62 protein-coding genes and 2 tRNA genes (1 of these 64 running past the window's edge) are annotated in these 54,613 nt (G+C 68.3%); 48 read left to right on the forward strand and 16 right to left on the reverse strand.

What is annotated here, in order from left to right; all coding sequences use genetic code 11:
- Nucleotides 1-1,101 (reverse strand): hydroxymethylglutaryl-CoA reductase (locus tag M1L36_RS16015; protein ID WP_250874746.1); only part of this gene is annotated, 1,101 nt, incomplete at its 3' end.
- 216 nt (nt 1,102-1,317) lie between these two features.
- Nucleotides 1,318-1,845 carry a GNAT family N-acetyltransferase gene (locus M1L36_RS16020; RefSeq protein WP_250874747.1) on the reverse strand — a complete coding sequence of 176 codons (528 nt, stop codon included), beginning with the start codon at nt 1,843-1,845 and terminating at the stop codon, nt 1,318-1,320.
- 104 nt (nt 1,846-1,949) lie between these two features.
- On the opposite strand from M1L36_RS16020, the gene M1L36_RS16025 reads away from it, so the two are divergent.
- The 7 genes from M1L36_RS16025 to nadC all read left to right on the forward strand — a co-directional run bounded on the left by M1L36_RS16025 (nt 1,950) and on the right by nadC (nt 9,412).
- Nucleotides 1,950-2,825: a formate/nitrite transporter family protein gene (locus M1L36_RS16025; RefSeq protein ID WP_250874748.1), complete on the forward strand. Its 876-nt coding sequence runs from the start codon at nt 1,950-1,952 to the stop codon at nt 2,823-2,825.
- 57 nt (nt 2,826-2,882) lie between these two features.
- Complete coding sequence (locus M1L36_RS16030) at nt 2,883-4,505, forward strand: amidohydrolase (RefSeq protein WP_250874749.1); 1,623 nt, start codon at nt 2,883-2,885, stop codon at nt 4,503-4,505.
- Nucleotides 4,506-4,609: 104 nt separating this feature from the next.
- Nucleotides 4,610-5,521, forward strand: a complete 912-nt coding sequence (locus M1L36_RS16035) for a cupredoxin domain-containing protein (RefSeq protein ID WP_250874750.1) — start codon at nt 4,610-4,612, stop codon at nt 5,519-5,521.
- Nucleotides 5,522-5,583: 62 nt separating this feature from the next.
- Complete coding sequence (locus tag M1L36_RS16040) at nt 5,584-5,757, forward strand: DUF8143 family protein (protein WP_250874751.1); 174 nt, start codon at nt 5,584-5,586, stop codon at nt 5,755-5,757.
- Between the two features lie 167 nt (nt 5,758-5,924).
- Complete coding sequence (gene nadA, locus M1L36_RS16045; RefSeq protein WP_250875582.1) at nt 5,925-7,046, forward strand: quinolinate synthase NadA; 1,122 nt, start codon at nt 5,925-5,927, stop codon at nt 7,044-7,046.
- A gap of 1 nt (nt 7,047) precedes the next feature.
- On the forward strand, nt 7,048-8,610 hold the full coding sequence (locus M1L36_RS16050; protein WP_250874752.1) for an L-aspartate oxidase: 1,563 nt from the start codon (nt 7,048-7,050) through the stop codon (nt 8,608-8,610).
- Nucleotides 8,600-9,412: a carboxylating nicotinate-nucleotide diphosphorylase gene (gene nadC, locus M1L36_RS16055; protein ID WP_250874753.1), complete on the forward strand. Its 813-nt coding sequence runs from the start codon at nt 8,600-8,602 to the stop codon at nt 9,410-9,412. The genes M1L36_RS16050 and nadC overlap by 11 nt, the downstream gene beginning before the upstream one ends.
- A 24-nt stretch (nt 9,413-9,436) precedes the next feature.
- Here nadC and gpmI read toward each other — a convergent pair whose 3' ends face one another.
- From gpmI to M1L36_RS16070, 3 genes are all read right to left on the reverse strand, one after another.
- Nucleotides 9,437-10,984 carry a 2,3-bisphosphoglycerate-independent phosphoglycerate mutase gene (gene gpmI / locus M1L36_RS16060; RefSeq protein ID WP_250874754.1) on the reverse strand — a complete coding sequence of 516 codons (1,548 nt, stop codon included), beginning with the start codon at nt 10,982-10,984 and terminating at the stop codon, nt 9,437-9,439.
- 76 nt (nt 10,985-11,060) lie between these two features.
- The gene (locus M1L36_RS16065) at nt 11,061-11,621 is read right to left on the reverse strand and encodes a dihydrofolate reductase family protein (RefSeq protein WP_250874755.1); all 561 of its coding nucleotides are present in this window, start codon (nt 11,619-11,621) and stop codon (nt 11,061-11,063) included.
- Between the two features lie 80 nt (nt 11,622-11,701).
- Nucleotides 11,702-12,013, reverse strand: coding sequence for an MTH1187 family thiamine-binding protein (locus tag M1L36_RS16070; RefSeq protein WP_250874756.1), 312 nt, complete (start codon nt 12,011-12,013; stop codon nt 11,702-11,704).
- Between the two features lie 123 nt (nt 12,014-12,136).
- Here M1L36_RS16070 and M1L36_RS16075 point away from each other — a divergent pair, with 123 nt between their 5' ends.
- Nucleotides 12,137-13,210 (forward strand): YihY/virulence factor BrkB family protein, encoded by a 1,074-nt coding sequence (locus tag M1L36_RS16075; RefSeq protein ID WP_250874757.1) that lies wholly within the window; start codon nt 12,137-12,139, stop codon nt 13,208-13,210.
- Between the two features lie 208 nt (nt 13,211-13,418).
- Here the strand turns inward: M1L36_RS16075 and M1L36_RS16080 are convergent, their stop codons facing one another.
- Nucleotides 13,419-14,357, reverse strand: coding sequence for an orotate phosphoribosyltransferase (locus M1L36_RS16080; protein ID WP_250874758.1), 939 nt, complete (start codon nt 14,355-14,357; stop codon nt 13,419-13,421).
- Between the two features lie 367 nt (nt 14,358-14,724).
- Nucleotides 14,725-14,795: transfer RNA gene (locus tag M1L36_RS16085), tRNA-Gly, on the reverse strand.
- Between the two features lie 201 nt (nt 14,796-14,996).
- Here M1L36_RS16085 and M1L36_RS16090 point away from each other — a divergent pair.
- The 28 genes from M1L36_RS16090 to M1L36_RS16230 all read left to right on the forward strand — a co-directional run bounded on the left by M1L36_RS16090 (nt 14,997) and on the right by M1L36_RS16230 (nt 32,612).
- The gene (locus M1L36_RS16090; protein ID WP_250875583.1) at nt 14,997-15,893 is read left to right on the forward strand and encodes a putative RNA uridine N3 methyltransferase; all 897 of its coding nucleotides are present in this window, start codon (nt 14,997-14,999) and stop codon (nt 15,891-15,893) included.
- 4 nt (nt 15,894-15,897) lie between these two features.
- Nucleotides 15,898-16,899, forward strand: a complete 1,002-nt coding sequence (locus tag M1L36_RS16095; RefSeq protein WP_250874759.1) for a 50S ribosomal protein L3 — start codon at nt 15,898-15,900, stop codon at nt 16,897-16,899.
- The gene (gene rpl4p, locus M1L36_RS16100) at nt 16,896-17,636 is read left to right on the forward strand and encodes a 50S ribosomal protein L4 (protein ID WP_250874760.1); all 741 of its coding nucleotides are present in this window, start codon (nt 16,896-16,898) and stop codon (nt 17,634-17,636) included. The genes M1L36_RS16095 and rpl4p overlap by 4 nt, the downstream gene beginning before the upstream one ends.
- Nucleotides 17,633-17,884 (forward strand): 50S ribosomal protein L23, encoded by a 252-nt coding sequence (locus M1L36_RS16105; RefSeq protein ID WP_250874761.1) that lies wholly within the window; start codon nt 17,633-17,635, stop codon nt 17,882-17,884. Before rpl4p ends, M1L36_RS16105 begins: the two co-directional genes overlap by 4 nt.
- 1 nt (nt 17,885) lies before the next feature.
- Nucleotides 17,886-18,620: a 50S ribosomal protein L2 gene (locus tag M1L36_RS16110; protein WP_250874762.1), complete on the forward strand. Its 735-nt coding sequence runs from the start codon at nt 17,886-17,888 to the stop codon at nt 18,618-18,620.
- Complete coding sequence (locus tag M1L36_RS16115; RefSeq protein ID WP_250874763.1) at nt 18,617-19,045, forward strand: 30S ribosomal protein S19; 429 nt, start codon at nt 18,617-18,619, stop codon at nt 19,043-19,045. The genes M1L36_RS16110 and M1L36_RS16115 overlap by 4 nt, the downstream gene beginning before the upstream one ends.
- A 2-nt stretch (nt 19,046-19,047) precedes the next feature.
- The gene (locus tag M1L36_RS16120; protein WP_250874764.1) at nt 19,048-19,509 is read left to right on the forward strand and encodes a 50S ribosomal protein L22; all 462 of its coding nucleotides are present in this window, start codon (nt 19,048-19,050) and stop codon (nt 19,507-19,509) included.
- The gene (locus M1L36_RS16125; protein WP_250874765.1) at nt 19,509-20,555 is read left to right on the forward strand and encodes a 30S ribosomal protein S3; all 1,047 of its coding nucleotides are present in this window, start codon (nt 19,509-19,511) and stop codon (nt 20,553-20,555) included. The genes M1L36_RS16120 and M1L36_RS16125 overlap by 1 nt, the downstream gene beginning before the upstream one ends.
- Nucleotides 20,555-20,767: a 50S ribosomal protein L29 gene (gene rpmC / locus M1L36_RS16130; RefSeq protein WP_250874766.1), complete on the forward strand. Its 213-nt coding sequence runs from the start codon at nt 20,555-20,557 to the stop codon at nt 20,765-20,767. Before M1L36_RS16125 ends, rpmC begins: the two co-directional genes overlap by 1 nt.
- Entirely contained in the window at nt 20,768-21,070 is a 303-nt protein-coding gene (locus M1L36_RS16135) for a ribonuclease P protein component 1 (protein ID WP_250874767.1), read from the forward strand.
- Nucleotides 21,061-21,489, forward strand: a complete 429-nt coding sequence (locus tag M1L36_RS16140) for a 30S ribosomal protein S17 (protein WP_250874768.1) — start codon at nt 21,061-21,063, stop codon at nt 21,487-21,489. Before M1L36_RS16135 ends, M1L36_RS16140 begins: the two co-directional genes overlap by 10 nt.
- Nucleotides 21,489-21,887: a 50S ribosomal protein L14 gene (locus tag M1L36_RS16145; protein WP_250874769.1), complete on the forward strand. Its 399-nt coding sequence runs from the start codon at nt 21,489-21,491 to the stop codon at nt 21,885-21,887. The genes M1L36_RS16140 and M1L36_RS16145 overlap by 1 nt, the downstream gene beginning before the upstream one ends.
- A 2-nt stretch (nt 21,888-21,889) precedes the next feature.
- Complete coding sequence (gene rplX, locus M1L36_RS16150) at nt 21,890-22,246, forward strand: 50S ribosomal protein L24 (RefSeq protein ID WP_250874770.1); 357 nt, start codon at nt 21,890-21,892, stop codon at nt 22,244-22,246.
- Nucleotides 22,243-23,022, forward strand: coding sequence for a 30S ribosomal protein S4e (locus M1L36_RS16155; RefSeq protein ID WP_250874771.1), 780 nt, complete (start codon nt 22,243-22,245; stop codon nt 23,020-23,022). The genes rplX and M1L36_RS16155 overlap by 4 nt, the downstream gene beginning before the upstream one ends.
- Nucleotides 23,019-23,534 (forward strand): 50S ribosomal protein L5, encoded by a 516-nt coding sequence (locus M1L36_RS16160; protein ID WP_250874772.1) that lies wholly within the window; start codon nt 23,019-23,021, stop codon nt 23,532-23,534. The genes M1L36_RS16155 and M1L36_RS16160 overlap by 4 nt, the downstream gene beginning before the upstream one ends.
- Before the next feature lies 1 nt (nt 23,535).
- Nucleotides 23,536-23,712: a 30S ribosomal protein S14 gene (locus M1L36_RS16165; RefSeq protein ID WP_250874773.1), complete on the forward strand. Its 177-nt coding sequence runs from the start codon at nt 23,536-23,538 to the stop codon at nt 23,710-23,712.
- Nucleotides 23,712-24,104, forward strand: a complete 393-nt coding sequence (locus M1L36_RS16170; RefSeq protein ID WP_250874774.1) for a 30S ribosomal protein S8 — start codon at nt 23,712-23,714, stop codon at nt 24,102-24,104. The genes M1L36_RS16165 and M1L36_RS16170 overlap by 1 nt, the downstream gene beginning before the upstream one ends.
- Nucleotide 24,105: 1 nt before the next feature.
- A complete protein-coding gene (locus M1L36_RS16175; RefSeq protein WP_250874775.1) occupies nt 24,106-24,681 on the forward strand; it encodes a 50S ribosomal protein L6 in 576 nt (191 codons plus the stop codon).
- The gene (locus M1L36_RS16185) at nt 24,681-25,619 is read left to right on the forward strand and encodes a 50S ribosomal protein L32e (protein WP_305794555.1); all 939 of its coding nucleotides are present in this window, start codon (nt 24,681-24,683) and stop codon (nt 25,617-25,619) included. The genes M1L36_RS16175 and M1L36_RS16185 overlap by 1 nt, the downstream gene beginning before the upstream one ends.
- Nucleotides 25,612-26,058, forward strand: a complete 447-nt coding sequence (locus tag M1L36_RS16190; RefSeq protein WP_250874776.1) for a 50S ribosomal protein L19e — start codon at nt 25,612-25,614, stop codon at nt 26,056-26,058. The genes M1L36_RS16185 and M1L36_RS16190 overlap by 8 nt, the downstream gene beginning before the upstream one ends.
- 1 nt (nt 26,059) lies before the next feature.
- Nucleotides 26,060-26,614 carry a 50S ribosomal protein L18 gene (locus tag M1L36_RS16195; RefSeq protein ID WP_250874777.1) on the forward strand — a complete coding sequence of 185 codons (555 nt, stop codon included), beginning with the start codon at nt 26,060-26,062 and terminating at the stop codon, nt 26,612-26,614.
- A complete protein-coding gene (locus M1L36_RS16200) occupies nt 26,611-27,243 on the forward strand; it encodes a 30S ribosomal protein S5 (protein ID WP_250874778.1) in 633 nt (210 codons plus the stop codon). Before M1L36_RS16195 ends, M1L36_RS16200 begins: the two co-directional genes overlap by 4 nt.
- Nucleotides 27,240-27,704: a 50S ribosomal protein L30 gene (rpmD, locus tag M1L36_RS16205; protein WP_250874779.1), complete on the forward strand. Its 465-nt coding sequence runs from the start codon at nt 27,240-27,242 to the stop codon at nt 27,702-27,704. The genes M1L36_RS16200 and rpmD overlap by 4 nt, the downstream gene beginning before the upstream one ends.
- Nucleotides 27,701-28,198: an uL15m family ribosomal protein gene (locus M1L36_RS16210; protein ID WP_250874780.1), complete on the forward strand. Its 498-nt coding sequence runs from the start codon at nt 27,701-27,703 to the stop codon at nt 28,196-28,198. Before rpmD ends, M1L36_RS16210 begins: the two co-directional genes overlap by 4 nt.
- 213 nt (nt 28,199-28,411) lie before the next feature.
- The gene (gene secY, locus M1L36_RS16215; protein WP_250874781.1) at nt 28,412-29,890 is read left to right on the forward strand and encodes a preprotein translocase subunit SecY; all 1,479 of its coding nucleotides are present in this window, start codon (nt 28,412-28,414) and stop codon (nt 29,888-29,890) included.
- Between the two features lie 123 nt (nt 29,891-30,013).
- Nucleotides 30,014-30,559, forward strand: a complete 546-nt coding sequence (locus M1L36_RS16220) for a hypothetical protein (protein WP_250874782.1) — start codon at nt 30,014-30,016, stop codon at nt 30,557-30,559.
- Between the two features lie 238 nt (nt 30,560-30,797).
- Complete coding sequence (locus M1L36_RS16225) at nt 30,798-32,066, forward strand: AI-2E family transporter (protein ID WP_250874783.1); 1,269 nt, start codon at nt 30,798-30,800, stop codon at nt 32,064-32,066.
- Nucleotides 32,067-32,132: 66 nt separating this feature from the next.
- Nucleotides 32,133-32,612 (forward strand): SHOCT domain-containing protein, encoded by a 480-nt coding sequence (locus tag M1L36_RS16230; protein ID WP_250874784.1) that lies wholly within the window; start codon nt 32,133-32,135, stop codon nt 32,610-32,612.
- 54 nt (nt 32,613-32,666) lie between these two features.
- On the opposite strand, the gene M1L36_RS16235 is transcribed toward M1L36_RS16230, so the two are convergent.
- The 4 genes from M1L36_RS16235 to M1L36_RS16250 all read right to left on the reverse strand — a co-directional run bounded on the left by M1L36_RS16235 (nt 32,667) and on the right by M1L36_RS16250 (nt 37,447).
- Nucleotides 32,667-34,004 carry a polysaccharide deacetylase family protein gene (locus M1L36_RS16235; protein WP_250874785.1) on the reverse strand — a complete coding sequence of 446 codons (1,338 nt, stop codon included), beginning with the start codon at nt 34,002-34,004 and terminating at the stop codon, nt 32,667-32,669.
- Between the two features lie 257 nt (nt 34,005-34,261).
- Nucleotides 34,262-34,606 (reverse strand): hypothetical protein, encoded by a 345-nt coding sequence (locus M1L36_RS16240; RefSeq protein ID WP_250874786.1) that lies wholly within the window; start codon nt 34,604-34,606, stop codon nt 34,262-34,264.
- 160 nt (nt 34,607-34,766) lie between these two features.
- A complete protein-coding gene (locus M1L36_RS16245) occupies nt 34,767-36,998 on the reverse strand; it encodes an amino acid permease (protein WP_250874787.1) in 2,232 nt (743 codons plus the stop codon).
- Nucleotides 36,999-37,036: 38 nt separating this feature from the next.
- Nucleotides 37,037-37,447, reverse strand: a complete 411-nt coding sequence (locus M1L36_RS16250) for a universal stress protein (RefSeq protein ID WP_250874788.1) — start codon at nt 37,445-37,447, stop codon at nt 37,037-37,039.
- 144 nt (nt 37,448-37,591) lie between these two features.
- On the opposite strand from M1L36_RS16250, the gene trkA reads away from it, so the two are divergent.
- The 4 genes from trkA (at nt 37,592) to M1L36_RS16270 (ending at nt 42,802) form a co-directional block, all read left to right on the forward strand.
- Nucleotides 37,592-38,923 (forward strand): Trk system potassium transporter TrkA, encoded by a 1,332-nt coding sequence (trkA, locus tag M1L36_RS16255; RefSeq protein ID WP_250874789.1) that lies wholly within the window; start codon nt 37,592-37,594, stop codon nt 38,921-38,923.
- Between the two features lie 105 nt (nt 38,924-39,028).
- Nucleotides 39,029-40,438: a TrkH family potassium uptake protein gene (locus tag M1L36_RS16260; protein WP_305794585.1), complete on the forward strand. Its 1,410-nt coding sequence runs from the start codon at nt 39,029-39,031 to the stop codon at nt 40,436-40,438.
- A 99-nt stretch (nt 40,439-40,537) separates the two neighbouring features.
- Nucleotides 40,538-42,073, forward strand: a complete 1,536-nt coding sequence (locus M1L36_RS16265) for a TrkH family potassium uptake protein (protein WP_250874791.1) — start codon at nt 40,538-40,540, stop codon at nt 42,071-42,073.
- 405 nt (nt 42,074-42,478) lie between these two features.
- Nucleotides 42,479-42,802, forward strand: coding sequence for a hypothetical protein (locus M1L36_RS16270; RefSeq protein WP_250874792.1), 324 nt, complete (start codon nt 42,479-42,481; stop codon nt 42,800-42,802).
- Nucleotides 42,803-42,808: 6 nt separating this feature from the next.
- On the opposite strand, the gene M1L36_RS16275 is transcribed toward M1L36_RS16270, so the two are convergent.
- The 3 genes from M1L36_RS16275 to M1L36_RS16285 form a co-directional block, all read right to left on the reverse strand.
- Entirely contained in the window at nt 42,809-44,371 is a 1,563-nt protein-coding gene (locus M1L36_RS16275) for a TrkH family potassium uptake protein (RefSeq protein ID WP_250874793.1), read from the reverse strand.
- A 126-nt stretch (nt 44,372-44,497) separates the two neighbouring features.
- Complete coding sequence (locus M1L36_RS16280) at nt 44,498-44,854, reverse strand: DUF7975 family protein (protein WP_250874794.1); 357 nt, start codon at nt 44,852-44,854, stop codon at nt 44,498-44,500.
- Between the two features lie 45 nt (nt 44,855-44,899).
- Nucleotides 44,900-45,175 (reverse strand): hypothetical protein, encoded by a 276-nt coding sequence (locus M1L36_RS16285; protein ID WP_250874795.1) that lies wholly within the window; start codon nt 45,173-45,175, stop codon nt 44,900-44,902.
- 177 nt (nt 45,176-45,352) lie between these two features.
- Between M1L36_RS16285 and M1L36_RS16290 the strand changes: the two genes are divergently transcribed.
- The 6 genes from M1L36_RS16290 to M1L36_RS16315 all read left to right on the forward strand — a co-directional run bounded on the left by M1L36_RS16290 (nt 45,353) and on the right by M1L36_RS16315 (nt 49,885).
- On the forward strand, nt 45,353-45,982 hold the full coding sequence (locus tag M1L36_RS16290; RefSeq protein WP_250874796.1) for an adenylate kinase: 630 nt from the start codon (nt 45,353-45,355) through the stop codon (nt 45,980-45,982).
- Between the two features lie 86 nt (nt 45,983-46,068).
- Nucleotides 46,069-46,971 carry a DUF106 domain-containing protein gene (locus M1L36_RS16295; protein ID WP_250874797.1) on the forward strand — a complete coding sequence of 301 codons (903 nt, stop codon included), beginning with the start codon at nt 46,069-46,071 and terminating at the stop codon, nt 46,969-46,971.
- A gap of 90 nt (nt 46,972-47,061) precedes the next feature.
- Nucleotides 47,062-47,640 (forward strand): (d)CMP kinase, encoded by a 579-nt coding sequence (gene cmk, locus M1L36_RS16300; RefSeq protein ID WP_250874798.1) that lies wholly within the window; start codon nt 47,062-47,064, stop codon nt 47,638-47,640.
- 1 nt (nt 47,641) lies between these two features.
- Nucleotides 47,642-48,550 (forward strand): RNA-guided pseudouridylation complex pseudouridine synthase subunit Cbf5, encoded by a 909-nt coding sequence (locus M1L36_RS16305; RefSeq protein WP_250874799.1) that lies wholly within the window; start codon nt 47,642-47,644, stop codon nt 48,548-48,550.
- 64 nt (nt 48,551-48,614) lie between these two features.
- A complete protein-coding gene (locus tag M1L36_RS16310) occupies nt 48,615-49,715 on the forward strand; it encodes a succinylglutamate desuccinylase/aspartoacylase family protein (RefSeq protein WP_250874800.1) in 1,101 nt (366 codons plus the stop codon).
- Between the two features lie 97 nt (nt 49,716-49,812).
- Nucleotides 49,813-49,885 (forward strand) — tRNA-Pro (locus tag M1L36_RS16315).
- Nucleotides 49,886-49,982: 97 nt separating this feature from the next.
- Here the strand turns inward: M1L36_RS16315 and M1L36_RS16320 are convergent.
- Nucleotides 49,983-51,269 carry an L-lactate MFS transporter gene (locus M1L36_RS16320; RefSeq protein ID WP_250874801.1) on the reverse strand — a complete coding sequence of 429 codons (1,287 nt, stop codon included), beginning with the start codon at nt 51,267-51,269 and terminating at the stop codon, nt 49,983-49,985.
- Between the two features lie 275 nt (nt 51,270-51,544).
- Complete coding sequence (locus tag M1L36_RS16325; protein WP_250874802.1) at nt 51,545-52,576, reverse strand: NAD(P)-dependent alcohol dehydrogenase; 1,032 nt, start codon at nt 52,574-52,576, stop codon at nt 51,545-51,547.
- 86 nt (nt 52,577-52,662) lie between these two features.
- On the opposite strand from M1L36_RS16325, the gene M1L36_RS16330 reads away from it, so the two are divergent.
- Entirely contained in the window at nt 52,663-53,175 is a 513-nt protein-coding gene (locus tag M1L36_RS16330) for an LUD domain-containing protein (RefSeq protein ID WP_250874803.1), read from the forward strand.
- On the forward strand, nt 53,172-54,613 hold the 5' portion of the coding sequence (locus tag M1L36_RS16335; RefSeq protein WP_250874804.1) for an LUD domain-containing protein. It continues 757 nt past the right edge of the window; 1,442 of the gene's 2,199 nt are visible here — the first part of the coding sequence; it begins with the start codon at nt 53,172-53,174; its stop codon lies off the right edge, out of view. Before M1L36_RS16330 ends, M1L36_RS16335 begins: the two co-directional genes overlap by 4 nt.

Here is a 54,613-nt window from a genome sequence, read left to right on the forward strand (position 1 = left end):
GACCACGTCGAGTCCCTCGGCCTGCGAGGGGAGTTTCGTCCCGCCGCCGACCGTCCCGAGTTCGAGCGAGGCGAGCGTGACGCTCGCGTACAGCGACTCGTTCCCCTCGTCGTCGGTCCGGACGTCGGCGGTCGTAATGACGTTCGACCCCTCGACGACCTGCGCGGGGTCCTGACCGGTCGCGAGGAACGCCGCGGCGACGACGTTGGCGGCCTGCGCGTTGAACCCGAGCGACCCGGCCTTCGCCGACCCGACGTGGTTCTTCCGGGTGTTGGCCTCCGCGATGGCCGCCGGCGTGGTCTTGAGGACCGCCTCGACGGTCTCGGCGGGAATCTCGACATCCGCCGACACCGTCCGGCCGCGCCCCTCGACGGCGTTGATGGCGGCGGGTTTCTTGTCCGTACAGAGGTTTCCGGACAGCGCGACGAGCGAGGCGGGCGTCTCCGCCTCGACGACCTCACACGCCTCCTGCGTGCCGATGGTCGCCATGTTCATCCCCATCGCGTCCTTCGAGTCGAAACCGAACCGGAGGAAGACGTTGTCGCCGACGACGTACGGCGTGACCTCGACGACCTCGCCGTGGCTCGTGGTGGACTCGGCGGCCGCGCGAAGCGTCTCCTCGTTCTCGCGAACCCACGAGACGACCTCGCTGGCCTCGGCCACGTCCGCGACCCGGAAGACGGGCGCACGGGTCATCTTCGACTTGAGGACGCGGGCGGTCGCCCCGCCGCTCTCGCGAATCGTCGCACAGCCGCGGTTGACCGAGGCGAGCAAGGCCCCTTCGGTGGTCGCCAGCGGCAGGTAGTGCTCGTCGGTCGCCGCCTCGCCGTCGAGATGGACGGGGCCGACGACGCCGACCGGAACCTGCACCGCGCCGGTCATGTTCTCGATGTTCGTTCCGCTGGCGTCGGCGGCATCGAACGAGTAGTCGCCGACCGTCGAGAGCGTCGCGTCCGTCTCGCGTTCGAGCAGGAGGCGACGGGCCATCGCCGCGGTGTCGGCGTCGGTGTGCTCTTCGAGTTCGTACAGTCGGAGTTCGCCCTCCTGGACGCGGGTCGCGAGCGTCGCCGCGAGTTCCTCGTCGGCGTCGGCAGCGGTCATACGCGGGCGTCGGCCGGGGGGACGCTAAGGATTCGGATTCCGGGCAGGGGTTCGTCGGTACCGTTCTACGAGACTCTTGGTCTGCGACCACCTCGAACCACGCGCGTCTACTGATTCGCCACCTACCGCGGGCGGACTGAAAGCCCCGAGTCGTGAGTCTCGGGGCTTTCGAGGTGTTCGCAACGCTACCGTTCTCCGGACAGATACACCCACCTTCTAGCGCCACTCGCGGGCCAGCAACCCGAACCGGTGGACGTCACAGAACTCGCCGTTGGCGAAGCGCTCCTCGCGGTGGACGCCCTCCTCGGTGAACCCGAGCGACCGGACGAGCGCCATCGACGCCTCGTTGAACGAGAAGACGTTCGCCGCGACCTTGTGGTAGCCGTGCTGGTCGAACGCCCACTCGAACAGCAGTTCGCTGGCGGCGCGTGCGTACCCTCGACCCTGCGCCTCGGGGGTTATCCAGACGCCGTAGGTGGCGACGGTGCCCTGGAACCCCTCCTCGCGGAGCGTGACGAGGCCGACGTAGCCGCCCTCGGCGTGGACGACGAACGCGGTGTTGTCGTCGTTGCCGAGCCACTCGACGAACTCGTCGACGGCGTCGGCGTCGGTGGGACCGGTCGGGCCGCCACCGGGGATGCGGACGTCGGGGTGGTTCATGTCGCGGGCGATGGCGTCGTGGTCCTCCTCGGCGACGGGTCGCAGGTCGACGCGACCGTCGCTGGCGAACAGCGGGCCGGGCATGGGTCGAGGTTCGACCGAACGGGTGATGAACGGTTCGGCGACTCGCGGCCGCACGGGCAAGAACAGGGTTCATACCCTGCCCCCGAGTAGACGACGGAAACCGGATGTCAGACCAGGACCCCCCGCCCGACAACAAGCGCCACGCCTCGGCGACGGACGCCCGGAAGTTCGTGGGCGTGTTCGAACAGCAGGTCGAGAGCGCCGTCCGCGAGATGCGGCGCTCGACGCCGGCGCTCGCGTTCTCGGGAATCACGGCGGGGCTGGGAGTCAGCTTCGGTGCGCTGTTCATGGCGATGACGCTGACCTACAGCGGCGGGTTCGACTCGAAACTCGTCCAGCAGTTCGCGCTGGCGAACGCCTCCGCCGTCGGGTTCGTCGTCGTCATGCTCGGCCAGACGGAGCTGTTCACCGCCCACACGACGATGGCGTGGCTACCGGTGTTCTCGGGGGACGCCGCGCTCTCGGACCTCGGGCGACTGTGGGGCGTCGTCTACGTCGCGAACCTCGTGGGCTGTGGCGCGTTCGCGGCGCTGGTCGCGGTGCTCGGCCCCGCGATGGGCATCGTCGACCCGAGCGCGTTCGGGACGATGGCCGAGGCGCTGGTGCCGTACCCGTGGTGGACCGTCGTCCTGAGCGGCGTGGTCGCCGGGTGGCTGATGGGGCTGGTGACGTGGCTCGCGTCGGCGAGTCGCGACACCGTCGGCGAGGTGCTCGTCGTCTGGATCGTCACCGCCGGCATCGGCTTCGGCCCGTTCCACCACGCGCTGTTGGGGACGACCGAAGTGCTCGGCGCGCTGTTGCTCGGTCAGGGCGTGACGGTGCTCGACTTCGGCCACTTCCTCCTGTGGACGACGGTGGGGAACGTCCTCGGCGGGACGGTGTTCGTCGCCCTGCTCAACTACGGGCAGATCGCGTTCGGCGACACTCCCGAGGACGTCGACGTCGCACCCACCGAGGATACCGACGGAACCGAGGTCTGAGTCGGTCGCCGCGACCGGAGCGGCTACGCTTTTGTCGCCTCCCCGCGCCCACCCGGTATGACCGCACCCGCGGACCTCGTCGTGACGAACGCCGAGGTCCACACGCTCGCGTCGCCCGACGAGACCCATGAGGCGCTCGCGGTTCGCGACGGCGAGGTCGTCCGCGTCGGCGACGCCTACGAGATGCAGTTCCTCGTCGGGGCCGACACCGAGGTGCTCGACTGCGAGGGCCGCGTCGTCCTCCCGGGGTTCGTCGACGCCCACACCCACCTCCCGATGGTGGGCCGTCGTCTCGTCCACGCCGACCTCTCGACGGCCGACTCGCCCGCCGACGCCGTCGACCTGCTCGCCGAACGGGCCGCCGAGACCGACGACTCGGCCGACGACGACACCCCCGAAAGGGTGACCGACGACCCGGCCACCGAGTGGGTCCAGGGGTTCGGCTACGACGAGAGCGTCTGGGCGGAGTCGCGCTACCTCACCCGCGCGGACCTCGACGCGGTGAGCGAGACCCGTCCCGTCGTCGCCTTCCGCGAGGACATGCACACGGCGGGGCTGAACTCCGTCGCGCTCGACCGACTGGCCGAGTCGATGCCCGAGGCCGACGTCCAGCGCGAAGGTGGCGACCCGACGGGCGTCGTCGTCGAGGAGGCCGTCGACGCGGTCTGGGACACTGTCGACCCGGACGTCGGCGAGATGCGGTCGCTCGTCCGGGCGGCCCGTGACTTCGCGCACGCCCACGGCGTAACGGGAGTCCACGACATGGTCCGTAACAGCGAGGCCCCGCGCGTCTACCGGGAACTCGACGCCGCCGGCGACCTGGACCTCCGGGTCCGCGTCAACTACTGGACCGACCACCTCGACTCGCTCGTCGACCTCGGGGCGCGGACGAACCACGGCAGCGAGTTCGTCCGGACGGGCGGCGTCAAGAGCTTCACCGACGGCAGTTTCGGCGGCCGGACCGCGAAGCTCTCGGAACCGTACGCCGACGCGCCCGAGCGTGAGGGCGACGACCCGAGTGACGCCGCGGACGCGACCGGCCAGTGGGTCGTCACCCCCGACGAACTGGAGGCGTACGTCGAGCGGGCCGACGCCGCCGACCTGCAGTTCACCGCCCACGCCATCGGTGACGAGGCGATTCGGGCGGTGCTCGACGCGTACGCCGGCACGTCGGCCCCGGCGGAACTGCGCCACCGCGTCGAGCACGCCGAACTGCTCAGCGACGACCTGATAGCGCGGTTCGCGGAACTGGGCGTCGTCGCGTCGGTCCAGCCGAACTTCCTGAAGTGGGCGCGCGAGGGCGGCCTCTACGACGAGCGCCTCGGCGTCGACCGGGCGCGCTCGACCAACCGCTACCGCGACCTGCTCGACGCGGGCGTCCCCCTCGCGTTCGGGAGTGACTGCATGCCGCTCGGCCCGCTGTTCGGTGTCCAGCAGGCCGTCACCGCACCCGCGGACGGCCAGCGCCTCTCCGTCACCGAGGCGCTCCGAGCCTACACCAGCGGCGCGGCGTACGCCGGGTTCGACGAGGACCGTCTCGGCACCCTGACCGTCGGCAAGCGAGCGGACCTCGTCGTCCTCGACGAGTCGCCGTGGACGGTCGCTCCCGAGGCTATCGGCGACGTTTCGGTCACCCACACCGTCGTCGACGGCCGCGTCGTCGCGCGGTTCGAGGACTGACCGCGACGAACCCTCCCGGAACGGGACCGGTCCGTGAAATTGTCCGTTTCTCGTGAGTCGGCGGCCATAACTATCAGACGGCAGTCAGAACTGTCTCGCCGCACATGAGGCCTATCGAAGTGGACGAGGAGAAGGTCGGGCGGGACGGCCCGGCGGACGACTGGAGCGTCCAGCGCCGACGGCTCTTACAGGCGGCCGGTGCCGCCGCGGCGCTCACCGCGCTCGGTGGGACCGCGAGCGCGGCCGGCGGAGACGACGAGAAGGAGGGGAAGGGCTACGGAAAGGGTGGGAAGTACGGTCGTCCTCGGCGCGGGAAACGCGCCATCGACCCGAACCTCGGCTACGTCGCGCTGACGCCCGACGAGCGACTCCCCGTCGAACCGGACCACGAGGTCCAGATTCTCATCAATCCGCCGAGCGACCCGGAGAACCCGATTCCGGAGTTCTACTACCAGCCGACCGGACTCGCCGTGGACGTCGGCGACGTCGTCGCGTTCCGGTACGTGACACCAGGGCACACGGTGTCGTCGTACCACCCGTACGCGGGCCGCCAACTGCGCGTCCCCGAACGCGAGGACGGGGGACTCGCGTTCTTCTCGTCGCCGTACCTCGGGGCAGGGGCGACGTGGCTGTACTGCTTCGACCGGCCGGGGGTCTACGACTACTACTGCGCACCGCACGAGATATTCGGCCACGTCGGGCGCATCGTCGTGGGCGAGGCGACCGAGACGCCGCCCGTCCCGGACCCGTGTGCACCCCCCGAACCGCCCGAACCACCGGAGACGGAGGAGGGGACCACCGAGAACGGTGAGGGTGGCGACGACGGCGACGGTGGTGCGGGTGGCGAACCCGAACTCCGGCCGCCGGCGTTCACCGCCGCGATCGTCCTTCGCGACGAGGCGCTCGACCCGCAGAACATCGTCGACGAGGGCGCGGTGCTGTGGGAGGACGTCGCTCCCGAGAACAAGCAACTGTTCGTCCAGGTGGTCCCGCCGGAGGTCTGTTCGGTCGAGTGAGACTCCCGACACGTCCCAGGAATCGCCACAACGACTAACAGGTCGCTGAACCGACCCGAAGCATGGTCTCGCTCCAGATCGGTTCGGTGTTCGTCCTCGTCTTCCTCGCGCTGGCGGTGCTCGCACCCGTCGCCCTCTACGCGCTCGTCCGCTCCGAACACGACCAGCGGTCGGCGATGTCCCGGAGCGACGGCGAACGTGTCGCTCGACGGGACTCACGGGACGAACGTCGCTGAAGCGTTACTCTCTCGTCCCCCTACCGACGATTCCGACGTCGTTTAGCGACGCGTGTCTTCTATCGCCTTTCGTTCGTGTCCCACTCGTTAGAGCACTACTCTGAAGAAAAAATTTATTCACTAGGCGGATTTGGTGTGTTTTCAACGAGGAGTACCAGATGCCGAAGATGGAAACTGCGGGCTTCGAGACGGACCTCAGCCTGTTCAAATACGACAGCCTCGAACAGCTACCGGCCGCCTACCGCGGGTTGACCGAGGACGAACGGACCGAGCGCATCGCCGCCGCGCGCGAGACGCTGGGCGACGACGTGGTCGTGCTGGGCCACAACTACCAGCGCCGCGAACTCGTGGAGGCCGCCGACTTCGTCGGCGACTCCTACCAGTTGAGCGTCGAGGCGGCGAACGCCGACGCGAAGTACGTCGTCTTCTGCGGGGTGACGTTCATGGCCGAGTCGGCGGACGTCATCACCGACGACGACCAGACCGTCATCCTGCCGTCGATGGAGGCGTCGTGCCCGATGGCCGGGATGGCCGAGGCGTTGCAGGTCGACTCGGCGTGGGAAGCCATCGAGGCCGCGACGGGCGATCGCACCGTGATCCCCATCACGTACATGAACAGCTACGCCGACCTGAAGGCGTTCTGCGCCGAGCAGGGGGGACTGGTCTGTACCTCCTCGAACGCCGCCGACGCGTTCGAGTGGGCGTTCGAGCGCGGCGACGTCGTGCTGTTCCTCCCCGACAAACACCTCGGGGAGAACACCGCCTACGACATGGGCATCGCCGACCGTACGGTCGAGTGGGACCCGTGGGCCCCCGACCACGACGCCGACGCCGTCGCGGACGCCGACGTGGTGCTCTGGGACGGCTACTGCCAGGTCCACGAACGGTTCCGCGTCGAGCACGTCGAGCAGGTCCGGGGCGAGCACTCCGAGGCGAACGTCGTCGTCCACCCCGAGTGTCGCCGCGAGGTGTGTGCCGCGGCGGACGTCGTCGGGTCGACGGCGACCATCTGCGAGACCGTCGCCGCGGCCGATCCCGGCGAGACGTGGGCCATCGGCACCGAGATTCACCTCGCGCGCCACCTCGCGCGCTGGCACCCCGAGGTGAACGTCGTACCGCTGTGTGGCGACGCCTGCATGGACTGCAACGCGATGCGCCAGGTCGACCCCAACTACCTGACGTGGGTGCTCGAAGAGCTCGCCGCGGGTCGAGAGCGCAACGTCGTCGAAGTCGCGCCCGACGAGAAGCGCCTGGCGAAGCTCGCGCTCGACCGCATGCTGGAGGTCTGAGATGCGGCAGATGGAGACCGACGTCCTCGTCGTCGGCAGCGGTATCGCGGGCTGTTCGGCCGCGCTCGCCGCCGCACGCGCGGGCGCGTCCGTGACCGTCGCGACGAAGGCGACCGCCCCCGAGGAGAGTGCCTCGTGGTGGGCGCAGGGCGGTATCGCCGTGACCGGCGACGACCCCGAGACGTTCGTCGAGGACATCGTCGCCGCCAGCGACGGGGCGGCCGACCGGGCGGCGGTCGAGTCGCTCGTCGCCGACGCCCGTGGGGTGGTCGAGGACGTATTGATTCGGACGCTCGACGTGCCATTCGACACGTCCGAGGGGCGCGAGACGGGGCGAACCGTCACGGGTCCCGACACCGACGGCTCCGCCACCGCGACGACTACCGACGACTACCACCTCACGCGGGAGGCGGCCCACTCCGAGCGACGCATCCTCCACGTCGACGCCTCGACCGGGAGACACCTCCTCGGACCGTTCCTCGCTCACCTCGACGAGCGCGACGACGTGACGCTCCAGGCGGACACGATGGCGCTCGACCTCCTCACCGCCGAGGGCCGCGTCCACGGCGCGTTGCTCGAACGCGACGGCGACCTCGCACACTGCTTCGCGGGGGCGACCGTGCTCGCGACCGGCGGCATCGGGGCGTGTTACGGCCGCTCGACGAACCCCGACGCGGCGACCGGCGACGGCGTAGCGATGGCCGCGCTCGCGGGCGCGGAGACGCGAGACCTGGAGTACGTCCAGTTCCACCCGACGGCGTACGCCGGTGAGGGGAGCGAGGACACGTTCCTCCTCAGCGAGGCCGTCCGTGGTGAGGGTGCCGTCCTCCGGAACGCCCGCGACGAGCGGTTCATGCCCGACTACCACGCCGACGCCGACCTCGCGCCGCGTGACGTCGTCGCCCGCGCCGTCGCCACCGAACGCGAGCGGACCGGCGACGTTCGCCTCGACGTGAGCGACCTCGACTTCGACGAGGAGTTCCCGGACCTCGCGGCGCTCTGTGAGGAGCACGACGTCGACTGGGCAGACGGGATTCCGGTCGGTCCCGTCGAGCACTTCCTCTGTGGCGGGGTCGCCGTCGACCACGAGGGGCGAACGAGTCTCGACCGCCTGTTTGCGGTCGGCGAGTGCGCCCGGACGGGCGTCCACGGCGCGAACAGACTCGCCTCGACGAGCCTCCTCGAAGGGCTCGTCTGGGGGTTGCGCGCCGGTGAGGCGGCGACGGGACACGACCCCGAACCGGTCGACGCGCCGCTGCCCGACGACAGCGACCCCGCCCTGCCGCCGGGGTTCTGTACGGACAAGCGCCGCCGTCTCCAGCGCGTGATGGACGAACACGTCGGTCTCGAACGCGACGCCGACGGACTTCGCCGTGCTCGTGGTGCGCTCCGTCGCCTGAAAGGTGAGGTCGACGCTTACACCCGCACTCGAACTGCACGCGACCTCTACGAACTCCGGAACGCGTCCGTTACGGGGTTGCTCGTCGCCCGAGCGGCCGCCGAGAACACCGAGTCGCGAGGCTGTCACTACCTGACGACCGCCCCCGAGGTCGATGCTGACTGACGCACAGGTCGAGTCGTGGCTGGTCGAGGACCTCGGCCACCACGACGTGACCAACCAGGTGCCCGGCGAGACGACCGGTCGCCTCGTCGCGAAGGAGGCGGGCGTCGTCGCGGGACTCGACGCCGCCGAGCGCGTGTTCGACTACCTCGACATCGGGTTCGAGACGCTCGTGGTGGACGGCGAACGTGTCGATGGTGGGGACAGCGTGTTCCGTGTCGAAGGGCCAGCGCGCGAGATACTCCGCGGCGAGCGCGTGGCGGTCAACGTCGTCGGCCACGCCTCGGGCGTCGCCACCCGGACTCGCCAGGCCGTCGACGCGGCCCGCGAAGTCAGCGACACGGTTCGCATCGCCTGCACCCGCAAGACGACGCCCGGACTCCGCGGTATCGAGAAGCGTGCCGTCGTCGCCGGCGGCGGCGACACCCACCGCCTGGACCTCTCGCACATGGTGATGGTGAAGGACAACCACGTCGCCGAGATGGGGCTAGAGGGTGCTGTCGACCACTTCCGAGAGCGCGTCTCGTTCACGACGAAAGTGGAGGTAGAGGTCGAGCGCCCCGACGACGCCCCCCGGGCGGCCGAGGCCGGCGCGGACGTCGTCCTGCTCGACAACCTCCCACCCGAGGCGGTCGAACGCGGCGTCGAGGCGCTCCCCGAAGGCGTGCTGGCCGAGGCCTCGGGCGGCATCACGCTCGCGGACGTCCCCGCCTACGCGTCGACGGGCGTCGACGTGATCTCGATGGGGTCGCTGACCCACAGCGCGCCCGCACTCGACTTCTCGTTCCGGACCGGCGGGGTCTGACGGCTCCCTCGGAACGCTCCGTCCTCACTCCAGCAGCGACTTTCCGGTCATCGACGCAGGCTGGTCGACAGCCATCAGTTCGAGCAGCGTCGGCGAGAGTGCGGCGAGACCGGCGTCCTCGCGAAGCGAGTAGCCGCCGTCGCTCGGTTCGCCCGCGTCGTTGGGCGTGAGGAGGACGACCGGGACCGGGTTGAGCGTGTGGGCGGTGTGGGGGTCCTCGGGGGTGCCCATGTCGTCGGCGTTGCCGTGGTCGGCGGTGAGAATCACGTTCGCGCCGGCGGCGAGCAGCGCGGGGACGAGACGACCGACCTGTTCGTCGACGGCTTCGCAGGCCGCCGTCGCGGCGTCGAAGTCGCCGGTGTGGCCCACCATGTCAGCGTTCGCGTAGTTGAGCACGAGCAGGTCGGGGTCCGACTCCTCGACCATCGCCAGCGCGGCGTCGGTGACCTCGGGAGCGCTCATCGCCGGCGTCTCCTCGTAGGTGGGGACGTCGGGACTCGGGACGATGTCGCGCACCTCGCCGTCGAACTCCACCTCGCGCCCGCCGTTGAGGAAGTAGGTGACGTGAGCGTACTTCTCCGTCTCGGCGAGGCGACCCTGCGTCCAGCCCCGGTTCGCGACCACCTCTCCCAGCGTGTCCTCGGGTTGGCGCGGCGGGAAGGCGACCGGCAGGTCGAACGTCTCGTCGTACTCCGTCATCGTCACCAGTCGCGTCTCGGGGGGGTCGGTGTCGAACGACCACTCTGGACGGACGTCCGCGAGCATGCGCACGAGTTGACGAGCGCGGTCGGCCCGGAAGTTGACGAAGACGACTGCATCGCCCGATTCGAGGACAGGACCGTCCTCCACGAGCGTCGGTTCGACGAACTCGTCGGTGTCGCCACGCTCGTAGGACGCTTCGACGGCGGCGACGGCGCTGTCGGCCTCGTGTGGGGCCTCGCGCCCGACGATGGCGTCGTACGCGCGCTTCGTCCGCTCCCAGTTCTGGTCGCGGTCCATCGCGTAGTACCGGCCCGTGACGGTCGCGACGTGACCGGTCCCGGCGTCCTCGGCGACGGTTTCGAGTTCTCGCAGGTAGCCTGCGCCACCCTTCGGGGCGGTGTCTCGCCCGTCGGTGAACGCGTGGGTGACGGCCTCCACGCCGGCGTCCGCTGCGGCCCGAAGTAGCGCGTGGAGGTGCGTCTGCATCGAGTGGACACCGCCGTCGCTGACGAGCCCCACGAAGTGGACGCGGCCGTCGTGGTCGCGGGCGTAGTCGAACGCGCTGGCGATGGTCTCGTTCGCGCCGAGTCCGTCCCCCGCGACGGCCGCGTCGATTCGCGTCGCGTCCTGCTCGACGACCCGCCCCGCACCGATGGTGAGATGGCCGACCTCGCTGTTCCCCATCTGTCCCTCGGGGAGGCCGACCCACTCGCCGTGGGTTTCGAGCGTGCCGAACGCGCCGCGTTCGCGGTAGTCGTCGACGGTCGGCGTGTCGGCGGCGGCGACGGCGTCCCGGCCGCCGTCGTCGGGGCCGCGTTCGTCTCCCGTGCCGAGTCCCCAGCCGTCGAGGATGACGAGGGCTGCTCTCATTGGGTGAGTGGACTCCACGGGTGGTAAAGAGCGTTCGGAGGTCGCTCCTGCTGCGGGACCGGTCGCCCGGCCACCGTCACTCGTCGGCGTGTCGTACCTCGTAGGTCAGCACCGCGAACTCGTCGCCCTGTGGTTCCGCACTCACCAGTTTCAGCGGTGGGTCGGTGATTCGCCGCGGGAGCAGTGGTGCCCCCGACCCGAGCGTGACGGGCGCGACGGTGAGCAGCACCTCGTCGAGCAGGCCCTCGTCGTGGAACTGACCGACGAGGTCACCGCCACCGACGAGCCAGACGTTCTCGCCTCTGGCGGCCGCGACCATTTCCGCGTGGACCGGGGCGACGTCGCCCTCTACGAAGGTGACGTCCGCGCCCTCGACGACCGGTAGCGCTCGGGTGGTGAACACCCACGTCGGAACCTCGTACGGCCACTCCCCCGGGTTCTCCCGAAGCTGCTCGTGGTCGACGACCCACTCGTAGGTCGTCGATCCCATCGCCAGGGCACCGACCTGGTCGAAGAACTCTGCGTAGCCGTCGGCGGCCTCCTCGCCGTCACCGAACTGGAACAGCCAGTCGAGGGAGTGCTCCTCGTCGGCGATGTAGCCGTCGATGCTCGTCGCCGTGTAGTACTGGGTCGTCATCTGCGCTCTCACCGTTCGGGACGCGTCTCGACCGAATAAGGCTGCGTACCGGGGCCCCGAACGCAGTCGTGGTCGGACGTTCAGCGCTCCTTTCTCGCCTCGTGGCCGAGGTGTCGCTCGACGGCGTCGACCTTCTCGCTGGCGCGCTGGTCGCTTGTGCGCTTGTCGTCCACCTTCAGGAACGTGCTCACCCGGTCGCCGTCGACGGCGGTGTGGGCGGCCTTCACCGCGTCGAGCAGTTCGTCGATGCTGTCGGCTTCGATGGTGGTCCCCATCGGCGTCGTCTCGTAGGCGACGTCGAAGTCGTCGAGCGCGGCGACGGCCTTCGCCACCTCCTCGCCCATCGACTGTTCGGTGACCGGCGCGACGCTGAGGAATCCGATGACGGTCATGGTCGGTCCGGGGTTCGAGGGGCCGGGTCGAAAGCGTGGCGGTGGCACGTGCCTGGCGGCCGGCCACGTTCCGTTCGCCGCGGGGGCCTGCGGTTATTTGCTGGCCGGTTGCGTCGGGGGCGTATGGGCGGCGTCTCAGAGACAATCGAGCGACACGAGGGGCGACTGGCACGGACCGAGGAGGTGCTCCGGGCCATCGTGCGCGAGGCGCGCGCGGAGAAACTCACGTTCATGGCCGGCTCTATCGCCTACCACGCGTTCGTCTCGCTCCTTCCGGCGCTCGTGTTGCTCGTCGCCGTCTCCTCGACGATCGGGCTCTCGCTCCAGCGGGGCGTCGAGTCGCTCACCAAGGCGTTGCTGACCGAGGACGTCTCGAAACTCCTGCTCGAAGAGATCTCGGCCTCGAACCAGTCTGCAGGGCTCTCGTTGATCGGACTCGCGGTGTTGCTGTGGGGGAGCCTGCGCATCTTCCGGGGGTTGGACACCGCGTTCTCGGACATCTACGAGTCCGAGGCCGCCAACACGTTCGCCGACCAGTTGACCGACGGCGCGCTCGTCCTCGGGACGTTCGCGGCGGCTATCGTCGCCGCCATCTACGTCGGGACGCGCTTTCCCATCACCGGGAGCGGCCCCGCCGTCGCCCTCGTCGGCGGCGTCGTCACCGTCGGCTTCCTCACCGTCGCGTTCCTGCCGATGTACTACGTCTTCCCCGACGCCGACGTGAGTGTCGCCGAGGTGCTTCCGGGCGTCGTCGTCGCCTCAATCGGCCTGACGCTGTTCGCCACGCTGTTCAAGCTGTACGTCTCGGTGTCCGGAAAGGGTGACACCCAGAGCCTCGTCGCCGTCGTCGTCCTCCTGTTGACGTGGCTCTACTTCAGCAGCCTCGTGCTCCTGCTCGGCGTCGCGGTCAACGCCGTCCTGTCGAACCGCTCGCGGGACGTGAGCATCGACCCCGTCATCGGCGGCGTTCCACGCGGTGAGCGTCGAAAGCTCGCCACCCGGGAGGAGCTCGTCGCGGAGCTGGAGGAGTTGGCGAACAAGCTCGACGCCGACCCCGAGTCGTTCGTCGCCTACGTCGACGACGAGGAGGTGTCGCTCCACCCGCCACAGGCCATCACCGTCGACTCGGACCCGGACTTCGGATTCGGCGACGGTTCGGTCGCACTGGAGTTGCGCTGGACGCCTCGGGAGGAGTAGGGAGGTTCGGAGTGAGCGGAGCGAGCGAGAACCGCGAACGGAACGGCGAACGAAGTGTGCCGTGAAGGAGTAGCGAGGCGCGAGCGCTAGCGAGGGCCTCGAAAACCGAACTGGGGGGTGCGGGACCTCCGGTCTCGTAGGAAGCCGACGGCGAGCCCACCGGCGACGGAGCGACCCGTGAGGAGTAGCGTGGTTCGGCGTAGCCGCCCTACCGGAACATACCGGCGGTCTGAGTGACCGTGTCGACGCCCTTCGAGGCGACGTGGCGGCCCGCGGTCCTCAGGAACGACCGCGGGTTCTCCGCGAACCTGACGAGGTAGGAGTCGTAGCCGTACTCGTCTGCAGCTTCGCCGGGGGGAATCGTCTGGTTCGTGTCGAAGCAGTACACCGGCTTTCCGGCCTCCCGTGCGATGACGACCGCCTGCTGTTCGGAGCTCTCGATGAAGATGTCCGCACCCACCCGGTCGTACACCTCCGCTTTGTACTCGCCGTGGCCTCCCTGCTCGTCTCTGGCCGCCTTGTTCGGGAGGTCCCACATCACGAGTTCGTCGTACTCGACGCCGTGCTCGGCCAGCCACTGCTCGGTCTCCGGGCGGTACTGCTCCAGCCGGCAGGTGACGAGCCACCCGACGCGCTCGTCGGGAATCAGCCGTGGCTCGACGCTTCGGAGGAACTCCCGGTAGCGCGGTCCGTCGTCGTTCTCCTCGGGCGTCGGGTCGCGACACAACACGCCGTCGATGTCGACGCAGGCGTTCCCGAGTCGCGTCGGGTGGAGCGCCCGCCACTCGAACGCACACGGCGTGGCGATTCGGTCGACCCAGAGGTCGGGGAGGGTCTCGACCCCGTCGCCGACGTAGACGGCACCCGTCAGCACCTCGACACCGTCGTCCTCGGTGACGGGCGACTCCGGGACGCCGTCGAGGAGCGCGTCGGTGAGCGCCAGCACTGTCGCACCCGACTCGACGCTTCCCGTCCGGAGCGTCCCGTCGTCGAGACGCAACACGGGCCGGCCCGTCGTCTGGTGCAGCAGGTCGGCGGCGAGGACACCGCCACGCGAGATACCGACCACCGCATCGACGTCGCGCGGTAGGTCCCACGCCATCCGACGCACGTCTGCGTTCAGGTCCGCGACGCTCCGATAGTCCATCGTCCACTCACTCGACATCGTCCCTCATAAATTCACCGTCCAGAGAATGAATAAGGTTCGTGAACGGATATGTGACAAACTGTGACGTAGGGAGGCCGCAGTACGGTGGTTCCACTCGACACGACTGTTCTGTGAGTGGGACGTTACTGGATTTCGTCAGTACGGACGGCCGGCCGACTCGTCGGGCGGTCGGGGGGAGCAGTGACACCGTTGCAGGGTGCTACTGAGTGGGGCCACCGAGACGCGTCGACCGGGAGTCGACCGACGGTCGCTCGTTCGTGTTCGCTCCTCGTACCGGGTCCGAGCACCGAACTCGTGACAGAGCGTGCGCCGAGATGAGACTCGGCGCGGAGTGTCACGACAAAGATGCACTGACTGGGATTTGAACCCAGGTTGTGACCATGGCAAGGTCACGTGATACCACTACACTATCAGTGCTTGTCTGCATCCATTTCTGGGGGAGGGTAGAATAAAAACCCACCGAAGTGACCCGCCCAGTGACTACCGCTCTCATGTGACTCTCTCCCACCGAAAACCGTCGTGCGGGAGCCTCACAGGGCCGTAGGGAAACGCTACCCTTTTAGGACCGCAATGGATACGAGTGCAATAGTCTCGTGTACAGCGAGGAAGCGCATCGGCATGACACGCACCGTACTCGTGCCGTCGTCGCTGGTTCGAGAGTCCCGTGACAAACGGGAGGCGACCCGAAAGCTCGGGTACGTCGCCCGTGCGGCCACGGTCTTTCGAATCGACCGCCTGCTCGTCTATCCGGACCCGGATGGCGAGCGGCGTTGGGACGACGGGTTCGTTCGCACCGTGCTGGCCTACGCGGCCACACCCCCGTACCTCCGAAAGGAGGCGTGGGGACGGCGGGACGAACTGGAGTGCGTCGGCGTGCTGCCGCCGCTCCGCGCTGTCGCGCAGACCGGCTCCGAATCTGACGGTTCGGGGTCGTTAAGACAAGGAATCGTGACCGAGGTCGGACCTGACGGGCGCGTTCGGGTCAATTGCGGACTGCAACACCCAGTCTCCCTCGTCGTACCGCCACAGATGGCGGTCGAAGAGGGGGAACGCGTGACCATCAGGGTCTCTTCGCGACGGCCGCTCCGGGCCCGCATCGTCGACGAGCCTCTCACAGGGCTCTCGGTGTGGGGCGAGGAGCTGGACACGGCACTGTCCCGGGACGACGCCGGCGTTACAATCGCCGCGTCGCGCCACGGGGAGGAACTCGACGTCGCACGGCTGGGCGAACTCGCCCCACGTGTGCGCGACGGGTTCACCGTAGTGTTCGGCTCACCGGAACGCGGCCTCCCGGAGATTCTTGGTGTCCACCCGCCGCGGGTGGACCCACGCGACGAGCAGTGGTCGCCCGAAAGCGACCACGAGTCCCCGGGGGACGACCCCGACGGGACGCGGTCTCACGAACCGGCAGCCCGGTTCGACCTCTGGTTGAACACGGTTCCGCACCAGGGCAGCGAGGTGGTCCGAACGGAGGAGGCTCTGTTCGCCACGCTCGCCTGCCTCAACCTGAGGTAAACAAATGCCACAACCAAGCAGACCACGCAAAGGCTCGATGGGCTTCGGCCCGCGTGTCCGTGCGTCCAGCGAGGTGCCGCGTCTCAAGACGTGGCCCGAGGACGACGGACAGCCTGGGCTTCAGGGCTTCGCCGGCTACAAGGCCGGCATGTCCCACGTCGTGATGGTCAACGACGAACCCAACTCCCCCCGAGAGGGGCAGGAGCAGACCGTCCCCGTGACGGTCGTCGAGACGCCGCCCATGCGCGCGGTGGCGCTCCGAGCCTACGAGGACACGCCGTACGGCCTGCGACCGATGACGGAGGTCTGGACCGACGAGTTCCACGAGGACCTCGCGCGGACCATCGACCTCCCCGAATCCGCAGGTCAGGAACAGCTCATTCACGACGCGCTCGAATCCGGCGACCTGGGCGACGTGCGTCTCATCACGCACACCGTCCCCTCCGCCACGAGCGTGCCGAAGAAGAAACCCGACGTGATGGAGACGCGAGTCGGCGGTGGCTCGCTGGGCGAGCGCGTGGAGTTCGCACTCGACCTCATCGCCGATGGCGGCGAGCACTCGGTCTCGGACGTGTTCCGAGCCGGTGAGTTCACCGACATCGCCGGTGTCACGAAGGGCAAGGGCACCCAGGGCCCGGTCAAGCGCTGGGGCGTCCAGAAGCGCAAGGGGAAACACGCACGTCAGGGGTGGCGCCGTCGTATCGGCAACCTCGGTCCGTGGAACCCCTCGCGTGTGCGCTCGACGGTCCCCCAGCAGGGGCAGACCGGCTACCACCAGCGCACCGAACTGAACAAGCGTCTCATCGCCCTCGGCGACGAGGACGTCACCCCGGAGGGTGGCTTCGTCAACTACGGCGAGGTCGACGGCGAGTACGCACTCGTCAAGGGGTCGGTTCCGGGTCCCAACAAGCGTCTCGTGCGCTTCCGCCCGGCCGTCCGCCCGTCCGAGAAACCGCGCCTCGACCCCGAGGTGCGCTACGTCTCCACGGAGAGTAACCAAGGATGACACGAGTGTACGACCTGGAGGGCGAGGAAGCGGGGGAGGTCGACCTCCCCGAGGTCTTCGAGACGGTCTACCGTCCGGACCTCATCCAGCGCAGCGTCCGCGCCGCCCAGGCCAACCGCAAGCAGGACTACGGTGCCGACCCCCTCGCGGGGATGCGCACCCCGGCCGAATCGTTCGGTAGCGGTCGCGGCATGGCCCACGTCCCCCGGCAGAACGGACAGGGTCGCCGCGTCCCGCAGACGGTCGGTGGCCGCAAGGCTCACCCGCCGAAGGCGGAGAAGGACCGCACCGAGAAGGTGAACAAGAAGGAGCGACAGCTCGCCGTCCGCTCGGCGCTCGCCGCCACGACGGACTCCGAACTCGTGACCGAACGCGGTCACCAGTTCGACGCTGACTCGCTCCCGCTCGTCGTCGAAGACGAGTTCGAAGACCTCGTGAAGACGAAGGAGGTCGTCGCGCTGCTGGAGTCGCTCGGCGTCTACGCCGACGTCCAGCGCGCGGACGAGGGCAAGAAGGTCAAAGGCGGGCGCGGGACGACCCGTGGCCGCAAGTACCGCCGCCCGAGTTCCATCCTCTTCGTCACGACCGGCGAGCCGTCGAAGGCCGCCCGCAACCTCGCGGGCGTCACGGTCGCCACCGCACGGGAGGTCAACGCGGAGGACCTCGCCCCCGGTGGTCAGGCCGGTCGCCTGACGGTGTTCACGGAGTCCGCGATCGAGGAGGTAGCTGACCGATGAGCATCATCAAGTACCCGAACGTCACGGAGAAGGCCATGAACGACATGGACTTCGAGAACAAGCTCCAGTTCGTCGTCGACGCCGACGCCACGAAGCCGGAGATCCGTGACGCACTGGAAGCACAGTTCGACGTCTCCATCGACAGCGTGAACACGCAGGTCACGCCGAAAGGGAACAAGAAGGCCACCGTGCGTCTGTCCGACGACGACGACGCACAGGAGGTCGCCTCGCGTATCGGGGTGTTCTGAGATGGGACGACGAATCCAGGGCCAGCGACGTGGCCGCGGGACGCCGACGTTCCGTGCACCGAGCCACCGCTACAAGGCCAACCTCGACCACCGAACCGTCGAGACGGACGTCGTGAGCGGCGAGGTCGTGGGCATCGAACACGACCCCGCACGCAGCGCGCCCGTCGCGGCCGTCGAGTTCGAGGACGGCGACCAGCGCCTCGTCCTCGCACCCGAGGGAATCGCGGTCGGCGACGGCATCCAGGTGGGTGTCTCCGCCGAGATCGCGCCCGGGAACACGCTCCCGCTGCGCGAGATTCCGGAAGGTGTCCCGGTGTGTAACGTCGAGCGACAGGCCGGCGACGGTGGGAAGTTCGCGCGTTCGTCCGGTGTGAGCGCGACGCTGCTCACCCACGACCGCAAGGCCGCCATCGTACAGCTACCGAGCGGCGAGATCCGCCGCCTCAGCCCGGACTGCCGGGCGACTATCGGCGTCGTCGCCGGTGGGGGACGGACGGAGAAGCCGTTCGTCAAAGCCGGGAACAAACACCACAAGATGCGTGCCCGCGGGACGAAGTGGCCGCGCGTGCGTGGTGTGGCGATGAACGCCGTCGACCACCCGTTCGGTGGTGGCGGCCGCCAGCACCCCGGTCGACCGAAGAGCGTCTCCCGCGACGCGCCGCCGGGCCGGAAGGTCGGTGACATCGCGTCCCGCCGGACGGGCCGTGGCGGCAAAGGAGGGCGAGACAAGAAATGAGCACGGACTACCAGCTCGGCCGCGACAAGGACGAAGAGTTCACCTACCGCGGCCACACACTGGAGGAGCTCCGAGAGATGGACCTCGAGGAGTTCGCGGAACTGCTGCCCGCACGCAAGCGGCGAAGTATCGAGCGCGGCCTGACCGAGGAGCAGCAGAAGCTGCTCGAGAAGGCCGACAAGCGCGACGCCGAGACGTCGGCGAACAACCCGCTGCGAACGCACCTGCGCGACATGCCCGTCGTGCCCGCGTTCGTCGGCAAGACGTTCGCCGTCTACAGCGGCCAGGAGTTCGAGCGCGTCGACGTAGAGCCCGAGATGCTCGGGCACTACCTCGGCGAGTTCGTCCTCACGCGCTCGTCGGTCACGCACGGCCAGGCGGGTATCGGGGCGACGCGCTCTTCGAAGTTCGTCCCCCTCAAGTGACAATGGGAATCAGCTACAGCGTCGACGCGGACCCGGAGACCACGGCGAAAGCCATGCTCCGAGAGCGTCACATGTCCCACAAGCACAGCAAAGAGATCGCGCGCGCCATCAAGGGCGAGACCGCCGGCGACGCCGTCGAGTACCTCGAAGCGGTACTCGCGGGCGAGCGCTCGGTCCCGTTCAAGTCCCACAACTCCGGCGTCGGACACCGCTCCGACATCGAGGGCTGGGACGCCGGCCGATACCCTGAGAAGGCGACCGAGGCGTTCCTCGACCTACTCGAGAACGTCGTCGGCAACGCCGACCATCAGGGCTTCGACGGTGAGAGCATGCGCATCATGCACGTCGCCGCCCACAAGGTCGGCGAGTCCCCGGGGCGCAAGCCTCGCGCGTTCGGTCGTGCCACCGCGTGGAACACCCCACAGGTGGACGTCGAACTCATCCTCGAAGAGGTGGATAACTGATGGCAGACGAACACGAATTCATCGAGAGCGGGCTGCAGCGCACCCAGATCGACGAGTTCTTCGGTGAAGAACTCGCTCGCGCCGGCTACGGCGGCATGGAGGTCGCACAGACCCCCATGGGCGTCCAGATCGTCCTTCGGGCCGAGAAGCCCGGGATGGTCATCGGCAAGGGCGGGAAGAACATCCGCAAGATCACGTCGGAGCTGGAGACGCGCTTCGACCTCGACGACCCGCAGATCGACGTGCAGGAGGTCGACGAACCCGACCTCAACGCACAGATCGTCGCGGACCGTCTCGCGAACGCGCTCGAACGCGGCTGGTACTTCCGGAAGGCCGGCCACACCACCATCGACCGCATCATGGACGCCGGGGCACTCGGTGCCGAGATCGTCCTCAGCGGGAAGGTGACGGGCGCACGCTCGCGCGTCGAGAAGTTCAACCGCGGCTACATCAAGCACAACGGCGAACCCGCCGAGTCCATCGTGGACGAGGGGCAGGGCGTCGCCGTGATGAAGCTCGGGACCATCGGTGTGACGGTCAAGATCATCCCGCCCGGAGCCCAGCTCCCCGACGACTTCCAGGTCGCCGAGGACGCGGACGTCTCCGAGTTCGTCGTCGAACCCGAGGAGGACGAGGGCGTCGAGGAACTGCTCGACCGTGACCCCGACGAGGTCGCCGACGCGGGCACCGAGCCCGTCACCGACTCCGAGGCGGACGACGGCAGCCAGCCGACCGCCGACGAGGAGGTCGTCGAGGAGGAGGTCCTCGACGAGGAACAGGAGATCGCCACGCCGGAAGACGGCGACATCGAAGAGGAGCTCGACGACCTCGAGGAGGCCGTCGAGGGCGAACTCTCCGAAGAGTCCGAAGCCGAAGCGGAGGACCTGCTCGACGAGATGGAAGAGCAAGACACCGCCGAGGCCGACGTCGAAGAGACCGTCGAGGGTGAGGACGCGGACGCCGGCGGTGCCGACGAGGCATCCGACGCGCCCGCGACCGAAGACGACGAGGCCGCTGCCTCGGAAGACGAGGAGGGCGAGAACTGATGGCCATCCTCTACACCGAAGAGATCCGCGACATGACGCCTGCCGAACGGCAGTCGGAACTCGAGGAGCTCGAGACGGAACTGCTCAACGCCAACGCCGTGCAGGCCGCCGGTGGCGCACCGGAGAACCCCGGTCGCGTCAGCGAGCTGCGCCGCACCATCGCTCGGATCAAGACGATCCAGAGCGAGGAAGGCGACGAGGAGGCCGAATAGATGTTGACCGCCGAGACCCTGCCACGCCACGAACTCGTCGGCTTGCATGTGCGAGTCGCCGACTCGTCGGACCCGACTCTCGTCGGGTGTGAAGGGACGGTCGTCTCCGAGACGACCAACACCCTCCTGCTCAGCGCCGGGTCTCGGTCCGTGCGGGTGCCGAAGGCGGTCGCGACGTTCGAGTTCCGCCTGGACGCCGAGTGTTCGGAGGACGCCTCCGAGTACGTCGTCGTCGAGGGTGAGCGACTCGTCGCGCGACCGGCCCGACGCACCGAACGCACAGGTGATTCACGATGGCAATAGGACTGAACGTACCAGAGCCCGAGGAGACCTGCTCCGACCCGAACTGCCCGTTCCACGGCGAACTGTCCGTGCGCGGTCAGACGATCGAAGCAGAGGTCGCCTCCACGGCGATGGACAAGACCGTCGTCGTCGAGCGAGAGTACGACGTGCGCGTGCCCAAGTACGACCGGTACATGAAGCGCCGGTCGCGCATCCCGGCACACCACCCCGCATGTCTCGACCTCTCGTCCGGCGACATCGTACGTATCGCAGAGACTCGACCGCTGTCGAAGACGAAATCCCACGTCGTTGTGGAGATCGTCGAGGTGGCCGAGGAGTCGGGTGGCATCACCGCCCCCGCGACCGAAAGCGCCGAGGACACCACCGGTGACGTCACCGAGGGTGCGTCGGCAGACCGCTCGCCCGAGGGTGAGAACTGATGCAGGCGCTCAACGCCGACGTGACGCAGGGCCTGGAGAAGGGCTCGCTCGTCACGTGCGCCGACAACACCGGCGCGCGCGAACTGAAGATCATCAGCGTCTCGGGCTACCACGGCACGAAGAACCGCCACCCCAAGGCCGGCGTCGGTGACAAGGTCACCGTCTCGGTCACGAAGGGGACGCCGGAGATGCGCCGTCAGGTGCTCGAAGCCGTCGTCGTCCGCCAGCGCAAGTCCATCCGTCGTCCCGACGGCGTCCGCGTCAAGTTCGAAGACAACGCGGCCGTCATCGTCGACGAGAACGAGGACCCGCGCGGGACCGAGATCAAGGGCCCGATCGCTCAGGAGGTCGGCGAGCGGTTCGGCAGCATCGCCAGCACGGCGACCATGATGTACTAACGATGACGAAACAACCACGCAAACAACGCAACCGACGTGCGAACGCGCCGCTCCACGAGCGCCAGAAGCAGGTTCGCGCGACGCTGGCTGCCGGACTCCGCGACGAGTACGGCCAGCGCTCGGTCCGCGTCAACGCCGGGGACACCGTCGAGGTGCTCCGTGGCGACGACGCCGGCACCGAGGGCGAGGTCCAGAAGGTGGACCTCGCGGACGCGACCATCCACGTCGAGGGCGTCACGATCCAGAAGGCCGACGGGGAGGACGTTCCCCGCGCGCTGGACGCCTCGAACGTCCGTGTCACGGACCTCGACCTCGAGGACGACCAGCGCGAGGCACGACTAGAGGGTGATGACGAATGAGTGACCACCAGAAGCGACTGTCGGCACCGACGTCGTGGCCGGTCGCACGCAAGACGAAGAAGTACACCGTCAAGGCGGGCGCAGGCCCCCACGGTCAGGATGGCGTTCCGCTGCTCATCCTGCTTCGTGACGTGCTCGGCTACGTCGACTCGAAGAAGGAAGCACGCTACGCGCTCGAACAGGGCAGCGTCGTCGTCAACGGGCAGGCTGCCCGCGACGAGCGCCGTCCCATCGGGATGTTCGACATCCTCGGCTTCGTCGAGCGCGAGGAGTTCTACCGCGTGTTCCCCGACGAGGGCGGTCGGCTCGCGCTGACCCCCATCGACGCGGACAGCGCCGACTCGAAGCTCGGGAAGGTCGTCGGCAAGCAGACCGTCGCCGGCGGTCAGACCCAGCTGACGCTCCACGACGGACAGACGCTGCTCACCGAGGACGCGGACATCGGCGGCAGCGACTCCGTCGTCGTCGACAACGACGACAACAGCGTCGTCGCGCACTTCCCCTACGAGGAGGGTGCGCTCGTGACGGCCGTTCGCGGCCAGCACGCCGGCGAGATCGGCGAGATCGACGAGATCAGCGTCACCGCGGGCTCGGGGCCCAACAACGTCGTCGTCGCGCAGGACGGCGAGGTCGCCTTCGAGACCATCGAGGACTACGTCGTCGTCATCGACGAGAACTTCGTCGGCGAGGACGGCGGTGTCGAAGACGCGACCGAGGAAGCGTCCTCGGACGTCGAGGCCGACACCAGTCAGGACGACGAGGTGACCGACGAATGAGCCAGAGCGAACTCCACGAGATGCGCTCGCCGACCGTCGAGAAGGTCGTCGTCCACATGGGCATCGGTGAGGGTGGGCAGCCGCTCGCCAACGCCGAGGAGATCCTCGAGGAGGTCACGGGGCAGACGCCCGTCCGGACCGTCGCCAAGCGCACGGTGCCGGAGTTCAACATCCGCGAGGGCGACCCCATCGGTGCGAAGGTCACCCTCCGTGGCGACCTCGCCGCCGAGTTCCTCGACACCGCGCTCCCCCTGGTCGACCTGAGCGGCAACCAGTTCGACCAGACCGGGAACTTCAGCTTCGGTGTCGACGAACACACCGAGTTCCCGAGTCAGGAGTACGACCCGAACATCGGTATCTACGGGCTGGACGTGACGGTCAACCTCGTCCGCCCCGGCTACCGCGTGCGCAAGCGCGACGTGGCCAACCAGCAGATTCCGTCGCGACACCGCCTGACCGTCGAGGACTCGATGCGGTTCCTCGAGGCGGAGTTCGACGTGGAGGTGAACTGAGATGAGTGAAAGCGAAACAGAAGAGACGGGTGAGCACGCCGCCAAGCGCACGGGTCAGCTCGAGTCGTGCCAGCGCTGTGGCCGCAACCAGGGTCTCGTCGGGAAGTACGACATCTGGCTCTGCCGCCAGTGCTTCCGCGAGATCGCCCGCTCCATGGGATTCAAGAAGTACAGCTAATGACGGGGAACGATCCACTGGCCGCTGCGCTGTCGGAGCTCAACAACGCCGAAAGCGTCGGCCATCTCGAACAGACCGTCCAGCCCGCCTCGAACATCATCGGCTCGACCCTCGAAGTCTTCTACGACCGAGGGTACGTCGGCGGCTTCCAGTTCGTCGACGACGGCAAAGCCGGACGTTTCGAGGTCGAACTGAAAGGTGCCATCAACGAGTGTGGTCCCGTGAAGCCGCGCTACTCGGCGACCGCCGACGGCTACGAGAAGTGGGAGAAGCGATTCCTCCCCGCTCGTGACTACGGGACGCTCATCGTCTCCACTTCGGAGGGCATCATGAGCCACTACGAGGCCCGCGAACAGGGCATCGGTGGCCAAGTAATCGCCTACGTGTACTGATATGCGAGTTGAAATCGAACTTCCGGACGACGTGGACGCCTCACTCGACCACCTCGACCTCACCGTAGAGGGCGAGAACGGGTCGGTGACGCGTAAGCTGTGGTTCCCGGACGTGGCGGTCTCCGTCGAGGAGGTCACCATCGAAGGCGGTGAGGACGAAGACGACCGCGAGGTCGAGGCCGTCGTCATCGAGAGCGCCGACGCCGACCGCAAGACGGCGGCGACCATCGGCACCTTCGAGAGCCACGTACGGAACATGGTGCACGGAGTGACCACCGGGTGGGAGTACCAGATGGAGGTCTTCTACTCTCACTTCCCGATGCAGGTCGACGTCGAGGGCGACGAAGTCGTCATCGCGAACTTCCTCGGGGAGAAGTCACCCCGTCGCACGCCCATCCGCGGCGACACACAGGTACAGGTCGACGGTGAGGAACTGGTCCTCAGCGGCCCCGACATCGAGGCCGTTGGCCAGACCGCCGCCGACATCGAACAGCTCACGCGCGTGACCGACAAGGACACCCGCGTGTTCCAGGACGGCGTGTACATCACGCAGAAACCCTCCCGAGGTGAGGCCTGATGGCAACTCCAGAGACGCTCGAAGACATCGACGGTGTCGGCGACGCGAAAGCCGAATCGCTCCGTGAGGCTGGCTTCGAGTCCGTCGAGGACGTGCAGGCCGCCACCGCGGAGGAACTGACCGAAGTCGAAGGCATCAGCGAGTCGCTCGCAGAGCGCATCCTCGCCGACGTCTCCGGCGTCGAGGAGGAACTCGACGACGACGAGACCGTCGAAGTCGACGACGAGGCTCCCGAAGGCCCCTCGGACATCGAGGACATCTCCGGTGTCGGCCCGAGCAAGGCGGACGCGCTCCGCGAGGCCGGCTACGAGACCGTCGACGACGTCCGTGGCGCGAGCCAGTCGGACCTCGCCGAAGTCGAGGGCATCGGCAACGCGCTCGCTGCCCGTATCAAGGCCGACGTCGGTGGACTCGAAATCCGCGAGGAAGACGAGACCGAGGCCGAGGTCGAAGACGAGGGCGAACCCGAGGAACCCGCCGAGGACGTGGAGACGGAACTCCAGGCCCGCGGGCTCACCGAGAAGACGCCCGAGCTCTCCGACGAAGAAGAGCGACTCCTGACCCAGCGGAAACGCGAGGGCAAGCCCGCGTTCCGCCGCCAGGACTACCACAAGAAGAAGCGCACGCCCGAGTCGTGGCGACGCCCACGCGGCGGCCTGTCGAAACAGCGCCGCGGTCAGAAGGGGAAGGGCCCGAAGGTCCACTCCGGCTACCGAACGCCGAAGTCGGTCCGCGGACTCCACCCCAGCGGCTTCGAGGAGGTCCACGTCGAGAACGTGGACGACCTCGAGGGTGTCGACGGCGACACCCAGGCCGTGCGCATCGCCTCCACCGTCGGCGCTCGCAAGCGCGAGCGCATCGAGGAGGAGGCCGAGGACGCCGAGATTCGCGTCCTCAACCCGACGTACGTCGAAGTCGAGGTGAACTCCAATGAGTGACCTGAGCACCCAGAAGCGTCTGGCTGCCGACGAGCTCGAGGTCGGGAAGAACCGTATCTGGTTCGACCCCGACGCCAACGCGGACATCGCCGACGCAATCACCCGCGAGGACATCCGCGAGCTCATCGCGGACGGCAGCATCGACGTGAAACGAGAGGCGCGTGGCAACTCCCGCGGCCGTGCCCGGAAGCGCAACGAGAAGCGCGCGTACGGTCACCGCAAGGGCCCCGGTACCCGCAAGGGTCGCAAGGGCGCTCGTGACGGGAAGAAAGACCAGTGGATGCGACGCATCCGCGCACAGCGTCGTCGCCTGCGCGAACTCCGCGACGAGGAGGAGCGACTCGACAGCTCCGAGTACCGCGAAGTGTACGGTATGGCCTCGGGTGGAGAGTTCGACAGTGTGAACGACCTCGAACGATACGTGGAGAACAACTACTGACATGGCAACCGGACCACGATACAAAGTGCCCATGCGGCGACGCCGCGAGGCACGTACGGACTACCATCAGCGGTTGCGCCTGTTGAAATCCGGTCGAGCACGCCTCGTTGCTCGCTCGAGCAACAAGCACATCAGGGCGCAGCTGGTGACGACTGGTGATCAGGGGGATCGAACGTTGGCCGCCGCACACTCGGCGGACCTCGAAGAGTACGGCTGGGAGGCACCGACGGGCAACCTGCCCGCCGCCTACCTCACCGGCTTCCTCGCGGGCAAGCGTGCGCTCGCCGAGGGCGTCGAGGACGCGGTCCTCGACATCGGGCTGAACACGGCGACGCCGGGCAGTAAGGTGTTCGCCGTCCAGGAGGGCGCGATCGACGCCGGCCTCCAGGTTCCGCACAACGACGACGTGTTCGCCGAGTGGGAACGGACCCGCGGCGACCACATCGCCGAGTACGCGGAGCAGCTCGACGAACCGCTCTACAGCGGAGAGTTCGATGCGACCGACCTACCAGATCACTTCGATGACGTACGAGAACGCATGGAGGACGAACTATGAGTAACGGCTGGGAACCGAAGACGCGACTCGGTCAGCAGGTGCTCGACGGCGACATCACGTCGATGAGAGCGGCCCTCGACTCGGGGCTCCCGCTCCGCGAGGCGGAGGTCGTCGACCGACTGCTGCCGGACCTCGAGGACAACGTCCTCGACATCAACATGGTCCAGCGCATGACCGACTCCGGGCGCCGTGTGAAGTTCCGGTGTTCGGTCGTCGTGGGCAACCGCGACGGCTTCGTCGGCTACGCCGAGGGACGTGACGACCAGGTCGGTGGCGCTATCCAGAAGGCCATCGGCATCGCGAAGCTGAACATCATCGACGTCTCGCGTGGCTGTGGCTCGTGGGAGTGTGGCTGTGGGCGACCCCACACCGTCGCGCTCCGTACCACGGGCAAGGCCGGCAGCGTCGAGGTCGAACTCCAGCCCGCACCGCGCGGTCTGGGGCTGGCGGGCGGGGAGACCGTCCGCTCGGTGCTCGAACTCGCCGGTATCGAGGACATCTGGACCCGCTCGTCGGGCCAGACGCGCACCACGGTCAACTTCGCGAAGGCGACGTTCAACGCGCTCCGGAACACGGCCGAAGCCCGTGTCCCCCAGCGCGCCGCCGAGAAGCGTGAGGTGATCGAATGAGGGCGCTCGTGCAGGTCCGCGGCGAGGTCGACATGAGCTACCGGGTGCAGGACACCATCGACATGCTCAACCTCGGGCGTGTCAACCACTGCGTGTTCGTCCCCGACACCGACACCTACCGCGGGATGGTCACGAAGGTCAACGACTGGGTCGCCCACGGCGAGCCCAGCCAGGACGTCGTGGCGAAACTCATCGGGACGCGCGCCGAGCCCGCCGAGGGCGACGACGACATCACCGACGAGTGGGTGGCGGACAACACCGACTACGACAGTATCGACGCGCTGGCAGCGGCGCTCGTGGACGAGGAGACGACACTGCGAAAGCAGGGTCTCTCGCCCACGCTTCGCCTACATCCGCCGCGTGGCGGGCACGACGGCATCAAGCACCCCACGAAGGAGGGTGGCCAGCTCGGCAAGCACACGACCGAGGAGATCGACTCTCTCCTCACCCAGATGCGATGACGAGCAAGAAACGACGACAGCGTGGCTCGCGCACGCACGGCGGCGGTACGCACAAGAACCGGCGTGGTGCCGGTCACCGTGGTGGCCGTGGTCGCGCCGGTCGCGCCAAACACGAGTTCCACAACTACGAACCGCTGGGCAAACACGGGTTCGACCGCCCGGAGAAGGCAAAGGAGACGGTCGCGACCATCTCCCTGCAGAAGCTCGACGAGGACATCGCGGTGTACGCCGCCGAGGGCCTCGCCGAGGAGTCCGGTGACGGCTACGAGCTCGACGCTCGCGACATCGTCGACCCCGCCGCGGAGGTCGACTACGTGAAGGTGCTCGGTGCGAACCAGCTCCACAGCACGCTCACCATCACGGCCGACGCGTTCTCCGAGAGCGCCGTCGAACTCGTCGAGTCCGAAGGTGGCGAGGTCGTCCTCACCGAGCGCGGTGAGGAGCGACTCGCTGCGATGGAAGACGACGAAGCCGAAGACGACGACGAGCAGTAAGTCGGCGTCCGCTCGATTCGACTCGCTTTCTTCAGCCGCTCCCCGCAGAGCGCCAGCGCCGGCGTGACGGCCGGGGCGGACACCGTACGCCGACTGATACGTCCTCGCACACCCGACAGTCCAGATACGCCCGACGGCGACCGAATTTCGCCCCCGAAGGCTAGGAAACGAGTCGAAGGACATACATGGGCCCGAAGGTAAGCCTGCGTCAGAATGAGTTGGAAGGAGACCGCCGCACCCGTACTCACGCGGATGCCCACCGTGGCCCGACCGGAGGGCCACGTCCCGTTCAGGAGGAAGCTCACCTGGACGGCCGGCGTCCTCGTGCTCTACTTCTTCCTGACCAACGTGCTCATCTTCGGGCTCGCAGGGACAGGGAGTGACGCATTCGGGCAGTTCAGAACAATCCTCGCGGGAGGACAGGGGAGTATCCTCCAGTTGGGTATCGGCCCCATCGTCACCGCGAGCATCGTCCTGCAGTTGCTCGGTGGTGCGAACCTCCTCGGACTCGACACCAGCGACCCGCGCGACCAGGCGCTGTATCAGGGCCTCCAGAAGCTCCTGGTCGTCGTGATGATCTTCCTGACGGGCATCCCGCTGGTGTTCCTCGGGAACTTCCTGCCCGCGAGCGGTCAGATAGCGAGCAGTCTCGGTGTCTCGACGTTCGCGATGCAGTGTCTCATCTTCACGCAGATCGCCATCGGCGGTCTCCTCATCCTGTTCATGGACGAGGTCATCTCGAAGTGGGGGGTCGGCTCCGGTGTCGGCCTGTTCATCGTCGCCGGCGTGAGCCAGCGTCTCGTCGGTGGGTTCATCGGGTGGTCGGGCCTGACGAACCAGACCGGCTTCTTCGAGGCGTGGTTCAACATCATCACCGGCGGCGTCGAGACGCCACCGCTGTTCTCCGCCGACGGCATCCAGTTCCTGCTGGGGTCGGGTGGGGGCCAGCTACTCGCACTCGTCACGACGCTGCTCATCTTCGGCATCGTCGTCTACGCGGAGTCCGTCCGCGTCGAGATTCCGCTGAGCCACGCGAAGGTTCGCGGTGCTCGGGGTCGATTCCCCGTGAAGCTCATCTACGCGAGCGTTCTGCCGATGATTCTCGTCCGCGCGCTGCAGGCGAACATCCAGTTCCTCGGGCGCATCCTCCGCTCTCAGCTCGGTGAGGGGATGCCCGACTGGCTGGGCGTCTACCAGCAGACCCAACAGGGGTTCGTCCCCACGGGTGGGCTGTTCTACTACTTCGCGCCCATCTACACGCCACAGGACTGGGTCAACGCCCTCGGGACGAACACGCTCGACATCCTCATCCGCATCGGCGTCGACCTGACGTTCATGGTCATCGGCGGAGCCATCTTCGCGGTGTTCTGGGTCGAGACCTCCGGCATGGGTCCCGACGCCACCGCCAAGCAGATTCAGAACTCCGGGATGCAGATTCCCGGCTTCCGGAAGAGCCCGAAGGTCATGGAGAAGGTGCTCGCCCGCTACATCCCACAGGTGACGGTCATCGGTGGGGCGCTCGTCGGCCTGCTCGCCGTCGCAGCGAACATGCTCGGCACCATCGGGACCGTCTCCGGGACGGGCCTGCTGCTGACGGTCTCCATCACGTACAAGCTGTACGAGGAGATCGCCGAAGAGCAGCTCATGGAGATGCACCCCATGATGCGACAGGTGTTCGGAAGCGCCGACTGACCGCCGGGACACCGCTGCTCACTTTCGGTACCGTCGACCGCCCGAGAGTCACGACACCGTGACTCTCACGTTTGTATCAAAGTTCGGACAGGTTTATCCTCCGGTTCGTGGTACGGTGTGGCGATGGCAACGACCCTCGCGACCGTCGAGAAGGTCGGCTACGTGCTCTGGGGCGCGGTCCTCGCACTCGGTGTCGTCGTCGGACTGAGCCTCGTCGGCGGGAGCGCCACCGACAGCGGCGGACACGACGCCGTCCGGGCGGGGCCGGCCACGCCGACCGACGGTCAGACCGACGCGGCGGCGGTCGTCGAGGAACGTCGGGGGGTGCCGGTCTCGCTGGACCTCGACCGTGACGGCCCGGCGGTCGACGTCGGTCTCGACCTGTCCGGCGTCGGCGTCGACGTCGAGAACGCCGGCCACCCGAGCGAGCGCCAGTCCGTCGAACTCCGCTCGGACGCCCTCGAAGGCGAGACGGCCGAGAGCGCCGGCGTCGGTCTGTGCGCGCTCGGTCTCGGTGAGGAGAACCCCTCCGGGGTCCGCGTCGCCGTCGACGGGGAGTCCGGGTCGGTCGTGGCGGACATCGACCCCCCGCCCGACACCACTCGAGAGTCGACCGCCGAGTCGGCACGAGACGTCGTCGAACGCTGTTCGCGTACCGAGCGTTCCTGACCGGCACACGACGTGCGTCCCCGACGGCGAACTCACGCGCTCGTCTGTGAGTGGCCTGTTCGTCGTGGTCCGGGACGTCGTGGCCCGGCTATCGGCACCTCCGTAATTCGGGTATCGGTACTGTCCCGGAAACCTATCACGTTCACGACAGGCTTACCCGGCGAGCGAGCGGACTGGGGGGTATGAGCCGGGGGTGCCAGGAAGCGACGTCGCCAGCAGGTAGCGGGTGTGGTCGCCGGTGAGCGTCGACCTCGGGCGGTCGTCGGTCGACCGACAGCGACTCACGCTGTGGGCGCTCGCCTTCGCGTTGCTCGTCGTGCTGGCGTTCGTCGCCTGGTCGTACGTCGGCACGCTCGTCTTCGGTCTGTTCGTCTACTACGCGACCCGACCCGTCATGGAGCGAGTCGCGGGGCGGGTCGCCTCCCGGACGCTCGCGGCGGCGGTCGCGCTGCTCGCGTTCGTCGTCCCCGCACTGCTGTTGTTCGCGTACGCCATCGCCGTCGCTCTCACGGAGGTGGCAGCGTTCGTGACCTCAGAGGAGGTGGGCGAGACGCTCGCCGTCCTCGAACCGTACCTGCCGCTGTCTGCGCTGGCGGGCGGACTCGACAGTCTCGTCCGAGTGGTCGTCGCCGACCCCGCCCGCCTCCAGGCGTTGACGACCGACGAGACGTTCCTCGCGGTCGTCGAGGCGACGCTCGGGTCGGTCGGCTTCCTCGGCAGCGCCGGCCTCCACGCGTTCATCGTGCTCGTCGTCTCGTTCTACCTGCTTCGCGACGACTACCGCATCGTCGCGTGGGCGCGCTCGACGTTCCTCCGGCAGGGGAGCGTCGCCGAACGCTACTTCGTCGTCGTCGACGAGGACCTCCGCAGCGTCTACTTCGGGAACATCGTCAACGCCGCGGTGACCGGCTTGCTCGCCGGGGTGGTGTTCAACCTGCTCAACCTCGTCGCCCCCGCGGTCGTCGCCGTCCCCCAACCGACGCTGGTCGGACTGCTCGTGGGGGTCGCCAGTCTCGTCCCCGTCGTCGGCATCAAACTCGTCTGGGTGCCGGTGGCGCTCGTCCTCGCGGCCGTCGCCGTCCTCGAAGACCCGACGACCCTCTGGTTCGTCGCGCTGTTCGCCGTCGTCTCCGTCGTCGTCGTCGACTGGATACCCGACCAGGTGCTCCGCCCGTTCGTCAGCGGCCGGAACGTCCACGTCGGGGCCATCATGCTCGCGTACATCTTCGGGCCGCTGCTCTGGGGGTGGTACGGCATCTTCCTCGGCCCGCTGGTGCTCGTCCTCGGCTTCGAGTTCGGCCGCGTGGTCGCGCCGTGGCTGGCCGACCCGCGCTGGACCGAGTTCCAGGTCGGCGACGCCACGACCGCGCCGGACGCCGACACTCCGACCGTCCCGGACGCCGACTCGGCTACCGACCGAGACGCGACCGAGGAGTCGCGCGCGGCCGACGACGCGGGACCCACACCCGACGACGCGCTCGGGAGAGACCCGACGACGGAAGACTGACCCACCGGTCTCGGTGCCGGGCGACGCTGCCGCAGGATACATGGCTTCGAGGCTGGTAGGGCGGGTATGCTCGGAGTGTTGCTCGTCGCACTGGTCGTGCTGACGTGTCTGCTGGTCGCGGTCGTCGCCGCGGGCGCGCTGACCGCGCTGGCGACGCTCTCGGCCCCGCTGTCGGTGTTCCTCTCCGCGGTCGTCCCGTACGTCGCGGGCGCGGCGATACTGGGCGTGCTCGAAGTGGTCGTCGTGGTCGCCATCGCGTGGACGCTCGTCAAGCGCGCGGACTTCGACGTGCGTGGGAGTCGCCTCGAATCGCTCGCCGACCACGCCGAACGCCGCAGCGACCTCGCGCGGTCGCTGGGGCTGCAGTCGATAGTCGAGCGCTCCCCTGAACGCAAACGCGAGGACGCGCTCGACACCCTCAAACGCCGCTACGCGGACGGCGAGATAGACGACCGGGAGTTCGAGCGACGGCTGGGTCGACTGCTCGACGACGAGGACGTCGACAGCGTCCGTGCACGTCGCGAGCGGGCGAAGCTCAGGGAATGACGAACGGCGAGGAGGAGAACGAGCGAGCGCGAACAACGACTGCCGCTGCGCGTCTCAGGCGTACCGCGAGGCGAGTTCCGTCGGCGTGACGACCTGCAGGTCGCCGTTCTGCTGGAGCTCCTTCGTCCGTGCGACGAGCGCCTCGAACGCCGCTGGGTCGTCGATGTGGCGCGGCGTGAAGAACAGCACCGCGGTCTGCTTGTGGGTCGCGGCGGCCTCGACGCACTCCGTGGCCCACTCCAGGTCGTCGGCGTCTATCGAGAGCACCGTCCGGGTGTCGGTGAGCTGGTCGTTGGTCCCCATCGACCCGCCGACGCCGACGAACGTCAGGTCGAACGATTCGTCCGCGTAGCCGAGCGTCTCGGCGGTGTAGTCACCGCGCGGCGGTCGGAACACGTTCGTCGCGCCGTCGAACCCGCGTTTCTCGAGTTGCGTCGTCGCTCCGGCGAGGGCGTCCTGCTCGCCCTGAATCTCGGTCAGACGCTTCGCTCCGAGCGTCGTCACGCCCATGTCCCAGCCGTCGGCGACCATCTCCTGGTAGTCGGAGATGGTCGGGTCGCTGGAGTGACCAAGCTTGTCGGGAGCGGCGAAGACGCCGCCGGCGAACCCTGCTTCCTTCATCGCGGGGTAGACGACGTCGACGTTGTTCTCGTGGGTCCCCTCCAGCGCGAACACGACCGTCCCCGTCTCGGGTTTCGGGTGGGTCCGGAGGTCGCTGGCGACGAACGTCGTCGAGTTACCGTCCCGGGCGTAGTGGTCGATGCGGATGTGGGTCAACTGCGAGAGGTCGATGGTGTCGGTGCTCTTCGCACCGGGGTCGATGCGGAGCCACTCGCCCGCGGCCTCCGACGGAATCTCGTCGCTGTGTTTCTCCTCGTTGCCGTTGATGTCCTTGAGGTAGATTGCGATCTCGGCGCTGGAGACGGTCGTCTCCTCGAGTTTCACCGCCATCGAGAGCGTCTTGTTGGAGAAGTCCTGGGCCTGCCAGTACTTGCGTTCGACGCGGACGAGGCCGCCGTCGTCGGTCTCCATCCGGACGCCGGGGGTCCCCATGAACCCCTCGCCCTCGACGAGCGTCGCCGACCCGTTTCTCACCGACCACTGGTCGTCGAACATCGCGAAGTTGTCGTACAGGTCGCCCTGGTTGGCCATCCACGCCGGTGGGCCTTGGTCGGCCGGTGTCCCGGTGTCGGTCCCGTTCGGCGAGTCGGTGGGGGTGGCGTCGGTGGTGTCGTTCGGTGTCCCCGCGGGCGTGGCAGTCGGCGTGCCGGGGGTTCCGGTGTCGGTACCGTTGGAGGGGCCGGTGCTGTCGGAACAGCCAGCGAGGCCCACGAAGGCGGCACCGACGGTTCCGAGGAAGGCGCGTCGGCGGACGGTATCGTTGGGTGCCATGGTCGTCACGCAGCATACAGACTCTACGGTCTTGGTAAGAACCTCACTAAGTCTGAGTACCCGTCGTCCGTGACTGTTCGTCGGGCGCGCGCGTCCCTCGTCGGCCGCGGCGTCGCGTCTGGCGCGGAAGGCCTCGCAGACGGGAGAATTCGACCCGTTAACGGGACGTTAGGTGGTGCCTCCGGAGCGGTCTCACGGGTGATACTGTCGGGGCGGCGGCGATAGGACGGGCCGAGAGGGGGTCGTCTCGCGGGTGGTCACTGCGTCTCGGTCGCCGACTGACCGGGGTCCTCGTGGGTAGCCGCCGTCGGCTGCTGGAGGAGCCGTCGTCGCTTGGCGTAGGCGTGGAGGAAGCCGAGGGACACCAGACAGTACGCCGCCAGCAACGTCAGGACGAGGCCGGCCAGACCGATGGTCTGGTCGAGGACGGAGGGGACGCCGACGACGACGGACCCGCCCAGCGCCAGCAGGACGGCGGGTACCCCCACTGTCGTGTACGCGATGGCCGTCGCGCGCGTCATCTGGCGCTGACCGCAGTCCGGGCAGTTCGACGCCTCGGCAGTTATCTCGACCCCACACGAGACACAGGGCAGTTCGCTCACATAGGACATACTGCTGTCTACCGTATTGAGTGTTCGGGAACTGGAGATGAGTCTGACGCCCGTCTGCCGGTGGGCGTCCGTCGTCGACCGCACCGCTCGCTGGTGCGGTACGGTCGGTGTCGGACGAGAGGAGAGACCGGACGGCGCGGTCGGAGGGCCGTCAGCCGAACAGTCGTTCTCGCAGCGTGCGCTCGCGGCGCTGTTCGGCGAGCAACACCGAGCACTCCACGTCGTCGACGACCTCCATGACGAGCGACCCGGAGACGAGACGCCGCAGGAGGCCGCGTTCGGTCGCACCGACAACGAGCATCGTCGCGTCGTCGGCGGCGCGCTCGATGCTCGCCTCGACGTCACCCGTCTCGACCCGGAGCGTCGCGTCGGAGAGGCCGCGCTCGGCGGCCCACGACTCGAGGAACTCCCGGCCGACGCGCTCGCTGTCGTTGACGTTGAGCAGTGTCACCTCGCTGCCGTACTGTTCGCGGAGCAACAGCGCGATGCGTGCCGAGAGGTCCGAGTCCGGCCCGCCCGCCGTCGGGACGAGGATACGGTCGGGGTCGAACCCGCGGTCTTTGAGTACGAGGAAGTCACACGGGACGTCCTGCGTGAGGTCGTCGAACGCTCCCTCCGCACGGCCGGGCGAACCGTGGTCCGGCCCCCAGCCCATCACGACGAGGTCGGCGTTGTACATCTTCGCCGCGTCGAACACCTCCTCGAAGCCGCGGTGGGAGATGACGGTGTGGGTCTCGACGGGGACGCCGAACGTCTCGGCGTCCTCCCGGGCGTGTTCGAGCAGTTCGACCGACCCGGCGTCGATGTCCTCGACGTGGTCCGCACCGTACTGCAGGGCGGTCTGGTCGGGGACGGTGACGATGTGCGTCGCGACGACGGTTCCCCCGCGCTGTTTGGCGATTGCGCTGGCGAGCGTCACCAGGTCCGTCTCGCTGGAGGGGTTCGCCAGCGGCACCATCACGCGGAACTCCCCGCCGTCCGGCTGGGCGACGTTGGCGACGTCGACGGCGGCGTTCGGCATCTGTTCGGGTTGGGAGAGCACCCAGTCGGAGAGCGCCCCGCGCTGGTCGGTCCGCGACCGAGCGTAGAAGACGTACCAGAGCGCGGCGAAGACGACGAACCCGCCGCCGATGGCGATGACCTCCGGGTTGATGAACACGATGAGCGCGATGGAACTCAGCGCCCCGAGGACGGGTGTTATCGGGTAGAGCGGGACGGTGTACGACGGGTCGTACTCCACCACGTCCGACTCGCGGAACACGATGAGCGCGACGTTCAACAGCGCGTAGATGACGAGGTGGAGGATGCTCCCGAGCGTCGAGAGCAACTCGACGCTCCCGAGTGCGATGAACAGCAGGATGAACCCGCCCGTGATGCCGATGGCCTTGTACGGCGTCCCGAACCGGGGGTGGACCTCGTTGATGTCGGGCGTGACGATGCGGTCACGGCCCATCGCGAAGTTGATGCGCGAGGAGGCGAGGATGGAGGCGTTCGCGCTGGAGGCGGTCGCCAGCAGCCCTCCGGCGAGCATCGCGATGGCCCCGACCGGCCCGATGATGAGCCGGGCCACCTCGACGACGGCGATCTTGTCCTCGCTCAGGCCGGCGATGAACCCCTGTTCGACCGACGCGCTCATCACGACGAGGACGAGCGCGTAGATGACCGTCACGATGACGACGCTCCCGATGACGGCGCGCGGGAGGTTCTTCCCCGGTTCCTGTATCTCCTCGGCGACACTCGTTATCTGGACGAACCCGAGGTACGAGACGAAGATGAGCCCCGTCGTCGTCAACATCGCGCTGTAGCCCTTCGACGCCGGCAGGTTCGCGGGGTCCGACTGGAGCGACCCGATGACCGTGAACACGGCGAGGATGGCCACCAGAATCACGACGATGACGTTCTGGAGCTTCCCGGTCTCCTTCGCGCCGACGTAGTTGATGAGGATGAAGAACGCCGCCCCCGCGAGTGCGATGAGTTGCACGTACGAGAGGCTCAGCGGGCCGGCACCGACCGACCCGGAGACGCCGAAGATCGCGCGGATGTACTCGCCGAACCCGATCATGTAGAACGCGCTGGCGAAGGCGAGCCCCATCCAGTTGGCCCAGCCGGCGATGGACCCGAACAGCGGGCCGAGCGCCTGATTGACGTAGTAGTACGCGCCACCGGACTTCGGCATCGCCGTCCCGAGTTCGGACGCCGAGAACGCAGTCAACAGCGCGATCACACCGCCGACGAGGAACGAGACGACGGCGAACGACCCGGCGTCGGAGATGGCGGTCTGTGGCAGGACGAAGATGCCCGCGCCGATCATCGTCCCGACGCCGATGGTCAGCGCCGCGAGCGGGCCGAGGTCCTTCGCGAGTTCCTGATCACCGCCGCTCATGCGACACCTCCGGGGGCGGTCGCGAACCGAGCGTGTCCTCACGCATCCGTCTCACCGGGCAACGCGACGACGGGCAGGTCGCCTTCCGTGACGAGGTCGAGCGTCCGGTCGCCCGAGAGCAACTGGACGAACCGCGACCCGCCACGAGGACGGAACGCGACGGCGCTCGCGTCGAGGTCGCGGGCGGCCTCGAACACCGCGTCGACGACGTCGCTCCCGTAGCGGACCTCGGTGTCGGCGTCGGGGAACGTCTCGCGGAACGCCGCGAACGCCTTCTCGGCCTCCTCCTCGCTCTGCTCGACCGGCGTCTTGTCGGGGACGCCACCGCCCTTCTCGACGACGTGGACGACCGTCACCCGCTCGGGGGCGTAGCGGTCGAGCACCCGAGCGGTGGCGCGGGCGTCGTCCGCGTTCGCGACGGGGACGAGCGCGTGAACGAGGAGACTCATGGCTCTCCTCGGGGAGTCGTGTCCGTGTTCATGTCCGGAAACTCGCCCGCAACCGCTAAAACGGTTGGTGATTCCCCGCCCGGGCGATGAAAACCGATATAGACCGGTGGGGTCTGCTTGGGGTATGACTGCGGAGGGTTCCCCGTGCGAGTGATCGTCGTCGGTGCGGGCGAGGTCGGGTCGAGTATCGCCGCCAGCCTCTGTCAGAGCCACGAGGTGGTGGTCGTCGACATCGACCCCGACCGCGTCAGCGAACTCACCTACGAACTCGACGTGCTCGCCATCGAGGGCGACGGCGGCGACCGCTCGACGCTCGTCGAGGCCGGAATCGCCGACACCGACCTCGTCATCGCCAGCACGGACGACGACGAGACGAACATCGTCACCTGCGGCACCGCCGACACGCTCGGCGACGCGTTCGTCATCTGCCGGGTGAAAGACACCCAGTACCTCGACACCTGGCGCAGCGCCGAGGGCGCGTTCGGCATCGACTTCATGGTCTGTACGGTGTTGTTGACCGCCGAGAGCATCGTCCGACTCATCGGTCTCCCGGCGGCGCAGGACGTCGACACGTTCGCCGGCGGCGCGGTCCGGATGGCCCAGTTCGAGGTGCCCGCCGACAGCCCCGTCGCCGACCAGACCGTCGCCGAGGCAGACCGCTGGGACTCGCTGACGTTCGCGGCCATCGTCCGCGACGAGGAGTTCGTCATCCCGGACGGCGACACCTGCATCCGCGCGGACGACGAGGTCATCGTCATCGGCTCGCCCGACTGCGTCCGGGAGTTCGCCGCCGACCTCTCGCCGAGTTCGGCGGGCCCCGACGACATCGTCATCGTCGGTGGCAGCGAGGTCGGGTTCCAGACCGCCCGCCTGCTCGAAGAGCGCGGGTTCCGCCCTCGACTCATCGAGCGAGACCCCGACCGCGCGCGCCAACTCGCCGAGGACCTCCCGAAGACGACGGTGATGGAGTCCGACGCGACCGACCGCTCGTTCCTCGAACGCGAGCACGTCGGGGACGCCGACGTCGTCGTCACGGCGCTCGACAACGACGAGAAGAACCTGCTCGCCTCGCTGCTCGCCAAACGTCTCGGTGCCCAACGAACCGTCTCGCTGACCGAGACGGGCGCGTACGTCGAACTGTTCGAGGAGGTGGGCGTCGACGTCGCGGTCAACCCTCGCGAGACCGTCGCCGAGGAGATCACCCGGTTCACCCGCGAGCAGCGCGCCGAGAACGTCGCCATCATCGAGGACGACCGCGCGGAGGTGCTCGAACTCACCGTCGCCGGCGACAGTTCGCTGGCCGGTCGCCCCATCCGCGAGAGCGTTCCGGACCTCCCCGCGGGGACGGTCATCGGCGCGATAACGCGCGACGGCAGCCTCGTCACCCCGCGCGGGGAGACGGTCATCGAGGTCGGCGACCACGTCGTGCTGTTCGTCAACACCGAAGACATCGACGCCGTCGCCGCGAAGGTGTGAGGCGGTGAGGGGAGGTCGCCGGTGAGGCGCGTCCGCGTCGACTGGCGAACGAGCGCCAGCATCCTCGGGACCGTCCTGAAACTGCTCGCCATCCCCGTCGCCGCGATGGGCCTGCTCGCCGTCGGCTACCGCGAACCGGTCGTCCCCTTCCTCGTTCCGTTCGTCGTGACGCTCGCGGTGGGCCTCTCGCTCGAACGGTTCGAACGCGGCGACCCCGGCCCCCGCGAGGCGTTCTTGCTCGTCGCGAGCGCGTGGCTCGCCGTGGCGCTCGTCGGTACGCTCCCGTTCGTCCTCGCTGGGAACGGCACGCTCGCCGACCCGGTGAACGCGCTGTTCGAGTCGATGAGCGGCATCACCACGACCGGCGCGACGGTCATCGACGACTTCGCCGTCCACGGGCGGGCCGTCCTGATGTGGCGACAGGTGCTCCAGTGGCTCGGCGGACTGGGTATCCTCGTCCTCGCGGTGGGGTTGCTCTCCGAACTGTCGATGAGCGGCGCGCAGTTGATGGAGACCGAGACGCGGACCCAGGACGTGACGAAGCTGACGCCCAGAATCGAGGGGACCGCCCGACTGCTCGGCGGACTGTACGTCGGCCTGACCGCGCTGATGGTGTTCGTCCTCCTCGCGTTGCGGGCGGCGGGTGTCGCCCCCGAGATGGACCTCTACAACGCGGTCGCCCACGCGCTGACGACGGTCGCGACCGCGGGGTTCTCCCCGGAGGCCGAGAGCGTCGGCGCGTTCTCGCCCGTCGTGCAGTGGGTCGTCGTCGCGTTCATGTTCGTCGGGGCGACGAACTTCGTCGTCCTCTATCACCTCTCGCGGGGGGACACCACGCGTCTACGCGACAGCGAGGAGTTCCGCGTCTACCTCGGCGTCGTCCTCGGGGCGGTGGTCGTCGTCGGGACGATGCTCTTCCTCGACGGGGAGTACCCGCTGGGCGAGGAACTGCTCCGGGCGACGGTGTTCCAGGTCACCTCCATCGTGACGACGACGGGGTACGCGACGGTCGACTTCGACCTCTGGTCGGCGGGGCCGCGCCACGTCCTCTTTCTGGGGATGTTCGTCGGTGGGATGGCGGGGTCGACGACCTGTTCCATCAAGACGCTGCGGTGGCTGGTCGTCGGCAAGACGTTCCGCCGGGACCTGTTCACGGCCGTCCACCCCCAGGCCATCCGCCCGGTCAGGCTCTCGGGACGGGCCATCGACGAGGGGACGGTCCGGGACGTCTACACCTACACCCTCGTCAGCGTCGTCATCTTCGGGCTGTTGACGGTGTTCGTCGTCGTCGACGCCGCCCGCGCGGGCGTCGAGGTGACTGAGTTCGGCGCGATGGGCGCGGCCGCCTCGACGTTCCTCAACATCGGGCCGGCGTTCGGCTTCGCCGGCCCCTACGGCAGCTACGAGCCGTTTCCGGACTCGACGAAGCTCGTCATGGTCGCGATGATGTGGGTCGGGCGCATCGAGATATTCCCCGTGTTGACGCTGCTGACCCGCTCGTTCTGGCGGTCGTGAGACCGCCACCCGACCGCGCAGTCGGTCGCTGCCGGTCCGAAGGCGGTGGATTCATGTCTCGTCCGTCGGACGCTCGGGTGTGACACAGGAGGGTCGTCGATGAGCAGGAGTCGGCTCCGCGTCGAGTGGCGGGCGAGCGTGAGTCTCGTCGGCACCGTCCTCCGCTACCTCTCGGTCCCGTTGGCGTTCCCGCTCGCGGTGGCGCTGGTCTACCAGCGCGACGTGCTGGTGTTCGTCGCGACTATCGTGTTGGTCGTCGGTCTCGGCTTCGCCCTCGAAGGGCTGGACCCCGACCCGGACCTCGGCCCTCGCGAGGGGTTCCTGATGGTCGCGTTGACCTGGTTGGCCGTCGCGCTCGTCGGGACGATACCCTATCTCGTCGCGGGCGACGGCACGGTCGCCCAGCCGGTGAACGCGCTGTTCGAGTCGATGAGCGGCTTCACGACCACGGGCGCGACGGTGATGGGTGACATCTCGTTCGACACGCACTCGCGGGCCATCATGATGTGGCGACAGCTCACCCAGTGGCTCGGTGGCATGGGTATCGTCGTCCTCGCGGTCGCTATCCTGCCGGAACTGTCCGTCGGTGGCGCGCAGTTGATGGACGCCGAAGCGCCCGGGCCGGGCATCGAGAAGCTCACCCCGCGCATCGCGGAGACGGCACGCGTCCTCTGGCTAGCGTACGTCGGCATCACCGCTCTCGAAGTGGTGTTGCTGTACGGTCTCAACGTCGCCGGGATGGCCCCCAACATGACGTTCTACAACGCGGTCGCCCACGGCCTGACGACGATGCCGACCGGTGGGTTCTCCCCGGAGGCCGACAGCATCGGTGCGTTCTCCGCAGCGGTCCAGTGGGTCGTCGTCCCGTTCATGGTCGTCGCGGGGACGAACTTCGCGCTCGTCTGGCGGGCGGTCAACGGTTCGCCGGGGCGGCTGGCGCGGGACACCGAGTTCCGGGCGTACCTCGGCGTCATGGGCGTCGTCACGGCCCTCCTCGCGGGGTTGCTGTTCACGAACGGGGCGACCGGCCTCGACGTCGGGGCCTTCGTCCCCGGCGACGTCGAGGAGGCCCTCAGGCACGCGACGTTCCAGGTCGTCTCGCTGGTGACGACGACGGGGTACGCCACCAGCGACTTCGCCGGGTGGAGCGAGGCGTCGAAGTACGTCCTGCTGTTCACCATGTTCGTCGGTGGCTCGGGCGGGTCGACCGGTGGTGCGGTGAAGATAATCCGCTGGGTCGTCGTCGTCAAGGCCATCCGTCGGGAGCTGTTCACCACGGTCCACCCCGAGGCGGTGTCGCCGGTCAGACTCGCGGGTCGGGTCGTCGACGAGCGCGCCATCCGAGGCATCTTCGCGTTCACGCTGCTGTACTTCGTCCTCTTCTTCGTCGGGACGGTGTTCGTCGTCGTCGACGCCGGTCGCACGGGGTACAGCATCGACGTGCTGGAGGCGATGAGCGCGACGGCCTCCACGCTCGGGAACGTCGGGCCGGGCTTCGGCTCGCTCGGCCCGTTCGGGAGCTACCTGGAGTTCTCACCGGTCTCGAAGCTGTTCATGGTGTTCCTCATGTGGGTCGGCCGGCTCGAAGTCCTGCCCGTCCTCGTCCTGTTCACGGGCGCGTACTGGCGGTCGTAGGGGGCCACGTCGACGAGTCGAGTTCGCACTGCCCGCGGGCTGGAATCGACCTGACCACTCCTATGTCGGCGTCATGACAGTAACGCCGACGTTGATATCAGCGCCGGAGAGGAGTAATAATGCTTATCTGGGGTCGGGTCGCAGCTGGTGGTGGACACACCCGTCACGTCTGAAGGTGGATGAGTTCGGGACGACGGTGGAAGCGTCCTCGAACGCGTTCGTGACCGGTGAGTCCCTCCACGCGACGGTCGACGTGCCTCTGACAACCCGTTTACCATCGCGTGGCTGTTCTTTCGTCGAGGAACCGCGACCACGAGCGACGCGTCGCGGAGTCGTGTCCTCTCGAACTCCTCGGTCCCCTCGCTCGACGTGACCGTTATGACGTCGCGGCCGGTAGCGCTGTGCATGTCCCGACAGACGCTCACTGCCCTCTCCCAGCGCGACGAGGCGTTCTGGGTCGGTCTCGGATGCCTGCTCCTCGGGTCGGCCCTCGCCAGCGGCGCGACCCCCGACGCCGTCACCGGCGTCCAGCGGCTCGGGTCGGTGCTCGCCGCGTTCGGTACTCTCGTCATCGTGGTCCGAATCGCCGTCGCGGTGTTCCGTCTCTTCCGGACGACGGCCGCAGCGGGACGACTCGGCTACGCAGAAGGACTCGCGGCCGACGGCCGGGAGGCCGACGACGAGTCGCCGGACGGGACCAGCGACGAGTCCACGACGCTCGTCGAGTGAGTCGCCTCACCGACGCCAGTACGACGGTGTGAGGACGACGAGCACCGAGAGGATCTCCAGGCGACCGATCCACATCAGGAACACCATGTAGAGCTTCGAGAGGTCCGAGAACGGCTCGAAACTGTTCATCGGCCCGACGACGCCCACTCCGGGGCCGACGTTGCCGAGGGTGGCGATGGCGGCGCTGATGGCCTCCAGCGCGCTGAGGTCGAGTCCCGCGACCCGGAAGCTGTCGACGTACAGCACCACCGTCGAGAACGCGAACAGCGTCAGGAAGAACAGGACGAACACGAAGATGCTCCGGATGGTGTCGTCCTCGGCGACGCGGCCACCGTAGCGGACCGGGTTGACCGCCTCGGGGTGGACCGTCGTGAACAGTTCGTGGGTCATCGCCCGGCGGACGACCGCCCAGCGGACGATCTTGATGGACCCCGCGGCCGACCCCGCCGAGCCGCCGAGGAACATCGCGAGCAGGAGCACGACCTGCGCGGACTCCCCCCAGGTGTTGAAGTCCATGCTGGCGTAGCCGGTCGTCGTCACGACGGCGGCGGTCTGGAACGCCGCCTGCCGGAGCGTCGGTTCGAGGTTGCCCGGAATCGTCGCGACGTTCTCGGGCACGTTCGCGAGACCCAGCCCCGTGAACAGCAGACCGCCGAGCATCGCGGTCACCGCAACCATCGCGAACAGGTACGACCGGAACTCGACGTTCTCGAACAGGCGGTTCGGTTCGCCGCGCAGTGCGTACCAGAACAACGCGAAGTTCGTCCCCGCGACGACCATGAACCCGACGATGGCCCACTGGACCGCGGGAACGAACGCCTCGACGCTCCGCGCTTCGGGGGAGAACCCGCCGGTCGGCATCGTCGTCAGCGCGTGGGCGACCGCGTTGTAGAACGTCATGTTCTCGGCGACCCCCGTCACCTGCAACGCGTAGAACACGATGCAGGCGAGGACGGTGAACCCGATGTAGATACCCCACAGCGCGCGGGCGGTGTCCTGGATTCGCGGCGTCAGTTTCTCAATCGAGAGCCCCGGCGACTCCTCGCTGATGACCTGTGCTCCCCCGACGGACAGCTCCGGCAGGATAGCGACCATCAACACCAGGATACCCATGCCACCGAGCCACTGGGTGAGCTGTCGCCACATCATGATGGCTCGCGAGTGCGTGTCGAACGAGATGTCGCCGAGGACGGTCGACCCGGTCGTCGTGAAGCCGCTCATCGACTCGAACAGTGCGTTCACCGGTTGGGCGACCGTGCCGTCGCCCGCGACGAGGTACGGCACCGTCCCGACGATGGGGACGACCAGCCACGTGAGGCTGACGAGCAAGAACGCCTCCCGGTGGCCGAGGTCCGGGTTGGGGTCGAGGCGTTCGAGCGCGAGGCCGAGACCGAGCATGACGGCGATGGCCGCGAGGAACGGCAGGAGGTTCTCGTCGTAGTAGAGCGCGACCACTAGCGGCAACAGCGGCGTCACCGCGAGGTACTTCAGGATTCGCCCGAGATAGCCGAGGCTCGTCCGGTAGTCGACGACTGTCCGTCTCCCGTTCGACCGGCCGTTACCGACCATCGGGGTCCTCTCGGGCCGCCAGGGGTGCGGGGGCGGGCGGTCGGCCGTCCGACGAGTCGCTCTGCATCGGCGGGACGGACGCAGAGTCAGCACAAAAGCACGGGGATATCGGCCGACCTCGTCGCCTCACCGCTCGACGCGGAGTTCGAACCCCTCGGCCGCCTCGAACACCTCACGGAACACCGATTCGAGGAAGTCTGCGAGGTGTTTCGGGTCCGCGATGGCCGAGAGCACGACGACGTCCTCGGGCGCTTTCCGCGTCTCCGGCTGTTTGACCTTGAACACCGGGTACTCGCCGAGCAGTTCGTCGAGGCGCTCGCGCTCGGTAGGCGAACACGACAGCGTCACCGTCCGGTCGGCGTAGGTCAGTCGCGTCTCCTGGGCGACGAACGCGACGCCGTCGCCGCCGCTGGTCCGTTCGGCCGTGATGGCCCGGACGAACGCGACGAGGCGGTCACGGGGCGTGTCGGCAGTGTCGGTCACGTGTGGGGAGGTTGCGCGGGGAGGGTGTTAAACGGCGCGTGCTCGCTATCCGGCACCGACGAGCGCGTCGACGGCGTAGCCGACGAGGACGACGGCGGTCACACCCAGCACCGCGGCGGCCGCCCGCGACGGTTCGGTCGGTCCCCGCGGGTCGTTGACCAGGACGAGCGCGACGCCCCCCGACAGCGCCATCCCGACCCCTGCCCCACCGAGCAGTACCGCCAGTACCGTCGCTTCGGTCACCACCGACGGCAGCGAGAGCGCCGCCAACAGGACACCACACCCGGTGAACCCGACCCAGAAACTGCGTTCGAAGTTCATGGAAGCAGATATTACTGGGAGACGATAGTTGTTCACCGTTTGCACGTCACACCCCTGTGGCTAATTTTACCGGACGTGGCGGCGAGGCAGGCGATGGCGTCGTGTGACCGGGTCGTCCATGCTGGCAGGACGTGGCGGTTCCTACAAGCCTTTTAGGGAGGCCGGTGTGGGGCCGGTATGAGCAATCCACGAATCCTGCTGATCGGACCACCGGGTGCGGGCAAGGGCACGCAGAGCAAGCGCATCGTCGAGACGTACGGCGTCGAGCACATCACGACGGGCGACGCGTTGCGCGCGAACAAGGACATGGAGACGGAGTTCGGCAAGCCCCGCGAGTACATGGACAAGGGCGAACTCGTCCCGGACCCCGTCGTCAACGAAATCGTCGTCGCGGCGCTCGAAGACGCCGAGGGGTTCGTCCTCGACGGCTACCCGCGTAACGAGGCGCAGGCGGAGTACCTCGACGACCAGACCGACCTCGACATCGTCGCGCTGCTCGACGTCGGGCGCGACGAGCTCGTCAAGCGCCTGACCGGGCGACGCGTCGACCCCGAGACGGGCGAGAACTACCACGTCGAGTACGACATGCCGACCGACGAGGCCGTCCGCGACCGCCTCGAACAGCGCGACGACGACACCGAGGAGGTCGTCGTCGACCGCCTGGACGTCTACGACGAGAACACGAAGCCGCTCATCGAGTTCTACGAGGGTCGCGACCTGCTGACGCGCGTCGACGGCGATCAGACGCCCGACGAGGTGTGGCACGACCTCCGCCTCGCCATCGAGGACGCGCTGGTCGACGAGTGAGGCGTTCGGCGACGCCGGTATCGACCGGACCGGTCGTCGAGCGCACGTCACAGGGTTGATAACGACGCTGTTCCTACCCTCTCTAAATGGCACGAGTGACGCAGAAAGTCCGGGACCTCACCCGCGAGGACCCCGGGATGCGTCGTGCACTCGAAGTCGTACTCGACCAGGCCCAATCCAACGGTGGGACGGTCGAGTGGGCGGACGTGGACGACGACCTGTCGAGCGGCCAGTGGGGCCGGCTCATCGAGAAGGGTATCCTCAAGAGCACCGACGGTGACGGTTTCCGGGTTCGCGACCCCGACGGCGTCGAACAGGCGTTGAACGGTGACGACGCCTCCGAGGCGGCGGCAGCGAGCACCGACGCCGACGACGAGGACACGGGCTGGACGACGTACGACAAGCTCGCCGGCCTGGCCGCGCTGGGGCTGTTCCTCGGCTACCAGGTCTCGCCCATCCGCAACGCGGTCGGCGGGACGCTTGACGTCGTGTTGGGGCCGCTGAACGCGACGCTCCCGTTCTACGCCGTCGTCCTCATCCTGGCGATGGTCACCGGTCTCTACTCGACGCTGCTGCAGGCGAACCTGATGGACACCGAGAAGATGGGCGAGTACCAGGAGCGGATGCAGGAGATCCAGGAACGGTACAAGGACGCCAAGGACCGCGGCGACGACGACGCCGTCGACCGCATCAACGACGAGCGCATGGAGGCGATGGGCGACCAGATGGGGATGATGAAGATGCAGTTCCGCCCGATGGTCTGGATCATGCTCATCACCATCCCCGTGTTCCTCTGGCTCTACTGGGAGGTCCTCACGCAGGGCCAGGAGCTCGGGACGGTGACGATGCCGCTGGTCGGTCAGACCGACTGGGAGAGCCTGACGTTCGTCTTCCCGGCGTGGATCCTCTGGTACTTCGTCTGCTCGATGGGGTTCGGTCAGATTCTCCGGAAGGCGCTGAACATCAGCACCTCCCCGTCCTCCTCGTAAGCACGGCACACGGGGGTGTCGGCCGGCGACACGGCCTCGACCGTCGTCGCGGACGACAACCGTTTTATCGTCCTCGGTCTCAGTGAGGACATGTTGATAACCATCTCCGGACCTGCCGGAGGCGGCAAGAGCACCGCCGCGGCCGCGCTCGCGGACCGACTCTCCTACGACCACATCAGCGGCGGCGACATCTTCCGGTCGCTGGCGGCCGACCGCGACATGACGCCCCTGGAGTTCAACAAACTCGCCGAGGAGGACGACCAGATCGACCGCGACCTCGACCGACGCCTCCGGTCCATCGCCCGCGACCGCGACGACGTGGTCCTCGAATCGCGTCTCGCGGGGTGGATGGCCGGCGACTACGCCGACTTCCGCCTGTGGCTCGACGCGCCGCTGTCGATTCGCGCCGCTCGCATCGCCGACCGCGAGGAGAAGTCCGTCGACGTAGCCCGCGAGGAGACGGAAGGCCGCGCCGCGAGCGAGGCGCTGCGCTACCACGAGTACTACGGCATCGACATCGAGGACCGCTCCATCTACGACCTCGCGCTCAACACCGCCCGCCTCGGTCCCGAGGGGATGGTCGAGACGCTCGTCACCGCCATCGAATCGTACGACCCCGAGGCCGACGAGGGGAAGATTCCCGTCGAAGGCGTCCGCTACGAGTTCTGAGATGCGCGGCCCGCCCGACGACCGGTCGCTCGACGAACTGTTGAGCTTCGGCGTCGTCAACCTCGACAAACCGCCGGGACCGTCCTCGCATCAGGTCGCCGCGTGGCTGCGCGACGTCGCCGGCCAGGACCGTGCGGCCCACGCGGGGACGCTCGATCCCAAGGTCACCGGCTGTCTCCCCGTGTTGCTGGGGGACGCCACCCGCGCCGCACAGGTGTTCGACACGGTTCCGAAACGCTACATCGCCGTACTGGAGCTGCACAAGCCCGCGCCCGCCGGCTTCGACGCCGTCGTCTCGGAGTTCGAAGGCCCCATCCTCCAGAAGCCACCGCGAAAGAGCGCGGTGAGCCGCCGGGTCCGGACTCGGACCATCCACGACCTGACCGTCCTCGAACGCGAGGACCGTCGGGCACTCCTGCGAATCGACTGCGAGAGCGGGACGTACGTCCGGAAGCTCTGTCACGACCTCGGACTGGCGCTCGGGACGGGCGCGAACATGGGCGCGCTCCGGCGGGCGGGGACCGGTCCGTTCGACGACAGCACGCTGGCGACGCTCCACGACGTGACCGACGCGCTCGCGTTCGCGCGCGAGGACGGCGACGAGAGATTGCTTCGAGAGGTCGTCCAGCCAGCCGAACGCGCGTTCGTCCACCTCCCGCGGGTCACCATCGCCGAGAGCGCGGCCGAACAGGTGGCACACGGCGCGTCGGTGTACGCCCCGGGCGTGTTCGACTGGGACACCGCCGAGGAGCCGGGTCCCTGGAGCGACGCGCCCGAGGACCGAATCGCCGAGGGGGAACTGGTCGCCTGCTACACGCCCGACGGCGCGGCCGTCTGTCTCGGAACGTGGGTCGGTGACCCCGAGGCCGACTCGGGTACGGTCGTCTCGCTCGAACGCGTGCTCGTCTGAGACCGAACCGCGACGGCGACCACCGGAGCGGGGCACTTTTCCCGCCCGCTCGCGCCCGTCCCGCATGAACGACGTCATCGAACTGGGCACCGCGAGCGCCGCTCCCGGCGAACGCGCGCGTGGCTACTGGACGGTCACCGACCTCCCGACGGGGACGCCCGAACGCCTCCCGGTCGTGCTCGTCAACGGGGCGGGAGACGGGCCGACCGTCTGGGTCACCGCCGGTATCCATGGGGACGAGGTGACGGCGCTCGCCACCGCACAGGACGCGGTGGCCGCACTCGACCCCGAGACGCTCACTGGCGCGGTGGTGTGTCTCCCCTCGCTCAACCCCGCCGGGCTCCGGCGGACGACCCGGACGTCGTACTACCACGACGACGACCCGAATCGGTACTTCCCGGACGGGGAGCACGACTCGTCGCGCCCGCCGCGCGTCCAGGAACTCGTCGACCGACGGATCTTCGAGGCGTTCACGGGTACGAGCGAGGCACCACGTGCCGACCTCCTGCTCGACCTCCACACCGCGCAGGTCGGGTCGATGCCGTTCACCATCCGCGACCGGGTGCTGTACGGGTCGGTCCGCGAGCGAGACGAAGCCGAGGAACTCGCCGCCGACCTCGACCGCCTCTGTGCAGCCGTGGGTCTCCCGATCGTCACCGAGTACGAGGCCGAGGAGTACACCGAACAGAACCTCCAGCGGTCGACCGCGGGCGCGGCACTCAACGAGGCGGGCATCCCCGCGTGCACGGTCGAACTCGGGAGTCACGGGGTCGTCGAGGAGGACCACCGCGCGGCCGGCGTCGCGGGCGTCTGTCGCGCGCTCGCGGCGTGGGGGCTGCTCGACACGGCCCCGGACGCCGTCGAGGCGGCCGACCCCGGCGTCGACGCACCGGTCTCGTTCCCCGTCCGGCGGTACGTCGGCCCGCACACCGACACCGCCGGCGTCGTCCGCCACCACGTCGAGGCGAGCGACACCGTCGAGGAGGGCGACGTCGTCGCCGACGTGGTCGCACCCACCGGCGAGCACCTCACGACCGTCGAGAGCGACGCCGACGGCTACGTCCTCGGGCGGTGTCACGGCGTCGCGGTCTACGAGAACGACCCGGTCGCGAGCCTCGCGGTCCGTGACGACGGCGACCTCGTGGTCCCACGAGAGGGGGAGTGACTCGGACTCGGGGTGTCGAGCCACCCCCTGTCTCGGCGTGTCGCGGGCACCGACGAAGCGAAGCGCTTAATCGTCGGTCTCTCATCGGTGAAAACACGGGGCCGTGGGGTAGCCTGGTATCCTCGGCGGATGGGGTCCGTCGGACCTGAGTTCGAATCTCAGCGGTCCCATACTTCTGTCGCGAACAAACTCCCGAGCGTCGCGTGTGTCTGTTTCGAGCGACGACGGCTGACAGAGTAGAGTGGCGAGCAGCGTGTTCGCCCGTCGTCAGTCGTCCACTGCCGCCTGACCGCCGGCCGGTCGGTCGTCTTTGATGCTGTTGATCTCGTAGCGCAGGAACACCGCACAGAGCAGGCCGACGACGAGCGCGCCCGCGACGACGTAGAACGAGAGCTGGTAGCTCCCCGTGCGCTCGACGATCTGGGCGACGAGCGTGGGGCCGGCGACGCCCGCCAGCGCCCACGCGGTCAGCGAGTAGCCGTGGATGGCTCCGAGCTCCTTCGTCCCGAACAGGTCACCGAGGTACGCGGGGAGGCAGGCGAACCCGCCGCCGTAGCAGGTGACGATGAGGAACATCAGCGCCGAGAACAGCCAGACGTTGGTGATACTCGGCATGAGCGCGAACGCGAGTATCTGGATGCCGAAGAACGTCCCGTACGTGGCGGTCCGGCCGAGGTAGTCCGAGGCGCTCGCCCAGACGATGCGTCCCGCGCCGTTGAACAGACCGATGACGCCGACGATAGAGGCTGCCAGCGCCGCGTCCGCGCCGGTTATCTCCTGGGTCATGTTCGAGGCGACCGACAGCAGCATGATGCCCGCCGAGACGTTGATGAACATGATGAGCCAGACGACCCAGAACCGCTTGGTGCGAAGCGCCTCCCGCGCTTCGAGCTGGGCGAGGTCCGTCGACACCGAGACGCCCTTCTCGTTGGTCTCTATCTTGTCGGGGTCCATCCCCGCCGGTGCCCAGTCGGCGGGCGGTTTCTTGATGTACAGCGACCCCGCGGCCATCGCGAGGAAGTACGTCACCCCGAGGACGTAGAAGTTCGTGGCGACGCCGACGGTGTTCATCAGGTAGTTCGCGACGGGGCTGGTGATGAGCGCGCCCGCGCCGAAGCCCATCACGGCCATCCCGGTCGCCATCCCGCGGCGGTCGGGGAACCACTCCACGAGCGTCGAGACCGGGGCGATGTAGCCCAACCCCAACCCGGCCCCGGCGACGACGCCGTAGGTGAGCAGGAAGCCGGTGTAGCTCCCGGCATCGACGGTGACGCCCGTCAGCACCGTGCCACCGCCGAACAGGACGGCGGCGGCGAGGCCGGCCGTCCGCGGACCGTACCGCTCGACGTAGGTTCCGAGGAACGCCGCCGACACCCCGAGGACGAAGATGGCGACGGTGAACCCGAGGGTCACGTCGCCGATGCTCCACCCGTTGAGCTCCTGGAGCGGGTTCTGGTAGACGCTGTACGCGTAGATGGAGCCGATGGAGAGGTGGATAGACACCGCAGAGAGCGCGATGAGCCACCGATTTCGGTCCGCTTCGGTCTGTGCCATCGTCACACCCACTCGCGGACGAGGGTAATGGGTTGGCGTGCCGTGACAGTGTTTCCGCTATCTCGGTCAACCGGCAGGCGAGGTGGACGACGCGCAGACGTGACCCTGATTTCGCCGATGACTGTCATCGAATCGTGACAGTTATCGGTGGTCGGTCGCGAACAGCAGAGTGCAGGCCAGCGGAGCCGTCGGTTGTCTGTGTGCCATACGCATTCGTTCGACTCCCGCTGGCCGGTTCTCACGGTGCTACCAGGGAGCGACGCCGCTCCACCGGATCAGCGGTCGAGGGTGACCATCACCTTCACCACGTCGGGGGCCGTCGCTCGCTGGAACGCACCGTCGACGTCGTCGAGCGAGTGCTCGGCGTCGACCAGTCCCGCGACGTCGACGGCACCTTGGGCGAGCAGGTCGACGGCGGCGGGGTAGGTGTTCGCGTAGCGAAACGAGCCGTGGACGTCGAGTTCGCCGTCGACGATATCCAGAACGTCGATGGGGACCTCAGCCTCCGGTGCGAGGCCGACGAACACGACTGTTCCGCCGCGGCGCACGCCGTCCAGGGCGCTCTGGATGGACGCCGTCGCACCGGACGCTTCGACGACGACGTCGACGCCTACGCCGTCGGTGTGTTCGTCGACGACCGCCCCGAGGTCCACTTCGGTGACGTCGACGGCCTGGTCCGCGCCGCGGCGCTCGGCGCGCGCGACCTTCTCGGGGACGACGTCGGTGACGAGGACGGTGGTCGCCCCCGCCACGCGGGCAGCGTCGGCGGCGAGCAGGCCGATGGGGCCCGCACCGGTCACGAGGACGCTGTCGCCCGGAGCGACGCCACCGCGGCGACAGGCGTGGATGCCGACACTGAGCGGTTCGCAGAGCGCCCCCTCGCCCAGCGAGACGGAGTCGGGGAGTTCGTAGACGAAGTCGGCGGGCCACGCGACGTACTCGACGAACGCGCCGTCGTGGGGCGGCGTCGCCATGAACGTCACGTCGGGACAGAGGTGGTAGGAACCGCGCTTGCAGTGAGGACAGCGACGACACGGGACGCCCGGTTCGAGCGTGACCCGCGCCCCCGGTTCGAGCGAGTCGACGGCCTCCCCGACCGCGACGACCTCGCCCGCGCTCTCGTGGCCCAGCACCAGCGGGTCCTCGACGACGTAGTCACCGATGCGTCCGTGTTCGTAGTAGTGGACGTCGGAGCCACAGACGCCGACGCGTCGAATCCGCACGAGCACCTCGTCGGGTGCGGGGTCGGGCCGCGCTCGCTCTCGGAGTTCGAACTCGCCCGGGTCGGTCAGGACGGCGGCGCGCATACCGGGGACGCGCCGAGCACGGACAAAAGCGTGCCGTCGCTCGCGGCGAGCATAGCGATTTGAGGACGGGGCCTGAACGGAGTCGTATGTCGACCACGCCACGCTCGACGCTCGACCGGTTCGTCGAGCGCCTCGACCGACTCGACGTGACCCACACGGTCACCGACCGGGACGGCGTCACCGCGGCCGTCGACGCCGTCTGTGAACCGCCCGCGGTCGGCGTCCCGTTGCCCGACGGTCTCGGGACGCTCCCCGCGTCGGTCGCGACCGACGTCGCCCCGAGCGCACTCGGCGCGGCGACGACGGGTGTCACCCCGGCGACACTCGGCGTCGCCGACTACGGGAGCGTCGTCCTCTCGACGACGCCCGACGGCGTCGAGCCGACGAGCCTCTTCCCCGACCTCCACGTCGCAGTCCTCCCGACGGGGGCCGTCGTTCCGGACATGGCGACGGCGCTCGGGCGACTCGGCGAGCGAATCCGCACGGACGGCGGGAGCCACGTCCTCGCGACCGGGCCGAGCGCCACCGCGGACATGGGGGCGCTGGTGACGGGTGCGCACGGACCGAGTCGCGTCCACGTCGTCCTGGTCGAGCCATGAGCGGCGACGCTCGCTCGGCGAAGGCCGAGCACATCCGCCGCATCCTGGCGACCGAGGGGCCGGCCGTCGAGGCGAACACGCAGGGGTTCAACCGGGGTCGCTACGAGTCGGTCGCCGACCTCGACGACTACGAGGCGCTCAAACGCGAGGCTCGCCGAATCAAGGAGGACGCCATCGAACGCCTCCCCGAACTGCTCGACGAGCTGCGAGCGGCCGTCGAGGCCAACGGCGGCACCGTGTACGTCGCCGCCGACGCCGCGGACGCGACACGCTACGTCCGGGACGTCGTCCGCGACGTGGAGGGCGAGCGGGTCGTGAAGTCGAAGTCGATGACCACCGAGGAGGTCGAGTTGAACGACGCGCTCGCCGCCGACGGCGTCGACGTCGTCGAGACCGACCTCGGCGAGTGGGTGTTGCAGGTCGCCGACGAGACGCCCTCCCACATCGTCGCCCCGGCCATCCACAAGTCACGCGAGGACATCGCGGCGCTGTTCACCGCGGCGTTCGACCCCGAGGAACCGCTGGAGACGGCCGCGGACCTGACGGCGTTCGCCCGCGAGCGACTGGCCGAGCGTATCGAAGCCGCCGACGTCGGCGTGACGGGCGCGAACTTCCTCACCGCCGACACGGGGACGATGGCGCTGGTCACCAGCGAGGGCAACGCCCGCAAGACCGTGACGGCGACGGACACCCACGTCGCCGTCGCGGGCGTCGAGAAGGTCATTCCGTCTGTCGAGGACCTCGCGCCGTTCCTCGAACTCGTCGGCCGGTCGGGGACGGGCCAGGACATCACCAGCTACGTCTCGCTGTTGACGCCTCCCGTCGACTCGCCGACGCTGAACTTCGAGCGTGACGAGACGGGGCCACCCGACGACCGCGCGTTCCACCTCGTGCTGGTCGACAACGGCCGCCTCGCGATGCGCGAGGACGACGACCTGCGCGAGACGCTGTACTGCATCCGGTGTTCGGCGTGTGCCAACTCCTGTGCGAACTTCCAGCAGGTCGGCGGCCACGTCTTCGGCGGCGAGACCTACTCCGGGGGCATCGCGACCGGGTGGGAGGCGGGCGTCGAGGGTCTCGACACCGCCGCCGAGTTCAACGACCTCTGTACCGGCTGTACCCGCTGTGTGAACGCCTGTCCGGTCGGCATCGACATCCCGTGGATCAACACGGTCGTCCGCGACCGCATCAACCACGCCGACGACGCTCGGTTCGACTTCCTCGTCGACGGTCTCACCCCCGACGCCGAACCTGCCGGCATGGACGTCCAGAAACGGCTGTTCGGGAACTTCGGGACGCTCGCCCGCCTCGGGAGCGCGACCGCCCCGGTCTCGAACTGGCTGGCCGGGACGGGCGTCGCGCGCCGAGCGATGGAGCGATTCGCGGGCGTCGACCGTCGCCGCGAACTGCCGACGTTCGAGTGCGAGACGTTCCAGCA

This window comes from Halomarina rubra, assembly GCF_023699475.1.
Classification (GTDB): Archaea; Halobacteriota; Halobacteria; order Halobacteriales; family Haloarculaceae; genus Halomarina; species Halomarina rubra.

Coding starts and splice junctions, on each gene's coding strand:
- M1L36_RS16020 (WP_250874747.1), bottom strand. CDS start 1,845: ATGCCCGGCCCGCTGTTCGCCAGCGACGGTCGCGTCGACCTGCGACCC.
- M1L36_RS16025 (WP_250874748.1), top strand. CDS start 1,950: ATGTCAGACCAGGACCCCCCGCCCGACAACAAGCGCCACGCCTCGGCG.
- M1L36_RS16030 (WP_250874749.1), top strand. CDS start 2,883: ATGACCGCACCCGCGGACCTCGTCGTGACGAACGCCGAGGTCCACACG.
- M1L36_RS16035 (WP_250874750.1), top strand. CDS start 4,610: ATGAGGCCTATCGAAGTGGACGAGGAGAAGGTCGGGCGGGACGGCCCG.
- M1L36_RS16040 (WP_250874751.1), top strand. CDS start 5,584: ATGGTCTCGCTCCAGATCGGTTCGGTGTTCGTCCTCGTCTTCCTCGCG.
- nadA (WP_250875582.1), top strand. CDS start 5,925: ATGGAAACTGCGGGCTTCGAGACGGACCTCAGCCTGTTCAAATACGAC.
- M1L36_RS16050 (WP_250874752.1), top strand. CDS start 7,048: ATGCGGCAGATGGAGACCGACGTCCTCGTCGTCGGCAGCGGTATCGCG.
- nadC (WP_250874753.1), top strand. CDS start 8,600: ATGCTGACTGACGCACAGGTCGAGTCGTGGCTGGTCGAGGACCTCGGC.
- gpmI (WP_250874754.1), bottom strand. CDS start 10,984: ATGAGAGCAGCCCTCGTCATCCTCGACGGCTGGGGACTCGGCACGGGA.
- M1L36_RS16065 (WP_250874755.1), bottom strand. CDS start 11,621: ATGACGACCCAGTACTACACGGCGACGAGCATCGACGGCTACATCGCC.
- M1L36_RS16070 (WP_250874756.1), bottom strand. CDS start 12,013: ATGACCGTCATCGGATTCCTCAGCGTCGCGCCGGTCACCGAACAGTCG.
- M1L36_RS16075 (WP_250874757.1), top strand. CDS start 12,137: ATGGGCGGCGTCTCAGAGACAATCGAGCGACACGAGGGGCGACTGGCA.
- M1L36_RS16080 (WP_250874758.1), bottom strand. CDS start 14,357: ATGGACTATCGGAGCGTCGCGGACCTGAACGCAGACGTGCGTCGGATG.
- M1L36_RS16090 (WP_250875583.1), top strand. CDS start 14,997: ATGACACGCACCGTACTCGTGCCGTCGTCGCTGGTTCGAGAGTCCCGT.
- M1L36_RS16095 (WP_250874759.1), top strand. CDS start 15,898: ATGCCACAACCAAGCAGACCACGCAAAGGCTCGATGGGCTTCGGCCCG.
- rpl4p (WP_250874760.1), top strand. CDS start 16,896: ATGACACGAGTGTACGACCTGGAGGGCGAGGAAGCGGGGGAGGTCGAC.
- M1L36_RS16105 (WP_250874761.1), top strand. CDS start 17,633: ATGAGCATCATCAAGTACCCGAACGTCACGGAGAAGGCCATGAACGAC.
- M1L36_RS16110 (WP_250874762.1), top strand. CDS start 17,886: ATGGGACGACGAATCCAGGGCCAGCGACGTGGCCGCGGGACGCCGACG.
- M1L36_RS16115 (WP_250874763.1), top strand. CDS start 18,617: ATGAGCACGGACTACCAGCTCGGCCGCGACAAGGACGAAGAGTTCACC.
- M1L36_RS16120 (WP_250874764.1), top strand. CDS start 19,048: ATGGGAATCAGCTACAGCGTCGACGCGGACCCGGAGACCACGGCGAAA.
- M1L36_RS16125 (WP_250874765.1), top strand. CDS start 19,509: ATGGCAGACGAACACGAATTCATCGAGAGCGGGCTGCAGCGCACCCAG.
- rpmC (WP_250874766.1), top strand. CDS start 20,555: ATGGCCATCCTCTACACCGAAGAGATCCGCGACATGACGCCTGCCGAA.
- M1L36_RS16135 (WP_250874767.1), top strand. CDS start 20,768: ATGTTGACCGCCGAGACCCTGCCACGCCACGAACTCGTCGGCTTGCAT.
- M1L36_RS16140 (WP_250874768.1), top strand. CDS start 21,061: ATGGCAATAGGACTGAACGTACCAGAGCCCGAGGAGACCTGCTCCGAC.
- M1L36_RS16145 (WP_250874769.1), top strand. CDS start 21,489: ATGCAGGCGCTCAACGCCGACGTGACGCAGGGCCTGGAGAAGGGCTCG.
- rplX (WP_250874770.1), top strand. CDS start 21,890: ATGACGAAACAACCACGCAAACAACGCAACCGACGTGCGAACGCGCCG.
- M1L36_RS16155 (WP_250874771.1), top strand. CDS start 22,243: ATGAGTGACCACCAGAAGCGACTGTCGGCACCGACGTCGTGGCCGGTC.
- M1L36_RS16160 (WP_250874772.1), top strand. CDS start 23,019: ATGAGCCAGAGCGAACTCCACGAGATGCGCTCGCCGACCGTCGAGAAG.
- M1L36_RS16165 (WP_250874773.1), top strand. CDS start 23,536: ATGAGTGAAAGCGAAACAGAAGAGACGGGTGAGCACGCCGCCAAGCGC.
- M1L36_RS16170 (WP_250874774.1), top strand. CDS start 23,712: ATGACGGGGAACGATCCACTGGCCGCTGCGCTGTCGGAGCTCAACAAC.
- M1L36_RS16175 (WP_250874775.1), top strand. CDS start 24,106: ATGCGAGTTGAAATCGAACTTCCGGACGACGTGGACGCCTCACTCGAC.
- M1L36_RS16185 (WP_305794555.1), top strand. CDS start 24,681: ATGGCAACTCCAGAGACGCTCGAAGACATCGACGGTGTCGGCGACGCG.
- M1L36_RS16190 (WP_250874776.1), top strand. CDS start 25,612: ATGAGTGACCTGAGCACCCAGAAGCGTCTGGCTGCCGACGAGCTCGAG.
- M1L36_RS16195 (WP_250874777.1), top strand. CDS start 26,060: ATGGCAACCGGACCACGATACAAAGTGCCCATGCGGCGACGCCGCGAG.
- M1L36_RS16200 (WP_250874778.1), top strand. CDS start 26,611: ATGAGTAACGGCTGGGAACCGAAGACGCGACTCGGTCAGCAGGTGCTC.
- rpmD (WP_250874779.1), top strand. CDS start 27,240: ATGAGGGCGCTCGTGCAGGTCCGCGGCGAGGTCGACATGAGCTACCGG.
- M1L36_RS16210 (WP_250874780.1), top strand. CDS start 27,701: ATGACGAGCAAGAAACGACGACAGCGTGGCTCGCGCACGCACGGCGGC.
- secY (WP_250874781.1), top strand. CDS start 28,412: ATGAGTTGGAAGGAGACCGCCGCACCCGTACTCACGCGGATGCCCACC.
- M1L36_RS16220 (WP_250874782.1), top strand. CDS start 30,014: ATGGCAACGACCCTCGCGACCGTCGAGAAGGTCGGCTACGTGCTCTGG.
- M1L36_RS16230 (WP_250874784.1), top strand. CDS start 32,133: ATGCTCGGAGTGTTGCTCGTCGCACTGGTCGTGCTGACGTGTCTGCTG.
- M1L36_RS16235 (WP_250874785.1), bottom strand. CDS start 34,004: ATGGCACCCAACGATACCGTCCGCCGACGCGCCTTCCTCGGAACCGTC.
- M1L36_RS16245 (WP_250874787.1), bottom strand. CDS start 36,998: ATGAGCGGCGGTGATCAGGAACTCGCGAAGGACCTCGGCCCGCTCGCG.
- M1L36_RS16250 (WP_250874788.1), bottom strand. CDS start 37,447: ATGAGTCTCCTCGTTCACGCGCTCGTCCCCGTCGCGAACGCGGACGAC.
- M1L36_RS16260 (WP_305794585.1), top strand. CDS start 39,029: ATGGGCCTGCTCGCCGTCGGCTACCGCGAACCGGTCGTCCCCTTCCTC.
- M1L36_RS16265 (WP_250874791.1), top strand. CDS start 40,538: ATGAGCAGGAGTCGGCTCCGCGTCGAGTGGCGGGCGAGCGTGAGTCTC.
- M1L36_RS16270 (WP_250874792.1), top strand. CDS start 42,479: ATGTCCCGACAGACGCTCACTGCCCTCTCCCAGCGCGACGAGGCGTTC.
- M1L36_RS16275 (WP_250874793.1), bottom strand. CDS start 44,371: ATGGTCGGTAACGGCCGGTCGAACGGGAGACGGACAGTCGTCGACTAC.
- M1L36_RS16285 (WP_250874795.1), bottom strand. CDS start 45,175: ATGAACTTCGAACGCAGTTTCTGGGTCGGGTTCACCGGGTGTGGTGTC.
- M1L36_RS16290 (WP_250874796.1), top strand. CDS start 45,353: ATGAGCAATCCACGAATCCTGCTGATCGGACCACCGGGTGCGGGCAAG.
- M1L36_RS16295 (WP_250874797.1), top strand. CDS start 46,069: ATGGCACGAGTGACGCAGAAAGTCCGGGACCTCACCCGCGAGGACCCC.
- cmk (WP_250874798.1), top strand. CDS start 47,062: ATGTTGATAACCATCTCCGGACCTGCCGGAGGCGGCAAGAGCACCGCC.
- M1L36_RS16305 (WP_250874799.1), top strand. CDS start 47,642: ATGCGCGGCCCGCCCGACGACCGGTCGCTCGACGAACTGTTGAGCTTC.
- M1L36_RS16310 (WP_250874800.1), top strand. CDS start 48,615: ATGAACGACGTCATCGAACTGGGCACCGCGAGCGCCGCTCCCGGCGAA.
- M1L36_RS16320 (WP_250874801.1), bottom strand. CDS start 51,269: ATGGCACAGACCGAAGCGGACCGAAATCGGTGGCTCATCGCGCTCTCT.
- M1L36_RS16325 (WP_250874802.1), bottom strand. CDS start 52,576: ATGCGCGCCGCCGTCCTGACCGACCCGGGCGAGTTCGAACTCCGAGAG.
- M1L36_RS16330 (WP_250874803.1), top strand. CDS start 52,663: ATGTCGACCACGCCACGCTCGACGCTCGACCGGTTCGTCGAGCGCCTC.